This window comes from Chitinophagaceae bacterium (genome assembly GCA_016710165.1).
Classification (GTDB): domain Bacteria; phylum Bacteroidota; class Bacteroidia; order Chitinophagales; family Chitinophagaceae; genus Ferruginibacter.
In genome coordinates, this window is sequence record JADJLJ010000001.1 from 1614801 (window position 1) to 1672471 (window position 57671).

Genomic DNA, 57671 nt, shown 5'->3' on the forward strand with positions numbered 1-57671 from the left:
AGGTATTGATCATTTTAATTCGGGCTGCAATCGGGTATCGCCCGGTCGGTCTCCATTTTTACCAGCCGGTAATTCCCGGCAGCATCCCGTTTCAATTCGTACCCGTCAAAATAATTTTTGTTGACGATGCGGCCCACGTAGGAAACGGTATTGTCTTTATTGGTGATCCGGGAGATACTGAAAATGGAATTATGGTAAGCAGCAGATTTGATAACGGCCGACTGCAGGTTATCGTATTTAACCACATTATTCACCACGTTGCCTGAAAAGGAAAAATTATCGGAAAAGGACAGGCTGATGTTCTGACCCTGCGTTGAATGAAAGATACTGCTCAACGCTGCCTCTGAACAATCAATAACGTCAGGAAAATTGCTGAATTGCTTTGGTTTGGATGCGGTTTGTGAATGACCGGTTGTTGCAATGAAAGTACACAGCAACATTATTGCAATGGCTGCAAAATGTTTCATGGATCTGGTTTTTTGGATATTGGACAACTTGTTCTGATTTGTCTAACGCAGATCAGGGGGCTTTAGTATGCCGAAACCTATAAAAAAGGGATGAAAAACAGCCAGGAGGAACGTTGTTTTCAGAACTGGCCCGTACTTAACAATACCAGTGTACAGGCTTCAACGGGTTGGATCCCGTTTGCCCTGGCCAGGTCAGCCAATTCCTCATTTTCGGCGCCGGGGTTGAAAATGATCCGTTTGGGATGGAGGGAAAGGATATAATCGTAGTATTCCTGCTGGCGCAGCGGGTTCAGGTAAATCGTCACGGTATCAATACCAGGGAATGGTTCATGCTCCGTCCCGATCTCCACCGGACCCACTGCTCCTTTCCTCTTCCCGATGGCTACCACCGGGTGTTGCTGACCGATCAGTCTTTTAATGGCCAGGTTGCTGTACCGGGCCGGGTTTTCGGATGCACCCAGCACCAATGTCTTTTTCTTTTCCATGCTATTGTAAAAATCTTTCTTTTAATTCCGGCGTAGGTACCATGCATTCCTCCCGTACACCAAACCACTTATACCTGTTGGCGGCGATCCAGTTATAGATCCCGTCCCGGAAGAATTTTGGCACGATCATATAAACATAGAAAACAGGCCATAATCCACTTAAATGCCGGCAAACTTTTAAAGCAGCCGATGATCTTGCGTAGGCTTTCCCGTTCTCTATGAAGACAAATGATTCCATGGCTTTTACCGGTAAATGATATTGTTGTAACAATCTTTGCCCGGCTTCAGACTGAAGGGCTGCAAACCGGATATTGTTCGATTTATCTCTTTTGATAACGAATTTAACCGCACTGTTGCAGAAATTGCAGATGCCGTCGAATAATATGATTGGTTGTTCTTTCATTTAAAGAACTTCAGCAGGCTGCTCATGAACCAATTCTCATCTGCCTTGATCATTACGTCCAGCATTTTATCGGCCTGGCTGCCAAACTTCCGTATGCCACCGACCGTGTCGATAAACTGTTTTACATTTTTTTCTTTCTTATCACCATCGATCTGCTCCAGCTGGGCCAGTAATTTCAGCATGGGGTCCAGTTCCCGCTTCTTTCTTTCCTTGATGATCTGGGTGGCCACTTTCCAGACATCTTTCTCAGCGGTAAAGAATTCCCGCCGCTCCCCCGGGATGAGTACCCGCTCCACCAGTCCCCAGGATATCAGGTCACGGGTGTTCATATTCACATTTCCCCGGCTGATGTTCAGTTGTTCCATGATGTCGTCCTGCGTGATGGGGTCCGGGCTGATGAGCAGCAAGGCATGGATCTGCGCCATGGTCCGGTTGATACCCCAGTTCGTACCAAAAGCGCCCCAACTGCTGATGAACTGTGCTTTTGCCTCGGAAAGTTTCATGATGACTGATTTATACTGTAAAGATAATACAGTTTTTGAATTTTCAAAACTTATTGAAAATAAATTTTAATCAGGTTTTGCAAAACTGATCGGCTGCTTCCGGTAGGCATTCACCTTTTTACCTTTCTGAAAGGCCGGTTCCCATGGCGGGGAGTTTTCTATGACACGGATGGCTTCTTCATCCAAAACAAATTCTACGGACTTTGCCAAATGAACCTCTACGCATTTACCCGATGTATTTACAACAAACAATACCACCACACGGCCTCCCCGTACCGATTGATTTCCTGTTTCTGCATTCAGATTTTGGGATAAATATTTTATCCATTCCCTGTCGCTTTTTTTGAAAAGTGCTTCCTGTTCGCCATCGGCCAGTTTATCACTGAGGGGTTCGTGTTTGACCGTATCCGGATCAATTGTTTTTACCAGCACCCCCCGTTCATACTCCTCTTCTAAAATTACCTTACCGGTATCGTTATAGTAATACCAATCCTTTTCTTTCAGATTGTTGATATAATAACCGCTCTTTGTTATTGTTCCGGCAGGAGCATATTCATAAATAGGTCCTTGCAGAACTTTAAGTGTAGAGTCTGAATAGCTTCTTAATTTCTGCAAAGGGCCTTTCAGTTTATAATCAAGGCGCTGAAAAAATTCCGGGTATTTTTTTACTACAATAAATGAATGTGCTTCTTTGATATTCTCCGTAATTCCATTTTTCCCCACCAGGACGAGGTTTACAATTTTCTGCGAAAATGCAGGTAATGTTGCCAGGCAAAATACCAGGAGGTACGTTATTTTTTTCATACTCGACTTATAAATGCGAAGATTGCTTTGTGATCTTATAAAAGGAATGTAATAAAAAAAGCACCAGTGTTAATACCAATGCCTTCACTTTTTAATTTGTTTTGACCGAAACAGAAACACTACAGCAGCATCGTAACCGGGTTCTCCAGGTATTTCTTCAGTGTTTGCAGGAAAGCAGCCCCCACAGCGCCGTCCACCGTGCGGTGGTCGCAACTGAGGGTAAGCTTCATGATATTGGTTGTGCCAAATCCCTCTGCTTTTTTAACCACCACTTCTTTTATCCTGCCCACAGCCAGTATGGCGCTGTCGGGTGGATTGATGATGGCGGTGAATTCTTCAATGTCCATCATACCCAGGTTGGAGATGGTGAATGTATTGCCACTGAATTCCTGCGGCTGCAGTTTTTTATCCTTTGCCTTGCCGTATAGTTCTTTTGCCTCGGATGCAATTTGTGACAAGGTCTTCTGGTCCGCAAAACGGATCACCGGAACGATCAGTCCGTCGGGTGTTGCCACCGCACTGCCGATATGTATGTGATGGTTCTGGCGGATGAATTCCCCCCCCGCCTCTTGCGGGGCAGGCATCCAGCTGCTGTTCACATTCGGGTGCTGACGCAATGACAAAGCGGCTGCTTTAATAATAAGATCATTGAATGATATCTTTACCGGGCTCAGTTCATTTAATTGCGTACGCACATTCATGGCATTGTCCATGTTTATCTCCATGGTCAGGTAAAAATGCGGCGCACTGAACTTACTTTCTCCCAGCCTGCGTGCAATGGTCTTACGCATCTGTGTGAGCGGAATATCGGTATGGCCTTCCTGGCCTGTTGCAGTAAATACAGGAGCCGGTGCAGCCGGAAGCTTTGCAGCAACTGCTGCAGGCGCTGCAGAAGGGCTGTAATTATCAATATCTTTTTTGGTAACCCGGCCACCGTCGCCGCTACCGCTTACTTTGGTTATATCAATTCCTTTATCGGCAGCTAATTTTTTAGCTAATGGAGAAGCCTTTACTCTTCCGTTGGTAGAAGCAGCAAGTTGTTCGTTGTTCGTTGCCCGTTGTTCGGGTGCTGATGCGGGTTCTGTTGCGAACTGCCCACTGCCCACTGCTGCCTGCCCGCTTTTCTCTGCGGCAACATATGCGCTCACATCCGTTCCGGCTTTACCCACGATCGCAATGATCTCATTTATTTTTGCAGCCTTGCCTGCTTCAACGCCAATATATAAAAGTGTTCCTTCTTCATACCCCACCACTTCCATGGTTGCTTTATCGGTCTCCACTTCGGCAAGTACGTCATCACTTTTTACAAAATCACCCGGTTTTTTATTCCAGGCCACGATCTTTCCTTCGGTCATGGTATCGCTCAGTAAAGGCATGCGGATCTCTTTTGCACCGGCGGGAAGGGAAACGGTTTGAGGTTGCGGGCCTGCCTGTCCGGTAGGCAGGTTTGAGGTTTGAGGTTGGGGGTTTGAGGTTGGGGGTGTTTCAGCAGGCGTTGCAGATTTTGCGGCAGGTGCCGGGCCCTTTTCTTCCAGCAAAGATTTATAATCCTCGCCCTCTTTTCCCACAATGGCGATCACCTGGTTGATCCTGGCGGCTTCGCCGGCGGGTACACCTATATAGAGTAAAGTTCCGTCCACATACCCGTTCACTTCCATGGTTGCCTTATCGGTTTCCACCTCGGCCAGCACGTCATCGCTTTTTACCTTATCGCCCACTTTTTTATTCCAGGAAATTATTTTCCCCTCGGTCATCGTATCGCTCAGCAGCGGCATGCGTATCACTTCTGCCATAGTATTAATCGCTTATTTTTGATTGAGGTTCGAAATTAAGGCAAAATGCGGAAATGGGGGCAGTTCCGGTCAATAATCCAGTTCCAGCCGGAGCCGGTCTTTTAATTCTTTTACCAGGGGGTATTCCTCGATAATCTTAAGATACTGCTCCCGGGTGTTCAATGGCCTTTCGCCGGGTTGGGTGGCGTCTTCCTTTTCTTCCAGTACCACATTGTAGGTAAGCTGCCGGTTGCAGAAATGGTCCTGCAGGCAGTGAACCAGATCTGCCCGTTCCTGCTCGATGAACTTTTGCTGGATATTGCTTTCTGTAATGATCTCGATGGAGTTATTATCAATGATCTTTAAAACAGCACCCCTGAAGTTGGTAACGGCCGAATGGTTCTTTTTGGCACTGAGCTTCTCAATGAATTTGTCCCAGCACAGTTGGAGTTCCTCCGTTGTTATTTCCTTTGCACCGTTCCCGTTTGCCTTATGTTGCTCCGACACTTTTTTACGTATGGCATCCAGTGAGCCAAGGGCCCTCCTGGGTTCGGGTGAAACAGGCTCCGGCTCTTTGGCTGTTTTTTTCCCGATGGGGGATCCAGGCTCTTCAATGATCAATTTTGCCCCTGCATTTTTTTTAAGGGCAGGTTCAGCAGGAACATCCTGTTCCTTTAACCGGATCACCGGCAGGGCTTTAAACGCTACCGGCTTTGCAGATTCAACCAGTTTTTTTTTTGAAACAACGCTGCCGGCATCCACCAATTCTACGGCCTGTGCCAGGTAGCAGAGTTTGATGATGGCCAGTTCTACATGCAGGCGCTTATTCCTTGCCTGCCGGTAACTGGTCTCTGCCTCATTCAGCAGGTTCAAAGCGGCAAGCAACCAGCTTGTTGATATCTGTTTGGCAGCCTGCATATACTTTTGCTTAAAATCATCCGCCACTTCCAGCAGAACCGCAGCCTTCGGGTCTTTACAAACCAGCAGGTTGCGGATGAATTCACTGCAGCCTTCCAGCAGGGTATCGCCTTCAAATCCCTTTTGATTTATTTCATCATACAGCAGCAGGGCATCACTGAGTTTCTGCTGCTGCATACAATCGAGCAGTTTGAAATAATAATCCTCATCCAGGATATTCAGGTGCTCCAGTGTGTTGCTGTAATTGAGTTCACCGTTGGTAAAGCTTACGATCTTATCCAGGATGCTCAAGGCATCCCGCATGCAGCCTTCGCTTTTTTGTGCGATCACATGCAGGGCTGCTTTTTCGGCCTTTATGTTTTCCTTATCACAGATCTCCTGCAGGTGATCAATGGTATCGTTGTTGGTGATGCGCTTGAAATCAAATATCTGGCAACGGCTGAGGATGGTTGGCAGGATCTTATGCTTCTCGGTAGTGGCCAGGATGAAGATGGCATAAGGCGGCGGCTCTTCCAGCGTTTTTAAGAATGCATTGAAGGCGGATGAACTGAGCATGTGAACCTCATCCACGATATAGACCTTGTATTTACCGGCCTGCGGTGCAAAACGGACCTGCTCCACCAGGGTCCGGATATCATCCACCGAGTTATTGCTGGCCGCATCCAGCTCATGAATATTCAAGGAGGTTCCTGCATCAAATGAAACACAGCTGTTGCAGGTATTACAGGCTTCTCCATCGGCAGTCTGGTTCAGGCAATTGATGGTCTTGGCCAATATCCGTGCACAGGTGGTTTTACCAACCCCCCTGGGCCCGCAAAATAAAAAGGCATGAGCAAGCTGGTTATTCTTTATGGCATTCTTTAATGTAGTGGTGATATGCGCCTGCCCCACAACTGTAGAAAAATTCTGGGGCCTGTACTTTCTTGCCGAAACAATAAACTTATCCATAATGGTTAATGGTTCATAGTTGATGGTTCATGGCCTGGCCATGATCTATAAGCCATGAACTATGAACGGACTTTGGGCAAATCTAAAATCTTAAATCTGCAATATCAAATCAAAATCGGGTGGCGTTTAAATTCCCGGGTACGGTCGAATAGATACCGGTAAGTGACCAGGTTCCGGCTGCGGTAGGTATCGCCAAAACTCTCTGCCACATTGATCATTTTGGGGTTAAAATCGCCGATCCACTGCATTTCATAATCAAGGTACTGCTGGTTTGGTTTCTGTACAATTTTCCGGCATTCGCCAATGATGTACGAGTCGATCCCTTTCCCCTGCCATTCGGGTACCACACCAAATACAAGCCCTACGAATTTTTTGGCCGGCCTGAATTTCTGTCTCCATACAAATTCCAGTTTCTGCAGCAGGCCGAATTTTCCGTTCATGTGCTTAAAGTACTGGTTGATATCCGGCAGGTTGATGAACATACCAATGGCCGTTCCCTTGCAGTAGGAAAAATAAGCAATGTCCTCATCCATTACCGGCTTCATTTTTCTGAACATCAGCAGTACCTGGTCCTTGCTCATCTGTTTCAGGCCGCCATGGCCGGCCCATGCCTTGTTGTACACTTCCACAAAATCACCGGCATATTTTTCAAGGTTGTTTTTCCGGATGGTCTCAAAACTGATATCGGGGTCGGTTTCGTGCATTTTATGCCGCTCCATGGTCTTTTGGGCCAGTGGTTTTGTTGCATCCAGCCCGAAGCAGACCTGGTTGAAAAAAAGTTTGAACCCGTAATTCTCAAAAAGACTGATATAATAAGGAGGGTTATAGTTCATGCAGTAAAGGGGTGGGAAAAAGCCCTGGGTGATCAATCCCCACCAGCGGTCACGCTCCCCAAAATTGATGGGACCATCCATGGCTTCCATGCCATGCTGTATCAACCAGTGTTTTGCATTGTCGAACAGGAGATCGGCGGCATCCTGGTCGTTGATGCATTCAAAAAAGCCAATGCCGCCCACCGGCACCTCATCGCCCTTGTTCTTATATTTTTTATTGGTGAAGGCGGCAATACGGCCGATCAGTTTTCCCTGGTCGTCCTTTAATACCCAGCGGGTAACTTCTCCAAAGCGAAAGGCCTTGTTCTTCTCCTTATCAAACACTTCATGGATATCCTTATCCAGCGGGCGTATCCAGTTGGGGTCGTTTTTGTGCAAAACAACAGCTACCTGTATGAATTCTTTTGCGGTGGGCTTATTTGTAACGGGGATGACCTGCATGATAATTTTAAAAATGCAAAGTAACTACATTTTAAAGCAACCCATAAAAAAAGCCATCCGCCAGTTGGCGGATGGCTTTTAATCATATCCAGCCTAAAAAAGGTTTTTCTAGTGCTTTTCAAATTGTACAACACCGCTTTGCGTGCCGTTCTTATCCTGTAACCGGATGATGTATTTACCGTTTGCAAGCATGGTTCTGAAATCGAACCGGAAAGATTGTACATTCTTCAATTCGATCTCCCGGCTTCCGTACATTCTGCCATTCATATCCATAAGGGTGACATTGTACCTGCCATTGAACAGGCCCTCTTTATTACCAATGGTAATAAAGTTCCTGTCTATTACCGGGTTTGGATAACCATAGATGACAAATGCTGGTGGCAAAATACACTTGCCGCTTACCTGGATAATTTTACTGTATTTAAAGCTTGCATCTTTGTCTACCATCTTCAGCCGCAGGTATAGGTTATTTCCCTGTAACTGGTCAGACAGGCTGTTGATGTCAAACAAAGAACTGTAGTTGCTCTTATTTTGTGCGGCCACACTGTTTATGGTACTGTAATTTGTACCGTCTTTACTTACCTGCAGTTCATAATGGTCAAAGTTCAATTCATTTTCAACAGACCAGTCGGTCCGGATGATACAATCTTTCTTTACTGCATTGAATTTGGTTAATGTAACCGGGGTGGTACCTGTTATTACCGTATAATCTATGGATGCTGAGTTATTATTTGGGTTAGCATCTGACAGAATGTAAGGATTGCCCGGGGGGTTTACTACAAGGAACTGGCCGGAAACGATGGATGTGCCCAATGAATTTGCCTTGACCCGGAATACAGCGTCGCCAAAGAAAAATCCGGGTAATGCAGTATGTATAACACCAATGATCAAGGGTTGGCTTTGCGAAACATCATAACTCCACGTAATGTATTCGCTGTAGGGAGCTGTAGAGAGGTTGAACGCAGGATCCAGGATCATATTTAATCCTAAGCCTATCCTGATATATGCCGTGCCCGGCGGGATATCATTGGGATGTAAATTCAAAAAGCCGAGTTTCAGCAGGTAGAAGGATCCATTCAGCAGATTATTTGCATCGGCCGGCGTGTCATCAAGCTCTGTAATATCAAATGCCGAGAATGCCGGGTCGGCAGTAACAGGGATCTGTGTAAATCCTTTTACGGATACCATGAGGAAAAACACCAGGGGTGTGATCCGTTTTGGCAAATTAATTATATGTATCATAACTTTTCTCTTTAATGGTTTATGCAGCAAATTGATATATAAAGATAGTCTTTTCATTGTTTATTTTCAGTCCTATTGCCGTACAAAACGTAAGTTCCGGGTTATTCCATCCTCCCCGGTGACCATTAACTGGTATGATCCGCCTGGCAGATAGCCGATCATGTACTTTACCATGTCCTGGTTTATCAACTGCACCTCTTTACGGTTGATTTCCTTGCCGGCGGCATCCATCAAACGGATATTATATTTACCGTTGAAGATACCTTCTTTAGCAACCAGTTTTAATTCTGTTACATCGCTTAAAACCGGGTTTGGATAAAGCGCCAGTTCAAACCGGCCATTACAGATATTATTTACGGCAACAAGGTCTGAATAGCGCAACTGCCCCGTAATCGCTTCTGCCTTAATTCTTACAAACAAGCTGCCCCCGGAAATGTTCTCAAGTCTTGAATAGTATGACCGGGTGCCATTTGCCACCATGGTCTTTCCTGCAATGAAATGAACGCCATCCGCTGAATGTTCCACTATAAAACGGGTAATCCTGCTATCATCAGAAACCTGCCAATTCACATCCAGATTACAGGCAAGGGCTTTGGCCTTAAAATAAGTGTATTCCATTGTTAAGGGTGCCAGGTTGGTATACTCGCCGGTAATGATATTATTGTCGGTTTTCAGGTCCGATAAAATGAATTTTGGGTTTTTGTGATTGGTAATTAACATATGGCCGGTAATGATCGATTGTCCTGCCTTACTCGGCATAACAGTGAATTCCACATCAGCAGCAAACCCGGCTGGTAGATCACGGTACAATTCGCCGGAAATGATAATTTGATTAAAGGGATCGGTAGACTGGGTCCAGCGGAAATAATCCGGAAGCGGGGCATCGGTTCCCTGCAGGTTGGTGACCAGGAAACAATTTGTACCCAAGGTCAGTTTTAACCGGCAGGTGCCTGCAGGTACAGCATTATCAGGATTTGCATTGGCCACTTTGAAATGGATCTTAGTAAGCTTACCTACTTCCAGCATGCCCGCATTCAAGGAGGTATTCTGCATATCCGTAAACTGGAGTCTCTCCAGTAACAGGTCGGTATAAACCCCCCTTCGTTGTGTATAGGCTGAAAGCGAAAGAACAGCCAGCAGCAGGGTAATGAGTTTTTTCATATTTCTATTTTTAAACCATGCTGCAGCATACATAATATACTGCAGCATGATAATTGATTAATTCCCGATGAAGAACAACGAGTTTGAGTTATTACTGGTTATGATCTCCGATACCGGCGGCGGGAAGATCAACGCATTCAGGTTAAACCTTGTTTTACTGGTTGTTGCACGCTGCAATTTGATACCCAAATATTTCAGGTCATTACAGGTTATCGGTGCATTCCTGGTAAACTCAACAAATCCCGAAAACACAGCCATTGTCCAGTTTGGATTGTCAACCGGGTAAGTATTGGGTCCTATGGTTACCGATGTTGTTGCTGAGTTAAAAACAATATTATAACCCGAGATCCTGAAAACACGCAGTTTTACAGGTGTTGCTGTCTTACCTGCTATCTCACCTATGTTATAAACGATGTCCCGCTGGTCTCCGTTGGCAACGAAGAGATTGTCATTATTATCAGCACCCAGTGACAGATCGGTGTTGGCCGGGCCGGTGAGCGTGAAGGTGGTTTGCTTCTCACAACCATTGGCATCCTGCACATACATGGTATGCAACCCTGCCCCCAGGTTGGTAAACGTAAAGCTTGTTCCGTTCACTGGTGTAGGTGCCTGCCAGCCACCTGCATCAACCTTGAACAGGTAATTTGGCGTACCACCACCTGACGTTACCGTAATACTACCCGTGAGATTACACCCGGTGGTAGGATTTACATGAGTCGTTTTAGTTATGGTCAGCAAGACAGGCTCGGTAATGGTATAGTTTCCGGTTACCGGACTGCAGCTGTTAGCATCGGTTACGCTGTAACTATATGTACCTGCCAATACCCCGGTGAAGATGTTACTTGCCTGTGTCACGCCGTTGAAGGTATAAGACAATGGTGTGGTGCCACCAGCTGCGGTGATCGTGACCGTAGTTGTAGCCCCGTTACATAAGATGGCTGTATGTGATAAATTGCTTACGCTGATCACGGCAGGTTCAACAACGGTAAAGGTTCCTGCTGCCGGGGTACAACTGTTGATATCGGTTACACTGTATGCATAGTTTACGCCTGCAGGGATGCCGGTAAAGACATTGCTTGCCTGTGTTACACCATTGAAAGTATAAGACAATGGTGTGGTGCCGCCGGCTGCAGTGATCGTAACCGTAGCGGTGCCACCGTTACATGCTATTGTGCTTTGTGATACATTGCTTACGCTGATCACGGCAGGTTCAACAACGGTAAAGGTTCCGGTTGCCGGGGTACAACTGTTGGCATCGGTTACACTGTATGCATAGTTTACGCCTGCAGGGATGCCGGTAAAGACATTGCTTGCCTGTGTTACACCATTGAAGGTATAAGACAATGGTGCGGTACCACCAGCTGCAGTGATCGTAACCGTAGCGGTACCACCGTTACATGCTATTGCATTCTGTGACACATTGCTTACACTGATCACGGCCGGTTCAACAACGGTAAAGTTACCGGTTGCCGGGGTACAACTGTTGGCATCGGTTACACTGTAGGCATAGTTTACACCTGCAGGGATGCCGGCAAAGACATTGCTTGCCTGTGTTACGCCATTGAAGGTATAAGACAATGGTGCAGTGCCGCCGGCTGCAGTGATCGTAACCGTAGCGGTGCCACCGGTACATGCTATTGCACTCTGTGACACATTGCTTACGTTAACCGCCGCTGGCTGTACCACGGTAAAACTTCCGGCTACCGGTCCACAACTGTTGGCATCGGTTACACTGTAATTATAGGCACCTCCTGTCAACCCTGTGAACACGCCCGTTGTATTCGTAATGCCATTAAATGTATAAGATAATTGCCCGGTGCCGCCGGATGCGGTCATCGTCACCGTGGCAGTGCCGCCATTACACAAGATGGCCGTGTGTGCTATATTGCTTACATCGATCGCCGCCGGCTGTGTGATCACCACCGCATTACTTGCATAAGTAAGTTCCTGGTTGATCGCATCCCTTACTTTGATGTTGTAAGAACCTGCTGCCAGGCCGGTAAATGTATACGGACTTGCCTGCGCCAGGATCCAGGTTGCCCCGTTATCCTTACTGAAATCGTAGGGCGAAGAACCGCCACTAACGGTCACCGTGATCGTGCCGGTACTCACTCCGTTACAATCGAGGTTGGTTGATCCAACACCAACGATCAGGAAGTCACTCAGCACCGTATATTGAATATCGGCGTGGTTATTATTCGTATTCGCATCCGTCAGGAACAGGGTTGCGTTATTGTGATTGGTAACCTGGAAGTCGCCATTCACAATGGAAGTGCCTGTTAAAACTGCCTTCACATCAAACACGGCAATTTCATTTCCACCAGCACCAAAGGATGGCGGAAGGTCTGCGACCTGGTCTCCGTATATCACATCATTACCGGCTTCAACCACTTTGGTCCAGGTAAAATATGCACTCAATGGAGCGGTACCCAGGTTATATCCCGGATTCAGTATCAGCTTGCTTCCCAGGTCAATCCTGATCCTGGTGGTACCAGCCGGGATAGCATTAGACAGGCTTAAATTCTGTACCGGCATTTTTACCTTGTTCACAGAATTGAATGCTATCAGGTTAGCATTGATAAGCACATCCGACATGTCTGTCATGTACACATCCACGACGGCCGGATCGGCATTAATGATAAACTGGCAATTCGTATTCTGGAATCCGTCTGTTCCCGGTTGCTGATCCGTTCCATTGGTCAGGTAAGGAACATAGGTAACATTACCGTTGATTTTAGCAGCTACAGTTGCCGCAACAATTGAGCCATACCAGTTACAGGTTGCTGCAAGGGTTGCTGCCGCAAGGTTATTGATCGCCTTGCCGGTATTGCCCGAAAGGTCATTGGTATTGATGTTACCGATGGTACCTGCTGAAGCTTCAATTCGGATACCGTCGACCGAGTTATTCGTAATGAAATTATTGGTGACCGCAGTCAGGTTTCCGCTGTTTTGCACACGAACGCCTGTTGCATTTGAAGTAATGGTATTCTGTGTGATGCTTGCAGTACCGCCGTCAATGTCCACAGCGGTAGTTGTACCGGTGATCGTGGCCACATTGTTGTGGATATTGGCAGAAGCCAGTGATCCGCTCACCTGTATGCCGGTATTACTTCCACTGATGGTGGAATGTGCAATATCCAGCACACTTACATACGGTGAGAATGCAACTGCTCCGCTTACCGATACAGCTGCTGCGGCTAAAGGAGCATTGATCGTTATGTCATCTACAGTAACCTTTGCATCCCCGGAACCCCAGGTGGCATCATTATTAACGATGCGGATACCATAATCCTTTACATCGGATATGCTGCCCCCGGTTACACTCACATTGTTACTGGGTACATTTGAAAAATAATACCCGGTATTGGCATTATTCTGCCCGTCGATGGTATTGTTGCTGAAGGTTACCACCCGGTTATCCGTTAATGTAAGTCCATAGAAACCTATCCAGGTTTTCCCGGCGGGTGGGGCAACCAGGTAATGAATGGTATTATTATCCACGCTCAATGCCGGTGCTGTACCACTGCGGTAGTTAACCCATATACCTACATTCCGGGTATATGCCGGGTTTGTGATCTTCCAGGAGATACTAACGTCGTTGTTACTGATACGCGGAACGAACCCTGCATCAGCTGCCACGTTGGTTCCATGAATGCTCAGGGCCCGGTCCACATCCACAAACACGTTATCGGATATATCCGTATGCATTGCATAGGTCTGTATTCCTTCCCACATATTTTCAAACCGGTTGTTCCGGATATAGTTGAAGGACTGGTTGGTATTGTAATCCACTTCCAGGTAAACTGCCTGGTAATCGAAATTGTAGAAGATATTATTCTGGATATCCAGGTGATTGACCTGTGTAAACGGTCCTGACCAGATAGGAGCATTCTGCATACCGGCAGACGTGTTCACGTCTGCTCCACCCACATTCACCCCACCTGTGATACCCGGGTTATCCCCATTCAACAGGAATCCCTTGAAGGATACATTGCTTGCTTCCACGTCGATTAATACCCCGTTCTCCGGATCATTTACTGCCGGCATGATGATCGCTTCAGCAACCCGTGTGCCTGTATTTGGGTTAATGGTGTAGTTAGGGCCACGTATATCCAGTGGTTTGTTAACGACGATGTTTTCCGCATACGTACCCGCACATACCTGTAACACATCATTATTGCCGGCCGCATTGATCGCTGACTGGATAGTAGCATAATTGATATTCGATGTGGTGTTCGTTACCGGCAGGTATTGTACCGCTGCAGTGGTGTTGGTGGTAGAACTGTTGGCATCGGTGATCGTAATATTATAAGTACCGCCTGCCAATCCGGTTATTGTATAAGGACTGGTAACACCGGTTGCAGAACCGCCTGTCCAGCTGATATTATAAGGAGCAATACCACCACCAAACGTTACCACGATGGAACCCATCGAAGCACAAAGTTGCGGAGTTGGTACCGCCGAAGTAATAAGCAGCGGTGTACCGGTACAAGAACCCGGCACAGGTTGGAAACCTGCTGCCAACGGTTGCGAATCGGTACCGGTGATCAGGAATGGCACGTAGGTGACCGTACCACCGGTTATCATACTGTTAATGGTAACGGCATTCGTAGTGCCCCACCAGTTACAGGTCATATCTGCATTGTTGGTACCGGCGCCGGATATCGTTACATGACTACTGGTATTACCGGTAATGGAATTATTATGTGCGTTAAAGTTCAGTGTAAAGCCGGCACTTGTTTCCAGGTAAAAACCATTGAAATTATTAAGAATGTAGTTGTTCTCAAAGCTGGTGGTATTGTTGCCATTACCGCCACCCAATACCTGTGTGGTGGCATACATACCGGTACTGCCCGGCTTATTCTGGCCATCAACCACGTTGCTGGAGAACACAGGTGTTACTGATGCATTCTGACCGGCACTGGTCATCCCTGTATTGATATTGAAAATAACATTTTCGTGAACGAATACATTCTTATAGGCACCGGAAACATAAATACCGTAGCCATTGGCTTTGCCATTGCTGATATTGTTGTTAAAGATATCATCGGCAGTTCCTGTGCCGCCAAAGCCATTCTTATCAGAAAGAATACCCGTAGCTGAACTTGTTATGACGTTGTTCAGGATGAATGTTCCGGTGGAATTAACTGTGGCAATGGCCCCATTCGCATTGCTTATTGTATTACCGTTCATGATGCCCGAACCGCCAGTGTTGGATACGGCTACAGAAGCCACATTGGCCTGAACATTCGTAACCGTGTTACTGCTGATATTGAAAGAACCGCCCGATGAGGCATTAATTCCCGTCAGGAATATGTTTCTGACCGTGACAGTATTTACCCGGAAGTTGGAGAACACCCCTGCCGCGTGATTGGTGATGATTCCATTCCGTGCATCAATATTGGCTCCCCCTACATTTACCGTACTGGTGAGCGATGGGTTATCCCCGTCAACGGTCAGATCATGAATGTTTACATTATTTGCCTGAACTAAAAATACATTGGTACCGCCAAGTGTGCCGCCACCTGTATCCGGGTTGGATGTAGCAGGAATGACGATCGTCAATCCAACACCCTGTCCTTTTATTTCCAGTTCCTTGTTTACCACTACATCTTCAGCATAAGTACCGGCATCAATACTGATGGTATGGCCGTTTAAAGTAAGCGGGTCATCTATGGCTGCCTGGATGGTACAATAATTTATAAGTGTATTTGTATTGTGAACAGGGCCTGATGTTGCAGGATTATTGATGACCACATTGGCTGTTGCCGGAGATGTACATCCATTGGCATCGGTTACGGTAAAATTATAGGTTCCCGCTGCAAGACCGTTGATGATCGTGCTTGTTCCGGTACCGGTATGGCTGCCCGGATTGATTGTCCAGGTACCTGTTGCAGGTAAACCACTTAAGGCTACACTGCCCGTTACAGTCAGACAGGTTGGTTGGGTAATCGTACCTACTGTTGGTGTGGCAGGGATCGCATTCACCGTCATCGTGATCGTGTTCGATGTCGCCGGACTGCCTGTTGCACAGGTTGCATTGGAGGTTAACTGAACACTGATCGCATCACCATTCACTAAGGTTGATGAAGTGTAGGTAACTCCTGTCTCTCCGCTGATCGGGGTAGCTCCATTATACCATTGGTACGTTGGTGCTCCGCCGCCATTGGTTGGTGTGGCTGTAAAGGTCACACTTGTTCCGGCACAAATTGTATTACCTGGTGCCGCTGCTATCGTTACACTTACAGGTAAGTTCGGGTTCACCGTTACTACCGTCGCAGCCGATGGAAGTGATGGACAGCCATTTTCTGTTACCACTACCGTATAAGAACCGCTTGTGGTGGCTGAATAGGTCTGGTTGGTCTCGCCGCTTATTAATACGTTATCCTTATACCACTGGTTGCCTGTTGCTGCCGATGAGGTCAGTAATACTGAACCACCATCGCAGAATGTGGTCGGGCCACCAGGAGTGATCGTTGGTGTGGCAGGGATCGGGTTCACCGTCATCGTGATGGTGTTCGATGTTGCAGGGCTGCCCGTTGCACAGGTTGCATTGGAAGTCAGCTGTACACTGATCGCATCACCGTTCACTAAGGTTGATGATACATATGTCACTCCTGTCTCGCCGCTGATCGGGGTGACTCCGTTATACCATTGGTACGTTGGTGCTCCGCCGCCATTGGTTGGCGTGGCTGTAAAGGTCACACTTGTTCCGGCACAAATTGTATTACCTGGCGCTGCTGCTATCGTTACACTTACAGGTAAGTTCGGGTTCACCGTTACCACTGTTGCTGCAGATGGAAGTGATGGACAGCCATTTTCTGTTACCACTACCGTATAAGAACCGCTTGTGGTGGCTGAATAGGTTTGGTTGGTCTCGCCGCTTATTAAAACATTGTCCTTATACCACTGGTTGCCTGTTGCTGCCGATGAGCTCAGTAATACTGAACCGCCGGCACAGAAAGTGGTCGGGCCACCAGGAGTGATCGTTGGTGTGGCAGGGATCGCATTCACCGTTACCACTGTTGCTGCCGATGGAAGTGATGGACAACCGTTCTCTGTTACAATTACTGTATAAGAACCACTTGTGGTGGCTGTATAGGTTTGATTGGTCTCGCCACTCAATAATACATTGTCCTTATACCACTGGTTACCTGTTGCTGCCGATGAGGTCAGTAACACTGAACCTCCCGCACAGAATGTCGTCGGGCCGCCAGGAGTGATCGTTGGTGTGGCAGGGATCGCATTCACCGTTACCACTGTTGCTGCCGATGGAAGTGATGGACAACCGTTCTCTGTTACAATTACTGTATAAGAACCACTGGTAGTGGCTGTATAGGTCTGGCTGGTCTCGCCACTTATTAATACATTGTCTTTATACCACTGGTTACCTGTGGCTGATGATGAGCTCAGTAACACCGAACCGCCGGCACAGAATGTCGTCGGGCCGCCAGGAGTGATCGTTGGTGTGGCAGGGATCGCGTTAACCGTTACCACTGTTGCTGCGGATGGAAGTGAAGGACAGCCGTTCTCCGTTACCACTACCGTATATGAACCACTTGTAGTGGCTGTATAGGTCTGGTTGGTCTCGCCGCTCAATAATACGTTGTCCTTATACCACTGGTTGCCTGATGCTGATGATGAACTCAGCAATACTGAACCGCCGGCACAGAAGGTAGTTGGGCCGGCAGGGGTGATCGTTGGTGTGGTTGGGATTGCATTCACCGTCATCGTGATGGTGTTCGATGTTGCAGGGCTTCCTGTTGCACAGGTTGCATTGGATGTTAACTGAACACTGATCGCATCACCATTCACCAGTGTTGATGAAGTGTAGGTCACTCCGGTCTCTCCGCTGATCGGGGTGGCTCCGTTATACCATTGGTACGTTGGTGCTCCGCCGCCATTGGTTGGTGTGGCTGTAAAGGTCACACTTGTTCCGGCACAAATTGTATTACCTGGTGCCGCTGCTATCGTTACACTTACAGGTAAGTTCGCATTCACCGTTACCACTGTTGCTGCCGATGGAAGTGATGGACAACCATTCTCTGTTACCACTACCGTATAAGATCCGCTTGTTGTAGCTGTATAGGTTTGATTGGTTTCTCCGCTTATTAATACGTTGTCCTTATACCACTGGTTACCTGTGGCTGATGATGAGCTCAGTAACACCGAACCGCCGGCACAGAATGTCGTCGGGCCGCCAGGAGTGATCGTTGGTGTAGTTGGGATCGCATTCACCGTTACCACTGTTGCTGCCGATGGAAGTGATGGACAGCCATTTTCTGTTACCACTACCGTATAAGAACCGCTTGTGGTGGCTGAATAGGTTTGGTTGGTCTCGCCGCTTATTAAAACATTATCCTTATACCACTGGTTACCTGTTGCTGCCGATGAGGTCAGTAACACCGAACCTCCCGCACAGAATGTCGTCGGGCCACCAGGAGTGATCGTTGGTGTGGCAGGGATCGGGTTAACCGTTACCACTGTTGCTGCCGATGGAAGTGATGGACAACCATTCTCTGTTACAATTACTGTATATGAACCACTCGTTGTGGCTGAATAGGTTTGGCCGGTCTCGCCGCTTATTAAAACATTGTCCTTATACCACTGGTTACCTGTGGCTGCCGATGAGCTCAGTAACACCGAACCTCCCGCACAGAATGTCGTCGGGCCGCCAGGAGTGATCGTTGGTGTGGCTGGGATGCTCACCGTTACACTTGCGCCATGGAAGGAGGACAGCGGGCGGGGAGTTGCTGTGGCAGGGATCGCGTTAACCGTCATCGTGATGGTGTTCGATGTCGCCGGACTGCCTGTTGCACAGGTTGCATTGGAGGTTAACTGCACACTGATCGCATCACCATTCACTAAGGTTGATGATACATATGTCACTCCGGTCTCTCCGCTGATCGGGGTGGCTCCGTTATACGATTGGTACGTTGGTGCTCCGCCGCCATTGGTTGGTGTGGCTGTAAAGGTCACACTTGTTCCGGCACAGATTGTATTACCTGGCGCCGCTGCTATCGTTACACTTACAGGTAAGTTCGGGTTCACCGTTACCACTGTTGCTGCCGATGGAAGTGAAGGACAACCATTCTCTGTTACCACTACCGTATATGAACCACTCGCTGTCGCTGTATAGGTTTGATTGGTCTCGCCACTCAATAATACGTTGTCCTTATACCACTGGTTGCCTGTTGCTGCCGATGAGGTCAGCAATACCGAACCTCCGGCACAGAATGTCGTCGGGCCGCCAGGGGTGATCGTTGCTGTGGCAGGAATCGCATTCACTGTTACCACTGTTGCTGCCGATGGAAGTGAAGGACAACCATTCTCTGTTACCACTACCGTATAAGATCCGCTGGTAGTAGCTGTATAGGTTTGATTCGTTTCTCCGCTTATTAATACGTTATCCTTATACCACTGGTTACCTGTTGCTGCCGATGAGGTCAGTAACACGGAACCGCCGGCACAGAATGTCGTCGGGCCGCCAGGAGTGATCGTTGGTGTGGCAGGGATCGCGTTAACCGTCATCGTGATCGTGTTCGATGTCGCAGGGCTGCCTGTTGCACAGGTTGCATTGGAAGTCAGCTGTACACTGATCGCATCACCGTTCACTAAGGTTGATGAAGTATAGGTTACTCCGGTCTCGCCGCTGATCGGGGTGGCTCCATTATACCATTGGTACGTGGGTGCTCCTCCGCCATTGGTTGGCGTGGCTGTAAAAGTCACACTTGTTCCGGCACAGATTGTATTACCCGGAGCTGCTGCTATCGTTACACTCACCGGTAAATTCGGGTTCACCGTTACCACTGTTGCTGCAGATGGAAGTGAAGGACAACCATTCTCTGTTACCACTACCGTATAAGATCCGCTGGTAGTAGCTGTATAGGTTTGATTCGTTTCTCCGCTTATTAATACGTTATCCTTATACCACTGGTTACCTGTGGCTGCCGATGAGGTCAGTAACACGGAACCGCCGGCACAGAATGTCGTCGGGCCGCCAGGAGTGATCGTTGCTGTGGCAGGGATCGGGTTAACCGTTACCACTGTTGCTGCCGATGGAAGTGATGGACAACCATTCTCTGTTACCACTACCGTATATGAACCACTCGTCGTGGCTGTATAGGTTTGATTGGTTTCTCCGCTTATTAATACGTTGTCCTTATACCACTGGTTGCCTGTTGCTGCCGATGAGGTCAGTAATACTGAACCGCCGGCACAGAATGTCGTCGGGCCGCCAGGAGTGATCGTTGGTGTGGCAGGGATCGGGTTCACCGTTACTACTGTTGCTGCCGATGGAAGTGATGGACAGCCGTTCTCCGTTACCACTACCGTATAAGAACCACTTGTTGTGGCAGAATAGGTCTGGCCGGTCTCGCCGCTTATTAATACGTTATCCTTATACCACTGGTTACCTGTGGCTGCCGATGAGGTCAGTAACACGGAACCTCCGGCACAGAATGTCGTCGGGCCGCCAGGGGTGATCGTTGCTGTGGCAGGGATCGGGTTCACTGTTACCACTGTTGCTGCCGATGGAAGTGAAGGACAACCGTTCTCTGTTACCACTACCGTATAAGAACCACTTGTGGTGGCTGAATAGGTTTGATTCGTTTCTCCGCTTATTAATACGTTATCCTTATACCACTGGTTACCTGTTGCTGCCGATGAGGTCAGTAACACCGAACCTCCCGCACAGAATGTCGTCGGGCCACCAGGAGTGATCGTTGGTGTGGCAGGGATCGCGTTAACCGTCATCGTGATGGTATTCGATGTTGCAGGGCTTCCTGTTGCACAGGTTGCATTGGATGTTAACTGCACACTGATCGCATCACCGTTCACTAAGGTTGATGAAGTATAGGTTACTCCTGTCTCGCCGCTGATCGGGGTGGCTCCATTATACCATTGGTACGTGGGCGCTCCGCCGCCATTGGTTGGCGTGGCTGTAAAGGTCACACTTGTTCCGGCACAGATTGTATTACCTGGCGCCGCTGCTATCGTTACACTCACCGGTAAATTCGGGTTCACCGTTACCACTGTTGCTGCCGATGGAAGTGAAGGACAACCGTTCTCTGTTACAATTACTGTATATGAACCACTCGTCGTGGCTGTATAGGTTTGATTGGTCTCGCCGCTTATTAATACGTTGTCCTTATACCACTGGTTGCCTGTTGCTGCCGATGAGGTCAGCAATACCGAACCTCCGGCACAGAATGTCGTCGGGCCGCCAGGGGTGATCGTTGCTGTGGCAGGAATCGCATTCACTGTTACCACTGTTGCTGCCGATGGAAGTGAAGGACAACCATTCTCTGTTACCACTACCGTATAAGAACCGCTGGTAGTGGCTGTATAGGTCTGGCTGGTCTCGCCACTTATTAATACATTGTCTTTATACCACTGGTTGCCTGTTGCTGCCGATGAGGTCAGTAATACTGAACCGCCGGCACAGAATGTCGTCGGGCCGCCAGGAGTGATCGTTGCTGTGGCAGGGATCGGGTTAACCGTTACCACTGTTGCTGCCGATGGAAGTGAAGGACAGCCATTCTCTGTTACCACTACCGTATAAGATCCGCTGGTAGTAGCTGTATAGGTTTGATTCGTTTCTCCGCTTATTAATACGTTATCCTTATACCACTGGTTGCCTGTTGCTGCCGATGAGGTCAGTAATACTGAACCGCCGGCACAGAATGTCGTCGGGCCGCCAGGAGTGATCGTTGCTGTGGCAGGGATCGCGTTAACCGTTACCACTGTTGCTGCCGATGGAAGTGATGGACAACCATTCTCTGTTACCACTACCGTATATGAACCACTCGCTGTCGCTGTATAGGTTTGATTGGTCTCGCCACTCAATAATACGTTGTCCTTATACCACTGGTTACCTGTTGCTGCCGATGAGGTCAGCAATACCGAACCTCCGGCACAGAATGTCGTCGGGCCGCCAGGGGTGATCGTTGCTGTGGCTGGAATCGGGTTCACCGTTACTACTGTTGCAGCAGATGGAAGTGAAGGACAGCCATTCTCTGTTACCACTACCGTATAAGAACCACTTGTGGTCGCTGTATAGGTCTGGCTGGTCTCGCCACTTATTAATACATTGTCTTTATACCACTGGTTACCTGTTGCTGATGATGAGCTCAGTAACACCGAACCGCCGGCACAGAATGTCGTCGGGCCGCCAGGAGTGATCGTTGGTGTGGCAGGGATCGCGTTAACCGTCATCGTGATGGTGTTCGATGTCGCAGGGCTGCCTGTTGCACAGGTTGCATTGGAGGTTAACTGCACACTGATCGCATCACCATTCACTAAGGTTGATGAAGTGTAGGTAACTCCTGTCTCGCCGCTGATTGGGGTGACTCCGTTATACCATTGGTACGTTGGTGCTCCGCCGCCATTGGTTGGTGTGGCTGTAAAAGTCACACTTGTTCCGGCACAGATTGTATTACCTGGCGCCGCTGCTATCGTTACACTTACAGGTAAGTTCGGGTTCACCGTTACTACCGTCGCAGCAGATGGAAGTGAAGGACAACCATTCTCTGTTACCACTACCGTATAAGAACCGCTTGTGGTGGCTGAATAGGTCTGGTTGGTCTCGCCGCTTATTAATACGTTATCCTTATACCACTGGTTGCCTGTTGCTGCCGATGAGGTCAGTAACACGGAACCGCCGGCACAGAATGTCGTCGGGCCGCCAGGAGTGATCGTTGGTGTGGCAGGGATCGGGTTCACCGTTACTACTGTTGCAGCAGATGGAAGTGAAGGACAGCCATTCTCTGTTACCACTACCGTATAAGAACCACTTGTGGTCGCTGTATAGGTCTGGCTGGTCTCGCCACTTATTAATACATTGTCTTTATACCACTGGTTACCCGTTGCTGATGATGAGGTCGTAACCCGGTTGTTCGGTGCGTGTCAGGTGGTGTGTGCGCCGGTTGCAGGTTCATGGGCCACCCCATCACAGTGGGGGGTGGCTTGGTGCTGCCCGCCATTGGTTGGTGTGGCTGTAAAAGTCACACTTGTTCCGCCAGATTGTATGGGCCGCTGCTATCGTTACACCAGGTAAGTTCGGGTTCACCGTTACCACTGTTGCTGCCGATGGAAGTGAAGGACAACCATTCTCTGTTACCACTACCGTATATGAACCACTGCTGTCGCTGTATAGGTTTGATTGGTCTCGCCACTCAATAATACGTTGTCCTTATACCACTGGTTGCCTGTTGCTGCCGATGAGGTCAGCAATACCGAACCTCCGGCACAGAATGTCGTCGGGCCGCCAGGGTGATCGTTGCTGTGGCAGGAATCGCGTTCACTGTTACCACTGTTGCTGCCGATGGAAGTGAAGGACAACCATTCTCTGTTACCACTACCGTATAAGAACCGCTGGTAGTGGCTGTATAGGTCTGGCTGGTCTCGCCACTTATTAATACATTGTCTTTATACCACTGGTTGCCTGTTGCTGCCGATGAGGTCAGTAACACCGAACCTCCCGCACAGAATGTCGTCGGGCCAACAGGAGTGATCGTTGCTGTGGCAGGGATCGCGTTAACCGTCATCGTGATGGTGTTCGATGTCGCCGGACTGCCTGTTGCACAGGTTGCATTGGATGTTAACTGCACACTGATCGCATCACCGTTCACTAAGGTTGATGAAGTATAGGTTACTCCTGTCTCGCCGCTGATCGGGGTGGCTCCATTATACCATTGGTACGTGGGCGCTCCGCCGCCATTGGTTGGTGTGGCTGTAAAAGTCACACTTGTTCCGGCACAGATTGTATTACCCGGAGCTGCTGCTATCGTTACACTCACCGGTAAATTCGGGTTCACCGTTACCACTGTTGCTGCAGATGGAAGTGAAGGACAACCATTCTCTGTTACCACTACCGTATAAGATCCGCTGGTAGTAGCTGTATAGGTTTGATTCGTTTCTCCGCTTATTAATACGTTATCCTTATACCACTGGTTGCCTGTTGCTGCCGATGAGGTCAGTAATACTGAACCGCCGGCACAGAATGTCGTCGGGCCGCCAGGAGTGATCGTTGGTGTGGCAGGGATCGGGTTCACCGTTACTACTGTTGCTGCCGATGGAAGTGATGGACAACCATTCTCTGTTACCACTACCGTATAAGAACCGCTTGTGGTGGCTGAATAGGTTTGGCCGGTCTCGCCGCTTATTAATACATTATCCTTATACCACTGGTTACCTGTTGCTGCCGATGAGGTCAGTAACACGGAACCTCCCGCACAGAATGTCGTCGGGCCGCCAGGAGTGATCGTTGGTGTGGCAGGGATCGCGTTAACCGTTACCACTGTTGCTGCGGATGGAAGTGAAGGACAGCCGTTCTCCGTTACCACTACCGTATATGAACCACTTGTAGTGGCTGTATAGGTCTGGCTGGTCTCGCCGCTCATTAATACGTTGTCCTTATACCACTGGTTACCTGATGCTGATGATGAACTCAGCAATACTGAACCGCCGGCACAGAAGGTAGTTGGGCCGGCAGGGGTGATCGTTGGTGTGGTTGGGATTGCATTCACCGTCATCGTGATCGTGTTCGATGTCGCCGGACTGCCTGTTGCACAGGTTGCATTGGAGGTTAACTGCACACTGATCGCATCACCATTCACTAAGGTTGATGAAGTGTAGGTAACTCCGGTCTCGCCGCTGATCGGGGTGGCTCCATTATACCATTGGTACGTTGGTGCTCCGCCGCCATTGGTTGGTGTGGCTGTAAAGGTCACACTTGTTCCGGCACAGATTGTATTACCTGGTGCAGCTGCTATCGTTACACTTACAGGTAAACTTCCATTTACCGTTACTTTAACTGTATTGGAAGCCAGTGATTGTGTAGCATTGGTCTGGCCGCAACCATTATCTGCAGCATAGCCTACGCAGAAATAATAACGGGTGCCCACCTCAGGTGCCCCTGATAATGGCGTATACGTTTGTGAAGTAGCGCCTGAAATCAATGTAGCTCCCGCAACGGTATTACTGTTGGTAGTATTATAATACCATTGGTATTGCAGGGTTGGTGTACCCGGGCCGCCGCTGTTTGTAATGGTTGCCGTTAACTCATTTGTAGCCACGCCCTGGCAAACCTCCTGGTCGGTAGAAGGAGCAACGGCCGTAGAGGTCGGGCAATTAGTCAGCGTAGTTGCCATTACAAAATAGCTGAAGCTGCTTATATCATTTGAATTATTTATTGAAGGACTTGCGGCAGTACCGCCGATGGAAGTATATGTGCCTCCCTGTAAGGTACTTTTGGCAATCACATCTTCTGTAGTAAGTGCATTTACACGGGTAAGAGAAACCTTACCGGTAAATGTACCAGAGTTAAGCGTGGCTTTCCAGTATTCGGTATGACTGATGGAGCCGAGTGTGCCATCGAATGTAGCGCCTACGCCGGCATCGGAATTAAATGCCTCTACCGTAACAACAGGAGAAGAAGCTGCTGACAAAGCAAGGGTAAACGGAAAATAATTTCCAGTGCCCCTGCCAACCGGGAAAATATAAGTACCTGTTCCCAGCGACCAGTTCAGCGGGCCTTCTACAAACCTGGTTGAAGAACCGGCCGATACCGCAGAAGCAGAAGTATTGGTAACAGTAACTGTTTTAGCATTTGTTGCCCCATTTAAAATGCCGCTTGAAAGGGTAAGTGTGTTATTAGCTATAACATCATCCAAAAGGGTTACGCCGTTTGAGTTATTGATATTAAGGTTTGAGAAAGTGCGGGCAGATACGAACTGTGCACCAGTACCATTAAACTCAACAGTAGATCCTGTATTAAGTGTAAGACCGCCTGTGGCAGTGATATTTCCTGCAACGGCACCAGAAGCGCTGGTTGAGCCGAGTTTTATGATGCCTCCATTATTAACAACAGCAGTACCGGCCCCCGTAATGGCCAGTGTGCTGCAATCCAGTGTACCATTTACGGCAACCGTTCTTGTTGTAGCTACCGGTAAGTTATTAATTAGCGTAAGGGAGGCTCCATTATTTACGACCCAGTTAATATTGGTACTGGTTAATGTTCCTGCGCTTTGTGTAAATGTTTTACCTGTTCCGGTGAAAGCGACAGTTGATACAGCACTGTTACTTGTAAAAGTTCCGCCTGTTTGCGAAAAACTGCCTCCAATATTCAATGTACCTGCTCCTGTTGAATTAGCTAAATCAAGTAAAGCACTTCCACTGATTGAAACATCACCTCCTACAGTTAATGCACAAGTTCCAGCACCAGATGATAACCAGAAGTTGGTATTTGTACCTGAAAGTGTAAAGTTTCCTCCAACGGATACAGCAATATTTGGAGCAGCAGTCAATGCATGTCTTATTGTACCTGTACCTGTGGATAGGATATTTAAATTACCCTGAACCTGCGATACAGTTCCTGCCCATCCAAAATTAGCTCCATTCGTACTTGTATTTATTGTCAGGTTTCCATAACCGGGAGAACTGGGTGCAGATGTACCTGATGGCGCAAAATTGTAAGTAAAATTACTTGTTGCTCCGAAAATTTCTGTACCAATAAAAGTTGTTGTACCCATTGATGCAGCTATATTTTGAACATATGATCCTCCATTGTCAATTTGAAAAAAGCTCGTTGCAGCTAATGTAAATGTGTTGCTTGCAGTTAATGTTGCACCATTTTCAATGATCACTACTGAATTGGCACCTGAAACAGTCCAGTTTGCAGTTGTTGTCATTGAATGAGGGGTTGTTCCTCCATTACCCGAGCCTTGTATGATAAAAATATTACCTGAAGTAAAGTTTGCAGGGCTGGTACCAGTTCCATCCCTGTTGGTTTTCCAACTGCCTACCAGATTGGGTGCATTGTCTCCGTTTGAATAATAGGTTGTAACTAATGGAACCAATTCTCCGGATGCAGTTATCTGGGCACCAGATGCAAAACCCGTGAAATTAATTTTGGCAAGTTGAGCTGGAGTAAGTCCTCCTACTCCAACCATTATTTTACCGGCAGTAGCTGTAATAACCGGGTAACCGGCGCCTGTCCATCCGGTTATACTCAGCGTTGTTCCTGCCCAGGTATTGCTGCTGCTGTTTGCAATGGTTAATGTATGAACGCCGGTACCTAATGCGATAGTAGATGTTCCTGCACCGGAAAAGTCAAGGGTACCGATGGTTTCACTGAAACCTGCTGATGCACCCGTGCTGAGTGTTCCCAGGTTAAGTATCATGGCCGTGTTATCGGGTAACACATTGGCGGCGCCAAGGCGAATTGTTGAACCGGAATTGATCGTTGTGGATGCACCGGTACCGGAATAACTGTTGTTTCCTGAAAGCGTGAGGATACTTGTTCCGGACTTAACCAATGAAACGGCTGTAGCGCTTCCGTTTTCAATAATGCCCGAAAATGTTGTTGCAGTAGCTCCATTCAACGTAAGGGTAAGTGTTCCGCCTGCACTGCTGGTAACCGTTCCTGCACCTGCCAATGATGCAACACTTTCACTAAAACCGTTCATGTCGAAAGTACCGTTTACAACGAGTGCACTGGTATTTGCAATTCTTTCTGCTGCGCCCAGTTTGAGTGTACCGGCAGTTACAGTAGTTGCACCTGTATGTAAATTATTTCCGGATAAGGTCAATGTTCCCGAACCAATCTTGGTTAACCCACCAGTAGTACCTGTACTTGCTCCTGTAATTGTCAGGGTGTTTGCTGCATTCGTTATATCAATGGTTGATATGTTACCTGCAGTTAAGGTAAAGTTCCTGTCTGTTGAAGCAGTAGCCCCGGTATATTGCAAGGTACCACCATTCAGTACAAGGTTGGTTGCGGCATTGGTTGCCTGTCCAAGATTACCTGCCACACCACCATCACCAATGGTTGAAACACTGAGTACCCCTGCGGTTATTGTTGTTATTCCGGTATAAGTATTAACTCCGGACATGGTCACTGCTCCGGCGGTTGTTTTAGATAAAGCACCTGATCCTCCAAGTATCGCAGTTACGGAACCGCTGGACACCGTATAGGATGTACCGGTTAAAACCCCGGTGGTGCCTGCAATGGTTCCACTCGTCAATGTTACTGCACCTACGTTATCATCAAAAGTACCGATGTCAAGCGTTCCGCCATTAACGGTCACTGCACCGGCAGCAATTGCGTTGCTGATACCATATTGCAGCGTACCGGCACTAATTGTGGTGGTCCCAGTATATGTATTGGCATTTGAAAGCACGAGGGTTCCTGCCCCTGATTTCGTCAGTGTACTACTACCGCTGATGATGCCACTAACCGCCAGGTCTGCAGCTGAGCTGCCATCATCTGCAACAGTAAAAATCACGTTAGTTCCTAAAACTACCGGTGTTGAAATGGTTGCCCCGCTGCTACCAGCACCGGCAGCATCATTTACGGTAAGATCGCTGGTTCCAATAGTTAGTGCTCCTGTTCCGGTTATTGATGAACCTGCTGCTGCACCACACTCCAATACAACTCCTGTAGTTGTTATATTTGAAGTTGACAGATTAAATATGGTTCCTGCGGTTACTGTTAAAATAGCATTCACGTCTGCAAGAGCCAATAAGGTTTTTGTACCGTTACCTGAAATGGTAAGATTCTGATAGTTGTATCCGGCCACATTAGGTTGATCACCTGCCGCATTATAATTTACCGTTCCTGTTGAGCGGGTAAAGGTTGCACCTGCTGCACCACTTATTCCATTCCCTCCTACATTTAATTTACCGTTATTGGTAAAAGTGATATTCTTTGTAAGAGCAGTGGCACCATTCACTAAAATCCCTCCATTTGCATTGAATGTACCGGTAGATATTGATAAAGTTCCATCCCAAGTTGTGGTAACCCCTGCTCCATCCATTGTAAAAAGCCCGGTAACAGTGGCGGTTCCGGCACCAATAGCCCATAAGTTTACCAGAGCTGCAGATGGCTGCAGAATGGTTGCTGCTCCATCAACCGCTACATTAGATCCCGTTCCCTGGTTAAGTGCACTGGCTACGGTTCCGCTACCTATGGTAAGATTTCCATTACAGGTAAGTGTACCGCCTGAAGTCATATTCACCGTTCCCGCTTTGGCAGAACCGGCAGTTCCCACAGTAATATCTGCTGATACTGTCAATGATGAAGTGCTTGTAAAAGTTAGTGTCCCATTACCGGCATTTGCTGATGTGATGTTTAATGTTGCACAGGCTGCACTTGTACTGGCAGGTATGGTCACATTAAAACCTCCCTCAATGTTCACAATATCCCCTGCAACAGGGAATACGCCAGAACCAACGGCTACACCGCCAGAGGTAAGAGACCAAGTTGTATTGACATTCCAATTCCCGTTAGCTATAGAATAATAAGTCGTCTGCCCAAACGCTGCACTCACAAAAAACAAATTCAGCATCAGCAATGCGATAGTAAATACACGGTATTTACTGAAGGTCTTTCTCAAGTTCATTTTTTTTGCAGTCAGGTCATGGGCTGTGGCGGCGTATGCAGGCACAGGTTGTGCAGTATCGTAGTTCATCGTTTTTGCCTGTTGGCATTGTTTGTATTTTATAAAAAAGAAAGAGGCGATGCCGGGCACCACATATTTCTTTACGGGTAAATTATTTTTGTTACCGTCTACAGAAAATCCTGTTGCGGTTACCTGTTTTGTCTTTGCGGGGGTGTTGCTGTAAACAGTGATCCTGCTACCCATTTGCGCAGGTAACAGGGAGGATGTAATTTTCTTTACGATCCTGGTGAAGCGATTGTTCATAAGCCGACGGTTTGGTTAGTACTATGGACAGTAATTCATAAAGGCTTTTTAAAAAAGCCTTTGGGGAGATTGGGTTTCGTGGCGGTAGCCTGTGTATTTATTTCCGTTACCTCTTACAATTTCACGCACTGAATAAAGGCCCTGACTTTTGCGTATATGCAAAAAACAGGATAAGCCTGTACATGAAATTTTAAAAGGACCTGGACGTATGTGTCAACCTGGGGGTTAAGCAACAACCTCTAACAAGGTTGATCAATTTAACAAAGGATAGAAAGGATAGAGTAAAATGGGTTTCAGTAATTTCGATTTGCTAAAAAATGTTTCTAACATCTTTTAAACGTGGTAAAAGTAAGGCTTGTTTTCCTAAAAGCAAATTTTTAAGCAGCGTATTTTCGAACCTACTCACTTTCAAATAGTTATACTTAGAAATGCCTGTTAAAAAAGTCAGTTAAAAGCGAATGCCTTAAAATACTAAATCTTACCAAAAAAGGTTGCCAAACGGGTTATGGCCTCAGCACAGTTTCACCATTGCTTTTACCTGCTGGGTAGTGCCGTTTTGCAGGCGGCATAATCACCGCCCTGCTTTTCTTGTCGCAGCATAAATATTCCGGTTCGTGGGCCATAAACCCCGGGGCGGAGTCAACTGGCAGCCAGCAGGCAGTTTAAAGGCAGGCAACAGGCAAGCAAGAGGCAGTCTACTGGCTTGCAACTGGCTGGCAGCAACGAAGGATGCGCCAGGGAAGACCCGGCAAAAAGAGTAAATAATGGCCAAAATGCATCATTACGGCGGCCCGGCTTACTGTCTTCATCGCCGGAACCGGGGCAGAGGCAACATGCAGGAAACATACAGTCTGCATACAGACTGCTTGCTTGTTACTTGCTTGTTACATGCTTACTGCTCCGAAGGATGCGCCAGGTAAGATGCGGCAAAAACGATTGAAACGATGTAAAACGATTGAAAACGGCTAAAACGGTATAAAACGGCTAAAAACGGTCGATTTCGGCAACTTATTTGGAAAGCCCCCTCCCGGGATCGTATGTTTGATGCATGGCAAAGAAGAAAAAACTATACCGTCGCATACCATACCTGCCTTTCTCACTCACCCTTGTCCGCGGGGCAATAGGAAAGGAGTTTGTGATCAAGCATTACAGCTATGGCGCTATCCGGACCAGGTACCCGGATATGACCCGGATCATTGCTTCGGCAAAGCAGCGTAAATGCCGCAACCTTTTTAAAGAAGCAGTGGAATATGCCAAGCAGGTGATCGCCGACCCGGCAGCAAAAGCAGCCTGGCAAAAAAGACTCCGCAGGCGCAACGGGGTATTCAATGCTGCAGTTAAGTTCTATATGCTGAAAGAGAAGCGGGAAAAGGAGCGTGCGTTGATGATGACGAACACATTGCTCTGGCTGGCATTTAAAAATGCAACGGCGCAGGAAATTGCGGAGGAGGAAAGGGGCTACAGTAACCAGGCGAACAGTCAATTGCCGGAATTATTTTCATCATCTGATTCCGGGCCCCGAACCGCGGCGGAGAACGACATCCACCCCCGTCTTAGTTTCGCACACTAACCCTTACTGGCGCAAGTGTTCCCATTTATTATGTTTGTCTTTTACTAAAATGATAATGGGATCACTTGTGACTTTTGATTCACCCGGATTGTATCCGGTATTTGAAACGTAATTGCTGAAATATAAGAAGCGAATGTTGGGTTATTAAATAAAATGTACGGTCACGATATTGTTTGCGTTCCAGAAAACCCCGATACAATCGGGTCAGATTTGAAGAGGCAACAAGTGATCCCGTAATCTTTACGTTTTTAATTAAAACATCTGGTAAGGGAACACTTGCGCCAGTGGGGCCAAGGCGATAAAGCATGAGCCGTTTTTCAGACGGCCCATACCTATTATTATAATTCCACCTCGCCAATAAACAATTCACCTTCTTTATCTTTTTTCATTTGCAGGGTGATGATCTTCCGTTCTTCCTTATCGGTACCATAGTGCAGGTAGATTTCTGCCATTATGGTGGTGGGTCCGGCAAGGGTTACCTGGGTATCACTATAATAATCTATTTCAATTCTATACCTGCCTTTTATTCCCTTTTTAAGCATGAACTGTTCAGGGCCGAAGCCTTCTGTAAAATCATCAGAGATGCGGCCGCCCATTTTGGTTTGAGAGTTGTCATAGTAACATTTTTCACCATCGGGATCGGTCACCCACAAATCAATATCTGTATTATTCATATTCCAGTTCATAACCACCCTGATGTCGCTTGGCATTGGAGCAATAAGCCGTTTGTCGATCTTCTTCGTATTCAATTTGTTTTTGTGCAGCGCTATCAAGTGATTAATTTCTGTTAAGAATAATTCCTCAATGCCTGAATACATGTTGTTCATTTCCCGGCTATAGCTTTTTGTCATGCCTTCATACAGCATATCCAATGCCTGCTGGTATTTGCCAAGGTCTGCATAGGCAAGCGCACAGTCCCTGTAACTCTGCGGATCAGACGGACGAAGCTGCATTACTTTTTGAAATGCGGAGAGCTCGCCTTCATACTCGCCCGCTTCCTTTAATTTATAACCCAGCATTTTATACAGTTCGTAACTGCTGTTCTCCAATTCGGCCAGGTTAGACAGAATGGTCAACGCATTCGCCCTGTCGCCTGTTTTGAGCAGAAAAGAACCTACTTCAAAAAAATATGTTGGCCTGCTGTAATAATACGGGCGAAGCTCCATGTATCTCAAATAACGGCCGGCTTTGGCTGTTTGTTTCAGCACCTTTATGTAATCGTACGTTTCAATATCAAACGGGGGCTGTGCTGCAATATTTTTGTTCTCTCCAGGTACCTGCTCCTGAATTTTTTGGTATGATGAATCGGATTTAAAATTCCCTGTTGTGATCAGTACAGCACCGTTTGCTCCTTCGGGACCAAATAAAGCAACAGCCGCAGGTGCCGGCAATATGGTATAATCTTCTACATCATCTGGTTTAATACCTGCGCCATTCCGCATGATCACCCCATCAACCACATATAATGCCCCCCCATCAGCCGCAAAGCCATTCTCTCCCCTTAATCTCACTGTTGTTTCGGCACCCAAATTCGCTGCAGACTGGCTCCTGACCTGTGCGCCCGCCACCCTGCCGGCCAGGGCATCATTCAAATTACCCTGGCGTATGGTATTAATTTGTTCAGCACTAAGGTTCTGAATATTTGAAGAAGTACTTCTTGTACTTCGCCTTATACCAAAAGCGCTTGTAACAACCACTTCTTTCAATTCTGATGTATTACCCTTTTCTAAAACTGTATTCAAAACGTTTTGGGTTCCCACCGGAACTTCGGTATCTTTAAAACTTGCGCCCGAAACAATAAGCACAGCACCCGGGTAAACCCGGAGCGAATAAGCTCCGTTTGCATCCGATGAAAGCCCTGTAGCAGTCCCTTTTATTTTGATCGTTGAAAAAGAAATGGGGTTACCATCGATATCAGTAACTTTTCCGGTAATGATCCTGCTGCCGCCCGTTGGCGTATTAAGCCTGTTTGCTGGTTGAGAAACGGGGGGCTGAACTGGCTGTGAACTGGGACTTTGAACCGGAACAGGCCGAGGCGTAGGTTGAACAACCGGTTTTGCAGTTACTTCTTTTTTGGGTGGCTTTGGATTATACCATTCCTTCAGCTCTTCTATCATGTCGAGGGAGTTCTCCAGGTCTTCTTCGTTTTTGGTGATCACATCCCGTTGCTTCTGTTTCATGATCCGGTCATATTCTGCCCTGAGTTCTGCAGGCGGGTACACTTTATACTGAATATAATCGCTAAGCGTTTCAAGTACGATCAAAGAAGTGTTACGTGTTACAATCCCGAACTGCCTCCCCAGTCTTTCAATTTCATGCCTGTTCCGGTCATACTGAATATCCAGTTCCGCAATTTTCTTTTGTGCAAATACACGGGAGATATCAAAGTCTTCACAAAGCTGCGTTTCGGTATTTATGCTGATGGCCTTCTCATAGGTGACCTGGCTTCCGTAGCCGAACTGAAGAATGATCTCCCGTATGCCTTCTTCTGCGATACCGGCAACAGAAAAAACATCATTCACCGGAACAGGTATGGAAGGGAAGTTTTCTTCCAGCAGGTCATTTTGTTTTACTCCCAAAAACCGGAATGGTTCGGTCGTAAGTTGTCTTAATGCCCCAGGGGCCGTTTCTTTTTGCAGGTCAATGAGCAATCCGCCTGTCCTCGAAGCGATGAACTTCAAATTGCTGTAGTCCGCAATACTGCTGCTGTTTACACAATACACCTGTTTCCCGGTCAACTGCATCTGTTTATTGCCCAATGTATGGCGGCCATCACTCACCAGGATAAATTCGTCTGCTTTGATATTGTTCAGGTTAATGTTTCCAAGATCAGTAGCGCCGTCGTATTGAATGGACCCGATAAATTTCTTCAGGTCATCCCAATTCCCGTTTTTAACAGGAAAAGCCTTTGTACTTTTTATGGTATTGCTGAAAACCACCAGGGTAACACCCAGGTTTTGTATTTTTTTAAAATAGAGATCAAGCAACTCCAGTTCCTTTTCTGCTTTACGAATGGTTCCGCTGAAGGAGGCATCCCAAAACAGTCCTATGGAAGCAGGCAGTTTTTTTGCCCGTTCATTTTTTTGCACGACGGTATTAATCAGGTAGCAGTATTTACCTTCAAATTCCTGCAGCATGACTTCGGCAGCATCCTGTGGCCGGGGTATGTTGAATGACAGAGGAATATCCGGCACATAATTATTTTTTTGTACCGATGCTGTGTACTGGTTATTACTTTTGGTGAACAGGATATTTTCATTATAGGACGGATCAAAAACGGGCCGGGATGCAGTTTGTATAATGGATACATCCAGGCTGAAATCAACCACGGTATCTTTTAAGCTCAATGGCAGATAATAATTCAATCCCGGGTATGCTCCAGCCGGCAGTTCTTCCTCATAGCCGATCAAAACCGTTCTTGTACTGTTTGGGTTGATTGGATATATTCTTGTCCGGAAGGTGTTGCCATCCAGTTTTTCCAAAAGACCGGGATCCACTCTCCTTCTTTCTATGGCTTCAAATACTTCAGTTCCCTTACTTCTGTCAACAGGAACCGCCTCTCTCATTTTCCCGTTAATATCAATGGCATAGCGACTTATACTTAATCCATCTTTTAAAGGGAAATTCAAATTACCTTCCAGTACACGGGATGTGGTGTTTTTAAAAACCATCTCCCAGGTGGTTCTGGCAACAGTACCACACACTTTTACTTCTATTCTTAATGCCTGAAATTTTACACCGTTATTGGTTTTACCATCAACCGTAAGTTGTGGTGTTTGTGCATTTGCAGCAAGGATGAATAAGCTGCTGACCGCAGCAAATAAAAAATATTTTCTCATAACAATGTTTGGCAACATGATGAGAAAACAAAAGGATTTACATAAAAATATTTCCCTGCCCTGCTTGCACGATCACCATATCCTGAACCCTGCTGCCATTTTGCATGCTGACGTAATATACAGCCGCAGGTAATAGTTCGTTGTCGTAATGATATATATGACCGGCGGGTCTCCGACATTTCCCCGGTGTTTTGATCAAGCGTCCAATGGTGCCGCATACCCGAAACAGTATTTTACCTCTACCTGCTTTCGCCCTTACTCCAATATTGTGTCTCAGCGTGGTTTTCACAGAATACACTTGAATACTAAGACACTTACGTGAAACCCCGATGGAGCATAAGAAAGGAAATTCCGTTAGCGAAAACCCCGCTGAAACAGAATCCGTTTCGTGGGCCACGAACCGGGGCTGGGGAGTGTATAATACTTGCGGCTAACGGCATTTTGCCGTAAATTTCCTGGCCTTGAAGATTTAAACTAAATTTATACTCAAAGATTTATTATGAGAACAATATTCTATTCTCTACTGGTCATTTTGCTGGCATGTTCCGTTGCTGCCTGTAAAAAATCAGATCCGGCACCGGCACCCCCGCCTGCACCGGATCCCTGCGCCGGAGTAACGATTTTGCCGGTAGCCGGAAAAACACATACAATAACCGGACAGTCGATCGGCACCATCACCGTAACCTCCCCCATCGGATCGGGTTACACCTACAGCATTGGCAATAATATTTTCCAGGCCTCCACCAATTTCTTTAACCTGGCTGCGGGTAATTATACCCTTACGGTAAAGAACGGGAATGGCTGTACCGGCACCACGGCAATAACAATCAATGGCTACGGCCCTAATTTTTTCAATGTAAGAACGATCGTGAATGGCTATTGCGGTCCGTGCCATTTGAATGGCTCCGTAAGCGGGGGTAAGAATTTTGACCTGGACAATGACATTGTGAATTCATGGGACAGGATCAAGATAAGAACGGTGGATGGCAATCCTACCTTCATGCCCCAAGGCGGACAGTTGACAGCCGCGGATAAGCAAAAGATCATGAATTGGGTGAATGCAGGACACCGGATAACCGATTAACATAAACCAGTAAATGCAAAAAGGCCGGTGAATTCAACACCGGCCTTTATATTAAAAGATCATTAACGGTTTATCTCACTTTGAGCATCGGCCTCACCTGCTGCGTAGAGCCATTCTGCAAACGGGCATAATAAATACCGTTGGGCAAATGAGAGGCATCAAATACAACGGTTTGCCTGGAAGCAGCAGGATAATCTTTTTCCAGCAGGTTAACGATCAGCCTGCCGGCTGTATCAATTATCTGTATCAGGGTATGGCCACCATCCGTACTGAATTCGATGGTCGTTTTATTGGTAAATGGATTGGGATAGTTGGTGATCATCGTTTTGCCGGAAGGGCTTGGTGGTGGTGGTGCGGTTACACAAACACCGTCTTTTATCAATGGCAGATCCTGCAACTGGCTGTTCACATTGGGCGGGAACAGACCCTGTACGGTCTCTTTTGGAAGACAGAACCATTTTTCCAGCAGTGTTGAGTAAACACTTCTGAAATCGTACTGCATGGGTATATTGTCATTCACATTTACAACGGCAGGGATCGTAGGGTTATTTCCCAATACGCCGCCCTGCACGGGTTTGCCAAACACAAACATCGGAGCTGCCGCTCCATGATCGGTACCAATACTGCTGTTGCTTTTTATCCTGCGCCCGAATTCGCTGAAGGTCATCCCAACCACCCGGTCTTCAACGCCTAGAAAGACCAGGTCATCCTGGAATGCTTTAATGGCATCACTCACCCTCCCCAATAAGGTGGCATGTGTACCAACCGTGGTGTCGGTTGCGGTCGTTTGCAAACTATGATTATCAAATCCGCCAAAGCTTACCATGTATACCCTTGTTTTCAAGCCTCCCTTGATCAACCGGGCAACGATCTTCAGTTGATCGGCAAGAGTATTATTCGCCGGGTAAGGATTTTGCTGTGTAACCCTTCCGGCTGCTGCCGTGATGGATCCTGCATATTGCTGGGTCTGCTTTGCGATGGTACGTATAAAGGTCAGTTCTTTACCGGCCTTTGTTGCAGGCACGGGGTCGCTGGTACCATTTATCAACTGGTAGAAGTTGGTAGCGCTGGTGATGCTCATGGCCATATTCACGCTGGGGCCCTGCGTGGTCAAAGAAGCGGTAGAACCAATCTGAATAGCGAGCGGATCAGGCGTATCTGCACTGGGATATCCATTGGGAAAATTCGGGTATTCATAATTCAGGTACCTGCCGGCCCAACCGGTATATACTTCCTGGTTGCTGTTACTTCCGGTCATCCATATATCGGTAGCCCTGAAATGAGAGAAATTTGGTTGCGGGTATCCTACCGCCTGGATGATCTTTAATTTGGTATCATTATACAGGCTTTGCAAACCGGTCATACTGGGATGAAGGCCCGTATTTGCATACCCGCTTAAACCCAGGATCCTGTTTTCAGGAATTGCAATATTGGGACGGGCTGCATTATAAAGGTTGTAATTGCTAATAGGGATCACCATATTCAACCCATCATTACCTCCGGATAACTGAATGATGACCAAAACGTGGTCGGTATCCGGACCACCGCCCATCAATGCCTGCACCAATGGGGAGTCAGCATCCAGCGCCTTTACAGCATAACCGCTTATTAATGCAGGCAAGGTAACCGCCATTGATTTTCCTAAAAATTCTCTGCGTTTCATTTTATTTTTTTTAGTCAGAGTTTATGGGTTGATCAGCTAAGTTGATATTCACTTAAATTCATCAGGTACCGGAACAGGTCTTTCAGTCTTGTATTTACTATATTGAAATTGGCTGTTGTCGGGTTGGCGATATAAGCACTCCAGGCATTTGTCCAGTAATAATCATACAACTGGTTGCTCAGCAACATTTGTATCTTCATCTGGTCTTTTACCTGCGGCGATAGATTCAACCGGTACAGGTACGTTAATGTCTCATTTATCAGATCGTTCGGATTGCCCGGGTTAGAAAGCGTTTTGGCGTATTCTACAAATTCAAACTGCATCCGGAATCCGTTTCGTATATAACCGGTATTGGTCATTATATCTGTAAACTGGTTCCTTTTGGGCAACGAATCCGTGGTGATCCATATCTCGTGAAAAGAGGGTTCCTGGTAATAAGCGGGGAGCCCGGCAACATTCGGGGGGTCATGCAGGTTCAGGCCCTGTAAGGTCATGAAAGAGTACAAGGTATTCCAATGGCCGTAGTTCGTATTCCAGTCCGTTGATACCGGCATTCTTACTGCATATTCCCTCATGGCCCCAATTACAATATCGGCCGGGGTTTTGATCACGCAACCCTGGTTCAGGACGTCAAAAAAATGTTCGCTTTCAAATAATGTGGTTAATACAGGTTTGATCTCGTAGTTGGCGGAGCGGAAGATATCTGCCAGCGGGGTAATGACATTTGCTTCGGTGGCTGCATCAATTTCGTAATAAATGAACCAGCGGTAAAACTTTCTCACAATGAATTTTGCCACTTCATTCTGAACAAAGATCATGTTGAGCAGGTCATTCAGTTCCAGGTCACCGGCGGTAGTTCCTGTTCTTCCGGTAATAACGGTATTGTTATAAAAAGAGGAGAACTGTTTGTTCACCGTACTGTGACGGGCCGGGTTGAAGACCGTTTGATACGTTGTTCCATTAACCTGCCAGCCGGTTAAAACCTTTGCAGCTTCTTTTACATCCTGCTCTGTATACTGGCTGCCCGGACCCTTACCCAAAGTAAATAACTCCTGCAATTCACGGGCATAGTTTTCGTCGGGTGCAGCGGCCGTGTTCAAATAACCATTCAAATAACGCAGCATGGCTATGTCAACAGTCATATCCCTGACCATTTGTTTAAAATTGCCAAGACAATTCTGGCGGATCGTTGTATGCTGCCTGTAAATCCAATTGGCATTGCCAACTTCGTTGGCTTCATTTCCAAAATGGTCGATCCACAGAAATATCATTTTCTCTTTGATGCTCCTGTCCTGGTTCACCATAACCCCTGTCCACCATTTCTTATACGATGCCCTGCGCTGGCTTTGCACCGTACCGTCGTTGTTGATATCATTCACCCAGGTTGTTCCCTGCGCTATGTTGCTGTCTGGTGTACCGGGTTGGGTGGAGGTAGTATATTCTTTGACCGGGGGAGCCGGGTTGGCAGCAACAGGGTTAAGCAATTCACTCACAGCCTGGCTCACAGTAAGGGTGGCAAAATAGTCAACGTCTGCCTTTTTTGCACCAAACATGGTCCGCTTCAACAGGTGTATTACTTCATTGGTCGTCCAGGGCCCTGTATACGGGTTTATCCCGCTAAAAGTCCGGGCTGTCTTTGTAATTTCAGCAGTGGCAGTAGTTTTTTTTGTTTTACCCGCTGTCAGGAAGTCTCTTCTGTCCATAGCAGTTTTTTTGGATGAGAGGTGATAAATAAGTGGTTACGACTAAACCGAACCGCAAAAGTTTAACCGGGAGGCGTTTTTTTTCTGATGGATTCCCCATCTGAATATAACGCAGCCCCTGATCCCTTTATTTTGCTGTTTTAAAGATAGATATTTTACTGGATGTTTTCTATGATCCCGGCAATACCCTGGCCACCACCCACACAGGCGGTAACGATGCCGTATTTCTTATTCAGCCGTTTCATGTCATTGACGATCTGTATGGTAAGTTTACACCCGGTGCATCCCAGGGGATGGCCCAATGCAATTGCACCCCCGTTGATGTTTACAATACCGGGATCCAGTTCAAGTGTCCGGATCACTGCAAGGGCCTGCGAGGCAAATGCCTCATTCAATTCCACCAGGTCAATTTGAGAAAGGTTCATGCCAGCCTGTTTTAACACCTTAGGCACCGCTTCCACAGGCCCGATACCCATGATACGGGGATGTACCCCTGCACTCGCACAATTCACCAAACGGGCAATGGGTTTTAGTCCCAGTTCATTCAGCATCTTCTCGCTCATTACGATTACAAATGCTGCACCGTCGCTGGTTTGGGAAGAATTACCGGCGGTAACTGTACCCCCCATGGCAAAAGCCGGTTTTAATTTTGCCAGCCCTTCGGGTGAAGTATCTGCCCGCACCCCTTCATCTGTATCTATAATAAAATTCCGCTTTTGCTTTTTCCCTTTTGCATCCAAATAAACCTCTTCCACATTGATGGGTAATATGCCCGGTTTAAAATACCCTTCCTTAATGGCATTGCCGGCTTTCAGGTGACTGTTGTAACTGAAGATATCCTGGTCTTCCCGGCTCACACTGTATTCTTTGGCCACTGCTTCGGCCGTTAAGCCCATGCTTAAATAATAGTCGGGTTCATTTTGTGCAATGGCATACGATGGAACTGTTTTCCACCCGGCCGTGGGTACCAGGCTCATGCTTTCCGTTCCGCCGGCAATGATGCATTCTGCCATACCGGTCCTTATTTTGGCGGTGGCCATGGCAATGCTTTCCAGGCCGCTGGCACAATAGCGGTTGATGGTAATGCCCGGTGCATGGATGCCAACTGCCCTGGCTGAGATCATCCTGCCAACCTGCAGTCCCTGCTCTGCTTCCGGCACGGCATTACCTACAATTACATCGTCCACTCTTTTTACATCCAGCTGGGGTACACTCGCCAGCAGGCCTTTGATCACATCTACAGCCAGGTCATCGGGCCTGGTAAAACGAAATCCGCCTTTTTTGCTTTTGGCAACGGCTGTTCTGTATCCGGCTACTATATAGGCTTCCTGCATAATTGAAATTTTGCCCCCATCCCCTAAAGGGGGGTTAAGAAATCAGAGTCTTTAAAAGCCCCTTTAGGGAATGGGGGCATTTAGTTGTTTATGCAACTTTCGATACCAAAGTTATAATTTCTGCATCAAACCAAAAAACTCGGTGCGGTAACTTAATTTTGCGGCAATGTATAAACTGCTCCGCACTGTTTTGTTCCTGTTTGACCCGGAATGGGTGCATTACTTTTCGATGAACAGCCTGCGGCTTCTATGTAAAATTCCCGGAGGAAAAAGTTTATTGGCTGCTAGTTTCAAGCCACAAGGGAATCTTCAATATTCTCTCGCCTTAGGAGAGATCAATGTTCAATTTTCAAACAGGGTTGGTTTAGGAGCCGGCTTTGACAAGAACGCCAAATATTTAAACGAGTTGGAAGCCCTCGGCTTTGGTTTTGTTGAGATCGGAACCGTAACTCCCCTGCCCCAGTCCGGAAATGATAAACCCAGGTTGTTCCGTTTACCAAAGGACAAAGCGCTTATTAACCGGATGGGATTTAACAATGAGGGCGTAGAAGCTGTTGTACAAAGATTAAAAGAATGGAGGTTTCGTCAGTCGTCAATCGTCAATCGTGAGTTGCACGGCTCACGACTCACGACTCACGACTCACGGCTGATCATCGGTGGCAACATCGGAAAAAATAAGATCACCCCCAATGAAGATGCCTGGAAAGATTATGAGAAATGTTTTAATGCATTGCATGCGTACGTGGATTATTTTGTGGTAAATGTAAGCAGTCCGAACACACCGGGGTTGCGAGAATTGCAGGAGAAAGATTCATTGCGGAAGATACTCACACAATTAAAAAATAAAAATGAAGAGTTAAAAATTAAGAAGCCAATATTATTAAAGATCGCTCCTGACCTGACCCAGGAACAGTTAGATGACGTGATAGACCTGGCCCTTGAAATAAAACTGGATGGATTGGTAGCTTCAAACACCAGCATCAGCAGGGACCAACTTCAAACCTCAAACTTCAAACTTCAAACAATAGGTGCCGGTGGTTTAAGCGGAAAGCCTTTACGGGAAAGGAGTACCAAAATAGTTCGTTACATTCATCAAAGAACGAAGGGGCAGATACCCGTTATTGCAAGCGGTGGTATATTTACAGGGGCAGATGCAAAAGAGAAGATAGAAGCCGGTGCATCGTTGGTGCAGGTGTGGACGGGTTTTATTTATGAAGGCCCGGGTATTGTAAAACAAATTTGTAAATCCTTATAACAGAAAATGGAATATTTATTCACCTCCGAAAGTATCATCAGTTTTATCATCCTGGTCATACTGGAAGTAGTACTGGGCATCGACAATGTGATCTTCGTAAGCATCATCATGAACCGGCTGAACAAGCAGGGAGATGAAAAGAAAGCCCGCCGCATATGGATGATAACGGGCATCCTTTCAAGGAGCCTGTTGCTGATGGGCCTGGGATGGCTGCTTTCCCAGAAAGGAAAATACATTGTACCCGAACAGTGGTTTGGTAAAGGATTTGACCTGGCCAGCCTTGTCATGCTGCTCGGTGGTTTATTCCTGATCTATAAATCCGTAAAAGAAATACATACCAAGCTGGAAGGGGAAGACCCGAATGTGGAACTGGGTAAGAAAAAAGGGATCTCCCTGGCACAGGGCATTGCCCAGATCATGCTGATCGATGCGGTATTCTCTTTTGACAGCGTGATCACGGCCGGTGGTACGGCCAAACATGTGGAGATCATGATCGCGGCTGTTATTGTAGCCATGATCGTGATGTTCTTATTTAGTCCCTCCATTTCATCTTTTGTACACAAGCATCCCACGGTAAAAATGCTGGCGCTTTCTTTTTTGGTGATGATCGGGTTAAGCCTTGTAATAGAAGGCTGGGATAGCCATGCAGCCGAAAGTCTTCATTTAAAAAATTATATCTACTTCGGCATGGCCTTTTCGTTCCTGGTGGAAATGCTGAACATGACCATGCGCAGCCGTGCAGCAAAGAAAAAAGTACATGTGGTCAGGTTAAACGAGCCGGTGCTGGAAAATGAAACAAAAGGATACTCAGACCAGGCAAAGTAAGGAAGCAGCAGCAATACCGGCCGTCTCAGTCCGTAACCTTGTTTCACCGAGGGCTACGGCAATGAAATGATTTTGCAATGCCTGTTCAATTTCGGCGGGGGTAAAATCACCCTCAGGACCGATCAGAATGATCTTTGAGGATAAAGATTCATTGATCATTTGCGACAAACTCCTTTTTTCACTGTCAATACAATGCGCAATGAATTTTTGCTGATGCCGGGCTGATGCAACTACTTGCTGTATCTTTTGCGGCGGCGTCAAAACGGGTAACCGGCATTGCTGCGATTGCAGCATGGCACTCACCAGGATGTTTTTCATCCGATCCGCTTTAAAAGCAGTCTTTTCTGTCCGTTCGCAAATAAGCGGAATGATCTCAGATACCCCCAGCTCCGTTGCTTTTTCGAGGAACCATTCAAAGCGGCTGCTGTTTTTTATCAGGGAGATAGCAATAGTGATCCGGGATCCGGGATCCGGGATCCGGGATCGTTGGAAAACTCTTACCACGCACTTCTTTCGATTATCTGAAAATATTTCGCAGGTGAAGATATCCCCCTTCCCATTGGTCAGTTGCAGTTTTTCGCCATGCTGCATCCGCAATACCTGCACAATGTGCTTACTGGCATCTTCATCCAGTACCACATCCGCTGCAGCAGCATCCAGGTCTTCTTTATAAAAAAAGGGTAATGCCATAAATGAAAAAGGAATGAAAAATCAAATTTAATTCTTCATTCCTTATAAATTTTGCCTAAAAATGTTCTTCGCTTTTATCTTCCAGTTCCCTCTCCTTTGGAGAGGGGTTGGGGTGAGGTCTTAAAACGGCGCATCATCATCAAACTCCCCGTCATTCATTTTGCTTCCTTTCTGGATATATAATTTAGCGCCATCGCCGTCATCTGTTTTTACCGGTTTCCAGTTACCTCCGGGCAGGCCCGTTGCAAAATCGCCGCCCCCCTCTTCTTCAATGAATTTCTGGATATGCAGCAGTGCCTTCAGTTTAACGGTATCCAGGCTGCCATTCCGGTGTTTGGCTATTTTTACAAAGGTTTCCCCTTTATTACTTTCACCAAATTCATTGGCGGTGATGTCATAATACTCCGGCCTGTAGAGGAACATGACCATATCGGCGTCCTGTTCAATGGCACCCGATTCCCGCAGGTCACTCAGTTGCGGGATCTTGGCCCCTTCTTTTCTTTTCTCTACCTCACGACTTAACTGCGACAGGGCAATGATGGGAACCTGTAATTCTTTTGCCAGCCCTTTCAGGTCTCTTGATATACGGCTTATCTCCTGTTCCCGGTTGCTGTTGCGGTTTTCGCCCGCCCCGCTCATCAGTTGTAAATAGTCGATGATGATCAGGCCGATATTGTGTTTATTTTTCAGCCTCCTGCATTTTGCCCTCAATTCAAAAATGTTCAACGCGGCCGTATCATCAATAAATATAGGCGCCTTGGATAAACGCTCAATGCCACGTTTGTACAACTGCTTCATCTCATGTTCTTCCAGTTTTCCCCGGGCGATCTTCTCCAGCCATATCTCGCTTTCGGCGCTCAATATCCTTTGCACCAACTGGCCACTGCTCATCTCCAGGCTGAAAAAACCCACCGCGGTCGGTTTGGTTGGATGCATGGCTGCACTCCTAGCCAGGTTAAGGGCGAAGGCGGTTTTACCAACGGAAGGACGGGCAGCCAGAACGATCAGATCGGTAGCCTGCCAGCCATACGTAATGCGGTCAAGCGATGCAAAACCGGTAGGCACTCCGGTGATATCTTCCTGGCGGTTACGCATGTCTTCAATGCGCTGGATGGTCTTCACCAGGACCGTATCAATGCTGTCGAAATTCTTGCGCAGGTGGTTGTTGGTTATTTCGAAGAGTTTACTTTCCGCATCATCCAGCATGTCGAACACATCGGTGCTGTCCTCATACGCATCCCCGATGATCTCACCACTGATGCGTATCAGTTCCCGTTGAATGAATTTTTGCAGTACGATGCGTGAGTGGGCATCAATGTTGGCAGATGAAACAACCGCATTGGTTAGCTTGGTAACATAATAAGGACCACCCACCAGGTCAAGTTCTTCCCTGAATTTTAATTCTTCAACAACCGTCAACAGGTCGATCGGTAAACTTTTAATGGCCAGGCCCTGCATGGCTTTGTAAATGCGCTGATGGGCATCCACATAAAAACATTCGGGTTTTAAGATCTCCACCACCGTGTCGAAAGCACTTTTCTCCAGCATGATGGCGCCCAGCACCGCTTCTTCCAGTTCCTTTGCCTGGGGAGGTACTTTGCCAAACATCATGTTCCCAAGGTCGAGGGGCGTTTTACGGCGCAGCTTTTTATCTTTATTGAAGTTAGTAAGTTCCATGTGCTTGTTTCCTGATGCTTGTTAGGGTTATTGTTCGCAGGGCGGCTAAGGTAAATGCAAAAATGGCTTTGTTTATTCACACCCGGTCTTTCATCTCCCTTTATATAGATTTTCCACCTTGAATCCACAGGCAAATATAACTTCTTCACGGCTTATACACAGGTTTATTAACACACAATATTCAAACAGAGCCGGGCAAGCTGACTTTTTATTAACACGGTAATACCCCCTGCTTAATTTTTCTGCACCGCTGCCACATTTTTTTCTGCTTGTTTTTTCTGGGCTGAATTTGTAGTTTTTTCCGTTTCCCCATTGTAAGTGAGAAAATCATAATGCTTGCCCGCCAATAACTATCTTTGCCAGTCAACAACAAATTGCTGATAACAAGATGACCATTAGTTACAACTGGCTTTGCGAATACCTGCCTGCCGGACAGGCAGGCCTTTCAGAAAGAATTGAACCGGAAAGACTGGGTAGGATCCTTACGTCTATCGGGCTTGAAGTGGAGAGCCTGGAAAAATACGAATCGGTAAAAGGCGGCCTGCAGGGCCTGGTGACCGGGGAAGTAATGACCTGCGAAAAACATCCCGATGCGGATAAATTGAAACTCACCACCGTGAATATCGGTGCAGCAGAAAGCCTGCAGATCGTTTGTGGTGCACCCAATGTAGCCGTTGGACAAAAAGTGGTGGTTGCCACTGTAGGCACAACCATCTACCCGGTCAGCGGCGAACCGATGACCATGAAAAAAGCCAGGATACGTGGCGTGGAAAGCCAGGGAATGATCTGTGCAGAAGATGAGATCGGTATTGGCGAAAGCCATGACGGTATAATGCTATTGCCTGCTGATACAAAAGTTGGCATAGCTGCTGCAGAATACTTTAAGCCTTATGAGGATTTTATTTTTGAGATCGGCCTTACGCCGAACCGGATGGATGCCATGAGCCATATGGGTGTGGCCAGGGATGTTTGTGCCTACTTATCCCATCATACCAAGAAAGAAACGAACATATTATCGCCCTTTAAGAACAATTTCAAGCCCGATAACCAGGGATTGCAGATGCAGGTGATCATTGAAAATACCGAAGCCTGTCAGCGTTATTCAGGAGTCAGTATCGAAGGAGTTACCATTGCAGAAAGCCCATTGTGGTTGCAGCAAAAATTAAAAGCCATCGGCCTGCGGCCGATCAACAATATCGTAGACATCACCAACTTTATCCTGCACGAGACCGGGCAGCCCCTGCATGCATTTGATGCAGATGCCATTAGCGGAAAAAAGGTCATCATTAAAAACCTGCCGGAAGGGACCGCATTCATTACCCTGGACGAAAAGGAAAGAAAACTTTCAGCAGAAGACCTGGTGATATGCAATGCAGAAGAACCCATGTGTATGGGCGGTGTGTATGGAGGCCTGCAAAGTGGTGTTACAACGAAAACAAAAAATATCTTCCTGGAGAGCGCCTGGTTCAACCCCGTAACGATCCGCAAGACATCTTTGCGCCATGGCCTGCGTACAGACGCTGCTGCCCGTTTTGAAAAAGGAGTTGATATCAGCAACACGGTAAATGTTCTAAGAAGGGCAGCCATGCTCATTAAAGAAATTGCCGGAGGCAAAATAGCCAGTGATGTGGTGGATGTTTACCCGGCCCCGAAAGAAAAAACGGAAGTTGCCCTCAAGTATCATTACCTGAAAAAACTAAGCGGTAAGAATTATCATCCCGATGCTATCAAAGATATTTTAAGCAGCCTGGGATTTGAACTGATCAAAGAAGGAGCGGATGAAATGCGTTTTTCGGTTCCGTACAGCAAGCCCGACATCAGCATGGCAGCGGATGTGGTGGAAGAGATCATGCGGATCGATGGGCTGGATAATGTAGAGATCCCGGCCGCAATAAGCATTGCCCCCTCAGCTGAAACACTGTCGCATGAAGTGGCCTACTCCGAAAAAATTGCGGATTACCTGGCTGGTTCAGGCTTCCGGGAAATATTCACCAATTCCATTACAAACAGCGCCTATTACGGCCAGGATGTTCTGCAGAGAACTGTGAAGATGATCAACAACCTCAGCGAGGAACTCAACATCATGCGACCGGCCATGATGGAGACCGGGCTGGAGTCCATCGCCTATAACCTGAACCGGAAGAACAACGACCTGAAGTTCTTTGAGTTCGGAAAAACATATTCGGTTGACGAAAACGGCAATTATATTGAAAGCAATCACCTGGCCCTTTACATCACCGGTAATACGAATCCGGGCAGCTGGAAAGCCAAAGCACAAAAGACCGATTTCTTTTTTGCCAAAGCGGTGCTGGAAAAAATAATTAATTTGCTTGGCTTAAAGGTTGATGCATACATGCCGTCAGAAAATGCCGGGCTTTCCGATTGCCTCCAGGCCCTGATCAATAAAGAACCCGTGGCACAAATAGGTATGGCAGGCACTAAAAAACTGGAATATTTTGATATTAAACAACCTGTTTTTTATGTTGACCTGGATTGGGATAAATTACTGCTGCTGAACAAAAAAACAAACATCCGGTACCAGGAGATCTCAAAATACCCTGCTGTAAACCGTGACCTTTCCATCGTGGTGAACAAGGCCCTGCCTTATGAGTCTGTAGAAAAAGCAACCCGGGCTGCGGGGATAAAGAAACTCAGATCCATCAGTTTGTTTGATATATTTGAAAGTGAAAAGATAGGGGCTGGCAAGAAATCCATGGCCGTGAGTTTCACCTTCCAGGATGAAGAAAAGACCCTGACAGATAAAGAGATCGATGGGATGATGAACAAGATCATCACTTCTTTCGAAAAGGAACTGAATGCAGAAATAAGAAAATGACAGCCATGGGCGACCTTGATCAGCATATCAAACGCATTAATTCCAAACTTCAGCAACTGCTGAAGAACTACCAGCAACTGCAAAAGGATAACCAACGGCAAACTGCTTTAATAGAAGAACTGAAGAAAACCAAAGAAACCAATACCATGCAAATAGCCACCCTGAAGGAACAACTCGGCATTCTAAAAGCGGCAACCGGGAAAATGAATGAAACGGACAAGAAAGAATTTGAAAAGAATATCAACCGCTATATCCGTGATATTGATAAATGCATCAGTATATTAAGTGAATGATCATGGCAGAACTCATACCCATAAATATCGTAATTGCTGACCGGTCTTACCGGATCAAGACCGATCCTTCCGATGAACAAGCCATTCGCCGTACCCTGAAGACGATCAATGACAAGATCATCGAATTCAAGACCCAGTTTTCCGGCAAGGATATGCAGGATTATGTGGCCATGGTGTTAATATGGTATGCCACCCAAACAAAGGCCGACGGCAATCCTGAACTGGAAAAAGAAATGGCCGAAGTCCTCCAAAAAATAGAGCAACAACTGGATAAGGCTGTTTAAGAACCCTTTTCTCACAAGTTCGTCCGGCCGTTATGTCATATTCTCCAAACAAATTACCTATCTTCGTAGGCTAAACAACTCACTGGCATTCCGGAACATCCCGGAGGGAAAAGAGAGTATTTATATGATTTTGAACCGATTTAAAACAGACAAATTCAATGGAACCGATAATATTATACATTATCATTGGCGCAGCCGCACTCATACTGGGCTTAGTACTGGGTAAACTGGTATTTGCAAAGAACACTAAAAACCAAATTGCAGAAGCCGGGCAGCAGGCTCAAAAGATCATCGCCGACGGCCAGTTACAGGCCGAAACCCTTAAAAAGGAAAAACTTTTAGAAGCGAAGGAAAAATTCGTTCAGCTCAAGGCTGATCACGACCGGGAGGTTATGCAGCGTAACCAGAAACTTTCTGAAGCAGAAAACCGCATCAAGCAAAAGGAACAGGCCCTTAACCAAAAGGACCAGAACCTGGAAAAGCACATTAAGGATAATGAGGCCATCAAGGAAAACCTGAATCGCCAGATAGAGATCGTAAATATCAAGCGTACTGAACTGGAGAAGCACCAGGAAGAACATATACGCCGCCTGGAGAAGGTGGCTGGCCTTTCAGCAGAAGATGCAAAGGCTCAATTAATAGAAAGCCTTAAACAGGAGGCCCAGACCAAAGCGCTGGTAATACAGCAGGAAATCATCGAAGAAGCCAAACTGAAGGCCAATAAGGAAGCCCGCAAGATTGTTATTCAAACCATACAGCGTACAGCCGCCGAGCAAGCGATAGAAAATGCCATTACCGTTTTCAACCTGGAGAGTGACGAGATCAAGGGTTCGATCATTGGCCGGGAAGGAAGGAATATCCGTGCCATTGAAGCTGCTACCGGTGTTGACCTGATCGTGGATGACACACCCGAAGCCATCGTGCTTTCTTCTTTCGATCCGTTGCGCCGTGAAATTGCACGTCTTTCCTTGCAACGTTTGGTTGCCGACGGCCGTATTCACCCGGCACGTATTGAGGAAGTGGTTGAAAAGACCAAAAAACAGATCGATGACCAGGTAATGGAAATTGGTGAGCGTACGGCCATGGAACTGGGCGTACATGGTTTGCATAAAGAACTGATAAGAATGGTAGGCCGCATGCGCTTTCGTTCATCCTATGGCCAAAACCTGCTGATGCACAGCCGGGAAACAGCCAACCTCTGTGCCATTATGGCTTCAGAATTAGGTCTGAACCCCAAATTGGCTAAACGGGCGGGCCTGCTCCATGATATTGGAAAAGTACCGGACGAGGAAACAGAACTGAGCCATGCTTTACTGGGTGCAAAACTGGCTGAAAAATATGGCGAAAATCCGGCAGTGGTCAATGCCATAGGTGCCCACCACGACGAAATGGAGATGCAATATGTTATCTCGCCCATTATCCAGGCTTGCGACGCCATAAGCGGGGCAAGGCCGGGTGCAAGGCGTGAGATCATGCAGCAATACATCCAGCGGATAAAGGACCTGGAAAACCTGGCAATGGCCTATACGGGAGTGGAAAAAGCCTATGCGATACAGGCAGGCAGGGAGTTACGGGTCATTGTGGAAGCCGATAAAGTGACCGACGGGGATAGCGATAAACTGAGTTTTGAGATAGCACAGAAAATTCAGACGGAAATGACCTTCCCGGGACAGATAAAAGTGACCGTTATTCGTGAGAAAAGGTCAGTGAATGTAGCGAGGTAAAAATATTCAATATTCAATAGTCAATATTCAATATTTACCCCTACCTTTGCCGTCCGTTAAAATTAAAGAGCATGAACGCAGTATCATTTGTTCACGAGCAATTAGGCACAAAAGCCAAGGCCTCACTACCGAAATTCAAAGCCGGTGACAATGTAACCGTAAATTATAAGATCCTTGAGGGCAATAAAGAACGTATCCAGAGCTTCAAAGGCGATGTTATTAAACGCCAGGGAGTTGGTGCAACTGCCTCATTTACAGTACGTAAAATGAGTGATGGGGTTGGTGTTGAACGTTTATTCCCCGTATTCTCGCCAAATATCGAAAGTGTGGTGCTGAATAAAGTGGGTAAAGTGAAAAGGTCTAAGCTGTTTTTCCTGCGTGAAAGGAGTGGAAAAAGTGCCCGTATCAGGGAAAAAAGAATGGCTGTGGCTAAAAAATAACCTGATATTACTAATTAACAATATTTCAAAAAGCGAAAATCATAAATTTTCGCTTTTTCTTTTAAAAAGTTATGAACTTGGAATTATTGTTGCTATGTTTATGCAAAATTCAATCCTTCGATAAGACATATACCCAAAGTTAATTCTGAAACTTAACTTTTAATTTTAAACCGTCAACCATGAGAAGGATTGTTCTTGCACTCGTTGCAGTATTCACCATTGCTTTATTGTTTTCTTGCGCCCGGGGTATTTCTCCCGAACAGGCGGCCAATGGAAAGGCTAAATGCGGCCGCAATTATATTCGCTGATTATTACTGGTTTTATTTGGTTAACCGCAGGTTAACTTTCCTGTATTTAAATACAGGAAAAGTTATTATTTGGATTATCTTTGCTGTCTAAATTTTAATTATGACTTTATCATTTTTAAACAGCATTCTTCTGCTGTCCATGCCGGGCGGCAGTGAATGGATCCTGATCATTATTGTGGTACTATTAATGTTTGGGGGCAAAAAAATACCCGAGTTGATGAGGGGCATTGGACGTGGCATGCGTGAATTCAACGACGCCAAAAACAATGTGAAAACTGAGATTGAAGAGGGTATGAAAGAAAAAGATAGCAAATAAACAATCCCCTGTCAGATTATTTCGGCTGAAGTGAACCCATTTGCCGGGAACACTTCAGCCGGTTTTTTTAGCCCCGGTTCACTGATCATGTTTTCATTTACCGATATAGCCCGATATCATACCGACCTGCTCAGCAACAAAACCACCTGTGTGGATGCTGTTAAGTACTACCTCCGCCAAATAGAAGAAAACAGGCACCTGAATGCATTCACCGGCGTTTACACGCCGGAAGCGCTTCAATCGGCTAAAGGCCTGGATGAAAAAAGGAAGAATGGGGAGCCTCTCAAAAAACTCCACGGTGTGGTGATCGCCATCAAAGATGTGATCTGCTATAAAGATCATAAGGTCACTGCCGCATCAAAAATACTCGAAGGATTTACCAGTTTATATAACTCAACCGCTGTGCAGCGTTTGCTGGATGAAGATGCCATCCTGATCGGGTCATGCAACTGCGATGAATTTGCCATGGGCAGTTCCAATGAAAACTCTGCTTATGGCAACGTTCTGAATGCGCTCGACAACACCAAGGTTCCGGGCGGTTCTTCCGGTGGCAGTGCCGTAGCTGTTCAGGCAGGTTTATGCATGGCCAGCCTGGGCAGCGACACAGGCGGGTCCGTAAGGCAGCCGGCTGATTTTTGCGGCATCCTTGGTTTAAAACCCTCTTATGGAAGAATTTCACGGCATGGCCTTCTTGCCTATGCTTCTTCCTTCGACCAGGTCGGGATCTTTGGCAACAGTACGGATGATATTGCTTTGCTCCTGGGAGTAATGAGCGGTGCCGACGAATTTGACAGTACGGCTTTGCAGGAAAGAAACAATGATTTCTCCATTTCCCCGGAAGGCAAAGCAACATATAAAATAGCCTATTTTAAAGAAGCGGTTCATCATACCTCCCTGGACCCGGAAATAAGAGACAATATTTTAATGCTGGCCGGATCTTTAAAAAAGGATGGCCATACAGTAACTGAAATTGATTTTAGCCTCCTGGATTATGTGGTACCTGCCTATTATGTACTCACAACCGCAGAAGCCAGCAGCAACCTCAGCAGGTATGATGGGATACGTTATGGGTACCAAACAAGCAAAGGCATTTCAGATTTAACAGACTTTTATAAACGGAACCGGAGCGAAGCATTTGGAAAAGAAGTGCAACGCCGCATCATGCTGGGTACATTTGTTCTAAGCAGTGGCTATTATGACGCATATTTCAGCAAAGCCCAGCAGGTACGACGCTTATTGGTTGACAAAACGAACGCTGTTTTCGCTGATTTTGATGCACTTATGATGCCAACCAGTCCAACCACAGCATTCAGCATCGGGGATAAAAGTAATGATCCCATAGCTATGTACCTCGCGGATATATTTACTGTTTTTGCCAACTTAACAGGTATACCGGGTATTTCTTTACCCCTCTTTAAACACAGCAATGGAATGCCATTTGGCATCCAGATTATGACCAAAAAAACAGATGAGTTAACTTTGCTTGAGGTTTCGGATCACCTCATGAAAAAACACAGGAATAATAAGCCGGCAACTACATGAAAAAAGTCTTTGCACTAACAATCCTTTGGGCTTCCTTACTGCCCGTATATGCCGGCAGCATGGATGTGGAAGGTATCCAGCAGCAAAATGCCGATACAAGTATAACCAATGCCGCTGCCGAAGATTCAATCATTGCAGAAGTATTAAAAACGAAAGCCCCTCCCCAAAAGGAAAAAGTTCAATACTTCAGCCAGGTAACCAGGTATGGTTTTAAAAACCTGTTCGCTCAATATAATTACAACCCGGCATTACCGTATTCATCCCAGGTAAACCCGAACGCCGAAAGTTACATGCAGGATTATTTGAAATCACACAGCGATCATTTGATAAAAATGAAAGGATGGGGTCAGCCTTATTTCAACCTGATCGATAATATTCTTTCCCGCTATGGCCTGCCAAGAGAATTAAAATACCTGGCGGTGATTGAAAGTAATTTAAGACCCGGTGCCACCAGCTGGAAAGGTGCCGGCGGGCCCTGGCAGTTCATGCCGTATACGGCAAGAGATTACGGACTGGTGGTAAACAATTTCCTGGATGAGCGAAGAGATTATTACAAGAGTACACACGCTGCGGCAAGGTACCTGCTCACGTTATACGGCCAAATGCATGACTGGCTGCTGGTAATTGCAGCATACAATGGCGGGCCGGGCCGGGTATATGATGCCATTAAAAAAAGCGGCAGCCGGAATTTCTGGTCGTTGCAATATTATTTACCCGCTGAGAGCAGGAATCACGTAAAAAAATTCATTGCCACACATTATATCATGGAGGGGTCGGGCGGGGTGACTACTACACCCAACCCGGGTGGAGGAAATGGGAGCGCAAATCCATACGACAACAAACCAAAACTTACTGAGGAAGAACTGGCAACAACAGCCACGCAGGCTATTTCCGGAAAATACAATTCGGTGGTGATAACAAAAAACCTGTCCATGGATATTGTACAATTCAACAGGTACAATCCCGATTTTGACAATATGATGGCCAACAACGGAAACTATGATCTCCGTTTGCCTGCTGATAAGATGCAGCTTTTCCTGGCCAATAAATATGTCATACTCAATGAGTGTGTACAATTATTATTGGGTGACAATCCTGTTCCGCCGTCAAATCAAACAACCTACCCCCAGCAAAAAAGCACAAAGAAAAAAAAGAATTCCTGATTTTACAGGAGCACATTGACCATGGCTTCCGCTTTAAGCAAACATTCATCGAACTCATCGGCCGCGTTGCAGTAATAGGTAATTCCGCTACCTGTTTGAAACGAAAGATATTTCCCTTCCGAATTATAGAACATACTACGGATCACAACATTAAAATCAAAATCGCCATGAGGGTCCACATATCCAATGGCACCTGAGAACAATCCCCTCTTCGTTTGTTCATATTGCTCAATCAGTTCCATCACCTTTTTTTTAGGTGCCCCTGTCATGGAGCCCATCGGGAAAGTGGCCTGGATGCAATCGATCCAGTCAACAGGTCCTTCCAGTTCGCCACTTACGGTACTTATCATCTGGTGAACCTGTGGAAAACTGTATAGTCCAAACAGCTCATCTACTTGAACGGTTCCCGGCCTGCAAATACGGCTCAGATCATTTCGAACCAGGTCAACAACCATTACATTCTCACTTTTTTCTTTTTCACTCTTCACCAGGTATTCTTTTGCTGCATCATCCAACGCTTTGTCGCCCGTATTTCTTTTTGAAGTACCCTTGATGGGCTGAGAAAAAACCCGGTTACCGGTCTTTTTCAGGTACCGCTCCGGGCTCGCACACAGGCAAAACCGGTCATTTACCTTATACAAAACAGAAAATGGATTGGGAGATAATTGGGTAAGCCTGTGATAAATGAACAAGGGGTCCAATTCAACACCTGTTGCAAAAAATTCCTGGCAGAAGTTTATCTCGTAACAATCACCCCGTAAAATATGCTGCTGCAATTTTTGAATGATGCTTATATAATCCTCCTTACCGATCTTATGCTGCAGGATCATTTTACCCGGTTTTTCATTACAGGTGGTTGCCGGGCAGGAAATTATTTCACTGTAAACAACCCCAGCATCCCCTTCCCCATATATCTTCATTTCCCGGTCATTCAGTTCCAAAACCCATTCGGGTTCAAAAAAGTGAAGGTCATTGAACCCGACCCTGTCCTCATGATGGGAATACAGCCCCTCCGTTTCATTTTTCAGGTCATATCCAAAATGGCCAAAAAGCCAGTTCCCCTTCTCCTGGCTGTAAAAATCCCGGAGTTGATCAAAGGCATTTCCCGCATTGGCAACTATGTTTCTTTTGCTGCCGGCTGCTACCAGGCATTCGAAAGCAGGAATGGAAAAGTTATAATGAAGGTTATCCAAAAAACAAAAAATGCCGAATCGGTTAACCCAATTCAGCATTTGTATCCTTAAAGTATTAAGATCAGTAACAGGAAAAGAAGTACATTTTTTCACAGGAATGTTTTTCCCCGTTAAAGAAGCCAGCATTAAAAATCATCCTCGTCGTCAAAATCGCCCCCCCCATCCAGGTCGTCAAAACCAAGGTCTTTAAAATCTTCATCCAGTTTGAACTCGTCGTCCTCATCTGCGCCCTTGGGCCCTTTTTTTATACCGGCCTTCTTCCCTTTTGATTTAGGCACATCAAATTCCTCAAAGTCGGGATCCCAGTTGTCATCTTCTTCCGGTGTTTCCCAATCATCGGCAACATCTACGTCCTCCTCCTCATCGTCGTCATCCGCATTTTTTTTAGACGATGATTTCTTTTTGGGAGCAGGCTTTGCATCCATATCCTCGTCCTCATCCAGCTCATCCGCATCGTCGTCGGCCTTCTTGGGTTTAGCGGTTTTTTTGGCTGCAGTAATGACTGTAGCAGCAGATGCTTTTGCCGTTTTCATTTTTGTTTTATCTGATATGAGAACCATAATTCAAAAAAGGGTTAATACTGTAAAATTTCAACGGGTTTTTTAAATAGCCAAAAATATTTCGAACTTTTTTTTATTTTTTTTATGCCAGTATCAACTGGTCTCTGCCAGGGCCGTTGCTGATGTATTTCACGGGTACTCCAAGGTAACCGTTCAGGTATCCGATATATGTTTTCATTTCATTGGGCAGCCCCTCAAAATCACGAATGGAGGATATATCCTGCATCCATCCTTTAAAGGTCTTATACACGGGTTCTATATCAACTTTGTTCATTTGAAAAGGTACAAAATTCTTTTCTTCGCCATTTACCTTGTAGCCGTTGCAAACCTTTAATTCGGCCAGGTTGTCAAGAATATCGGCCTTTGTCATGATGATCTGTGTCACTCCGTTGATCATGCAGGCAAACTGAAGGGCCACCCCGTCGATCCATCCGCAACGGCGTGGGCGGCCGGTAGTACTGCCGAATTCATTTCCCGTTTTGCGGATCAGTTCTCCGGTTTCATCATTCAGTTCTGTAGGAAACGGTCCGCTGCCAACCCGGGTGCAATACGCTTTTGATACGCCAAAAACCTCCCTGATCTTTTGCGGGGCTACCCCTAAACCTGTACAGACACCAGCCGATATGGTATTGCTGCTTGTTACAAACGGGAATGTACCAAAGTCCACATCCAGCATACTGCCCTGTGCGCCTTCCGCCAGAACACGCTGTCCTTTCTGTATTTTTTCGTTGATAAAATATTCCCCGTTAACGATTTTGAAATCCCGCAGAAAATCGAGGGCTTCAAAAAACTCCTCTTCCCAGGCGCTGATATCTTCCTGGAAATTAAAACTGTCGAGCAGGCGCTGGTGCTTGAGACGCAGTTTTATATACTCCGTCGTAAAACTCTTATCAAGCAGGTTACCAACACGGAGCCCGTTGCGCCCTGTTTTATCCATATAGGCCGGACCAATTCCCTTCAGGGTACTTCCGATCTTTTGATTTCCCTTTGAAAGTTCACTGGCTTTATCCAAAGCACGGTGTGTAGGCAAAATAAGGTGTGTCCGTTCGCTGATATAGAGGTTCTTCTTAAAATCAACCCCCATGGCGGCCACATGCCCGCATTCCCTTTTCAGTGTAACTGCATCCAGCACTACCCCGTTACCTATCAGGTTTGTCTTAGACTCATGGAAAATCCCGCTGGGTATCTGGTGAAGCACTATTTTCTTTCCATCCACGTATAATGTATGCCCGGCATTCGGGCCACCCTGGAAACGGGCGATCACATCATAATTTTTAGCAAAATAATCCACGATCTTTCCCTTGCCTTCATCGCCCCACTGCATTCCAAGTATTACGTCTACCATTTCGTATTCAGAATTTATTAGTTGAGATTTACCGGCGGCCTAAGCCCGGTTCGGCGTAAAAATAAAATGAAATAAATCAACCACCTAAAATGATATTGGGTTGTTTGAAAATTGGGGAGAAATGTACAAGGCAGTGTTTGACTAAGCCACTTTCAGCATGCTCAGTTTGCTGCTGCTGAACTTGCGATGGGCATATTCAAGCGTTACCTCAAAGGTTTTCACTTTTTGAGAAGGGAGTTCATACATGGCATCGGTAAGGATACTTTCGCAGATGCTGCGCAGACCACGGGCGCCCAGCTTGTATTCCAGCGCTTTTTCAACCATAAAATCAAGTACAGCCGGTT

34 protein-coding genes (1 of these 34 only partly in view) are annotated in these 57671 nt (G+C 46.7%); 12 read left to right on the forward strand and 22 right to left on the reverse strand.

Annotation, left to right across the window (positions count from 1 at the left end):
* Positions 1-14: 14 nt before the first annotated feature.
* From IPJ02_07005 to IPJ02_07060, 12 genes are all read right to left on the reverse strand, one after another.
* Entirely contained in the window at positions 15-467 is a 453-nt protein-coding gene (locus tag IPJ02_07005; protein ID MBK7375294.1) for a hypothetical protein, read from the reverse strand.
* 119 nt (positions 468-586) lie between these two features.
* On the reverse strand, positions 587-952 hold the full coding sequence (locus tag IPJ02_07010) for a CoA-binding protein (GenBank protein ID MBK7375295.1): 366 nt from the start codon (positions 950-952) through the stop codon (positions 587-589).
* Between the two features lies 1 nt (position 953).
* Positions 954-1355 carry a thiol-disulfide oxidoreductase DCC family protein gene (locus tag IPJ02_07015; protein ID MBK7375296.1) on the reverse strand — a complete coding sequence of 134 codons (402 nt, stop codon included), beginning with the start codon at positions 1353-1355 and terminating at the stop codon, positions 954-956.
* Entirely contained in the window at positions 1352-1858 is a 507-nt protein-coding gene (locus IPJ02_07020; protein ID MBK7375297.1) for a MarR family transcriptional regulator, read from the reverse strand. The genes IPJ02_07015 and IPJ02_07020 overlap by 4 nt, the downstream gene beginning before the upstream one ends.
* A 66-nt stretch (positions 1859-1924) precedes the next feature.
* Positions 1925-2662: a TonB family protein gene (locus IPJ02_07025; protein MBK7375298.1), complete on the reverse strand. Its 738-nt coding sequence runs from the start codon at positions 2660-2662 to the stop codon at positions 1925-1927.
* 119 nt (positions 2663-2781) lie between these two features.
* Positions 2782-4455: a pyruvate dehydrogenase complex dihydrolipoamide acetyltransferase gene (locus IPJ02_07030; protein ID MBK7375299.1), complete on the reverse strand. Its 1674-nt coding sequence runs from the start codon at positions 4453-4455 to the stop codon at positions 2782-2784.
* Positions 4456-4524: 69 nt separating this feature from the next.
* Positions 4525-6300, reverse strand: a complete 1776-nt coding sequence (dnaX, locus tag IPJ02_07035) for a DNA polymerase III subunit gamma/tau (protein MBK7375300.1) — start codon at positions 6298-6300, stop codon at positions 4525-4527.
* Positions 6301-6404: 104 nt separating this feature from the next.
* On the reverse strand, positions 6405-7574 hold the full coding sequence (locus tag IPJ02_07040; protein ID MBK7375301.1) for a hypothetical protein: 1170 nt from the start codon (positions 7572-7574) through the stop codon (positions 6405-6407).
* A 108-nt stretch (positions 7575-7682) separates the two neighbouring features.
* Complete coding sequence (locus IPJ02_07045; protein ID MBK7375302.1) at positions 7683-8816, reverse strand: T9SS type A sorting domain-containing protein; 1134 nt, start codon at positions 8814-8816, stop codon at positions 7683-7685.
* A gap of 72 nt (positions 8817-8888) precedes the next feature.
* Positions 8889-9977, reverse strand: a complete 1089-nt coding sequence (locus IPJ02_07050; protein ID MBK7375303.1) for a hypothetical protein — start codon at positions 9975-9977, stop codon at positions 8889-8891.
* Positions 9978-10034: 57 nt separating this feature from the next.
* Positions 10035-22754 (reverse strand): hypothetical protein, encoded by a 12720-nt coding sequence (locus IPJ02_07055; protein ID MBK7375304.1) that lies wholly within the window; start codon positions 22752-22754, stop codon positions 10035-10037.
* Positions 22755-23203: 449 nt separating this feature from the next.
* A complete protein-coding gene (locus IPJ02_07060; protein ID MBK7375305.1) occupies positions 23204-29683 on the reverse strand; it encodes an autotransporter-associated beta strand repeat-containing protein in 6480 nt (2159 codons plus the stop codon).
* A gap of 1048 nt (positions 29684-30731) precedes the next feature.
* Here IPJ02_07060 and IPJ02_07065 point away from each other — a divergent pair.
* Positions 30732-31253: a hypothetical protein gene (locus IPJ02_07065; protein MBK7375306.1), complete on the forward strand. Its 522-nt coding sequence runs from the start codon at positions 30732-30734 to the stop codon at positions 31251-31253.
* Positions 31254-31591: 338 nt separating this feature from the next.
* Here the strand turns inward: IPJ02_07065 and IPJ02_07070 are convergent, their stop codons facing one another.
* Positions 31592-35092, reverse strand: a complete 3501-nt coding sequence (locus tag IPJ02_07070) for a carboxypeptidase-like regulatory domain-containing protein (GenBank protein MBK7375307.1) — start codon at positions 35090-35092, stop codon at positions 31592-31594.
* 499 nt (positions 35093-35591) lie between these two features.
* Here IPJ02_07070 and IPJ02_07075 point away from each other — a divergent pair, with 499 nt between their 5' ends.
* Positions 35592-36176 carry a hypothetical protein gene (locus IPJ02_07075; protein ID MBK7375308.1) on the forward strand — a complete coding sequence of 195 codons (585 nt, stop codon included), beginning with the start codon at positions 35592-35594 and terminating at the stop codon, positions 36174-36176.
* A 70-nt stretch (positions 36177-36246) separates the two neighbouring features.
* Here the strand turns inward: IPJ02_07075 and IPJ02_07080 are convergent, their stop codons facing one another.
* The 3 genes from IPJ02_07080 to IPJ02_07090 all read right to left on the reverse strand — a co-directional run bounded on the left by IPJ02_07080 (position 36247) and on the right by IPJ02_07090 (position 40876).
* Positions 36247-37839, reverse strand: coding sequence for a DUF1501 domain-containing protein (locus IPJ02_07080; GenBank protein ID MBK7375309.1), 1593 nt, complete (start codon positions 37837-37839; stop codon positions 36247-36249).
* Between the two features lie 32 nt (positions 37840-37871).
* A complete protein-coding gene (locus IPJ02_07085) occupies positions 37872-39542 on the reverse strand; it encodes a DUF1800 domain-containing protein (GenBank protein ID MBK7375310.1) in 1671 nt (556 codons plus the stop codon).
* A 155-nt stretch (positions 39543-39697) separates the two neighbouring features.
* Positions 39698-40876 carry an acetyl-CoA C-acyltransferase gene (locus tag IPJ02_07090; protein ID MBK7375311.1) on the reverse strand — a complete coding sequence of 393 codons (1179 nt, stop codon included), beginning with the start codon at positions 40874-40876 and terminating at the stop codon, positions 39698-39700.
* Positions 40877-41042: 166 nt separating this feature from the next.
* On the opposite strand from IPJ02_07090, the gene IPJ02_07095 reads away from it, so the two are divergent.
* Positions 41043-42131 (forward strand): quinone-dependent dihydroorotate dehydrogenase, encoded by a 1089-nt coding sequence (locus tag IPJ02_07095; GenBank protein ID MBK7375312.1) that lies wholly within the window; start codon positions 41043-41045, stop codon positions 42129-42131.
* A 6-nt stretch (positions 42132-42137) separates the two neighbouring features.
* Complete coding sequence (locus IPJ02_07100; protein MBK7375313.1) at positions 42138-42956, forward strand: TerC family protein; 819 nt, start codon at positions 42138-42140, stop codon at positions 42954-42956.
* On the opposite strand, the gene IPJ02_07105 is transcribed toward IPJ02_07100, so the two are convergent.
* Both IPJ02_07105 and dnaB read right to left on the reverse strand, forming a co-directional pair.
* Positions 42939-43646 (reverse strand): 16S rRNA (uracil(1498)-N(3))-methyltransferase, encoded by a 708-nt coding sequence (locus IPJ02_07105; GenBank protein ID MBK7375314.1) that lies wholly within the window; start codon positions 43644-43646, stop codon positions 42939-42941. The genes IPJ02_07100 and IPJ02_07105 overlap by 18 nt on opposite strands.
* A 120-nt stretch (positions 43647-43766) precedes the next feature.
* Positions 43767-45323 carry a replicative DNA helicase gene (gene dnaB, locus IPJ02_07110; protein ID MBK7375315.1) on the reverse strand — a complete coding sequence of 519 codons (1557 nt, stop codon included), beginning with the start codon at positions 45321-45323 and terminating at the stop codon, positions 43767-43769.
* Between the two features lie 388 nt (positions 45324-45711).
* Here dnaB and IPJ02_07115 point away from each other — a divergent pair, with 388 nt between their 5' ends.
* From IPJ02_07115 to IPJ02_07150, 8 genes are all read left to right on the forward strand, one after another.
* The gene (locus IPJ02_07115; protein ID MBK7375316.1) at positions 45712-48159 is read left to right on the forward strand and encodes a phenylalanine--tRNA ligase subunit beta; all 2448 of its coding nucleotides are present in this window, start codon (positions 45712-45714) and stop codon (positions 48157-48159) included.
* 5 nt (positions 48160-48164) lie between these two features.
* The gene (locus tag IPJ02_07120; protein MBK7375317.1) at positions 48165-48452 is read left to right on the forward strand and encodes a hypothetical protein; all 288 of its coding nucleotides are present in this window, start codon (positions 48165-48167) and stop codon (positions 48450-48452) included.
* 2 nt (positions 48453-48454) lie between these two features.
* Positions 48455-48736, forward strand: coding sequence for a cell division protein ZapA (locus tag IPJ02_07125; GenBank protein ID MBK7375318.1), 282 nt, complete (start codon positions 48455-48457; stop codon positions 48734-48736).
* A 158-nt stretch (positions 48737-48894) separates the two neighbouring features.
* Positions 48895-50460 carry a ribonuclease Y gene (gene rny / locus IPJ02_07130; GenBank protein ID MBK7375319.1) on the forward strand — a complete coding sequence of 522 codons (1566 nt, stop codon included), beginning with the start codon at positions 48895-48897 and terminating at the stop codon, positions 50458-50460.
* Between the two features lie 71 nt (positions 50461-50531).
* On the forward strand, positions 50532-50900 hold the full coding sequence (gene rplS / locus IPJ02_07135) for a 50S ribosomal protein L19 (protein ID MBK7375320.1): 369 nt from the start codon (positions 50532-50534) through the stop codon (positions 50898-50900).
* 447 nt (positions 50901-51347) lie between these two features.
* Positions 51348-51524, forward strand: coding sequence for a twin-arginine translocase TatA/TatE family subunit (locus tag IPJ02_07140; GenBank protein MBK7375321.1), 177 nt, complete (start codon positions 51348-51350; stop codon positions 51522-51524).
* A gap of 87 nt (positions 51525-51611) precedes the next feature.
* The gene (gatA, locus tag IPJ02_07145; GenBank protein ID MBK7375322.1) at positions 51612-53066 is read left to right on the forward strand and encodes an Asp-tRNA(Asn)/Glu-tRNA(Gln) amidotransferase subunit GatA; all 1455 of its coding nucleotides are present in this window, start codon (positions 51612-51614) and stop codon (positions 53064-53066) included.
* A complete protein-coding gene (locus IPJ02_07150; GenBank protein ID MBK7375323.1) occupies positions 53063-54229 on the forward strand; it encodes a lytic transglycosylase domain-containing protein in 1167 nt (388 codons plus the stop codon). The genes gatA and IPJ02_07150 overlap by 4 nt, the downstream gene beginning before the upstream one ends.
* A gap of 2 nt (positions 54230-54231) precedes the next feature.
* Here the strand turns inward: IPJ02_07150 and IPJ02_07155 are convergent, their stop codons facing one another.
* The 4 genes from IPJ02_07155 to clpX all read right to left on the reverse strand — a co-directional run.
* Positions 54232-55461, reverse strand: coding sequence for an anthranilate synthase component I family protein (locus IPJ02_07155; GenBank protein MBK7375324.1), 1230 nt, complete (start codon positions 55459-55461; stop codon positions 54232-54234).
* An 86-nt stretch (positions 55462-55547) separates the two neighbouring features.
* Positions 55548-55955 carry a hypothetical protein gene (locus IPJ02_07160; GenBank protein ID MBK7375325.1) on the reverse strand — a complete coding sequence of 136 codons (408 nt, stop codon included), beginning with the start codon at positions 55953-55955 and terminating at the stop codon, positions 55548-55550.
* A 109-nt stretch (positions 55956-56064) separates the two neighbouring features.
* Positions 56065-57327 (reverse strand): adenylosuccinate synthase, encoded by a 1263-nt coding sequence (locus tag IPJ02_07165; protein ID MBK7375326.1) that lies wholly within the window; start codon positions 57325-57327, stop codon positions 56065-56067.
* 141 nt (positions 57328-57468) lie between these two features.
* Positions 57469-57671, reverse strand: the end of a protein-coding gene (clpX, locus tag IPJ02_07170; GenBank protein ID MBK7375327.1) for an ATP-dependent Clp protease ATP-binding subunit ClpX. It continues 1039 nt past the right edge of the window; 203 of the gene's 1242 nt are visible here — the last part of the coding sequence; its start codon lies off the right edge, out of view — the gene reads right to left on this strand; its stop codon occupies positions 57469-57471.

Excerpts from the sequence above, each read along its gene's own strand:
- IPJ02_07005 (MBK7375294.1), bottom strand. The coding sequence starts at position 467 with ATGAAACATTTTGCAGCCATTGCAATAATGTTGCTGTGTACTTTCATT.
- IPJ02_07010 (MBK7375295.1), bottom strand. The coding sequence starts at position 952 with ATGGAAAAGAAAAAGACATTGGTGCTGGGTGCATCCGAAAACCCGGCC.
- IPJ02_07015 (MBK7375296.1), bottom strand. The coding sequence starts at position 1,355 with ATGAAAGAACAACCAATCATATTATTCGACGGCATCTGCAATTTCTGC.
- IPJ02_07020 (MBK7375297.1), bottom strand. The coding sequence starts at position 1,858 with ATGAAACTTTCCGAGGCAAAAGCACAGTTCATCAGCAGTTGGGGCGCT.
- IPJ02_07025 (MBK7375298.1), bottom strand. The coding sequence starts at position 2,662 with ATGAAAAAAATAACGTACCTCCTGGTATTTTGCCTGGCAACATTACCT.
- IPJ02_07030 (MBK7375299.1), bottom strand. The coding sequence starts at position 4,455 with ATGGCAGAAGTGATACGCATGCCGCTGCTGAGCGATACGATGACCGAG.
- dnaX (MBK7375300.1), bottom strand. The coding sequence starts at position 6,300 with ATGGATAAGTTTATTGTTTCGGCAAGAAAGTACAGGCCCCAGAATTTT.
- IPJ02_07040 (MBK7375301.1), bottom strand. The coding sequence starts at position 7,574 with ATGCAGGTCATCCCCGTTACAAATAAGCCCACCGCAAAAGAATTCATA.
- IPJ02_07045 (MBK7375302.1), bottom strand. The coding sequence starts at position 8,816 with ATGATACATATAATTAATTTGCCAAAACGGATCACACCCCTGGTGTTT.
- IPJ02_07050 (MBK7375303.1), bottom strand. The coding sequence starts at position 9,977 with ATGAAAAAACTCATTACCCTGCTGCTGGCTGTTCTTTCGCTTTCAGCC.
- IPJ02_07060 (MBK7375305.1), bottom strand. The coding sequence starts at position 29,683 with ATGAACAATCGCTTCACCAGGATCGTAAAGAAAATTACATCCTCCCTG.
- IPJ02_07065 (MBK7375306.1), top strand. The coding sequence starts at position 30,732 with ATGGCAAAGAAGAAAAAACTATACCGTCGCATACCATACCTGCCTTTC.
- IPJ02_07070 (MBK7375307.1), bottom strand. The coding sequence starts at position 35,092 with ATGAGAAAATATTTTTTATTTGCTGCGGTCAGCAGCTTATTCATCCTT.
- IPJ02_07075 (MBK7375308.1), top strand. The coding sequence starts at position 35,592 with ATGAGAACAATATTCTATTCTCTACTGGTCATTTTGCTGGCATGTTCC.
- IPJ02_07080 (MBK7375309.1), bottom strand. The coding sequence starts at position 37,839 with ATGAAACGCAGAGAATTTTTAGGAAAATCAATGGCGGTTACCTTGCCT.
- IPJ02_07085 (MBK7375310.1), bottom strand. The coding sequence starts at position 39,542 with ATGGACAGAAGAGACTTCCTGACAGCGGGTAAAACAAAAAAAACTACT.
- IPJ02_07090 (MBK7375311.1), bottom strand. The coding sequence starts at position 40,876 with ATGCAGGAAGCCTATATAGTAGCCGGATACAGAACAGCCGTTGCCAAA.
- IPJ02_07095 (MBK7375312.1), top strand. The coding sequence starts at position 41,043 with ATGTATAAACTGCTCCGCACTGTTTTGTTCCTGTTTGACCCGGAATGG.
- IPJ02_07100 (MBK7375313.1), top strand. The coding sequence starts at position 42,138 with ATGGAATATTTATTCACCTCCGAAAGTATCATCAGTTTTATCATCCTG.
- IPJ02_07105 (MBK7375314.1), bottom strand. The coding sequence starts at position 43,646 with ATGGCATTACCCTTTTTTTATAAAGAAGACCTGGATGCTGCTGCAGCG.
- dnaB (MBK7375315.1), bottom strand. The coding sequence starts at position 45,323 with ATGGAACTTACTAACTTCAATAAAGATAAAAAGCTGCGCCGTAAAACG.
- IPJ02_07115 (MBK7375316.1), top strand. The coding sequence starts at position 45,712 with ATGACCATTAGTTACAACTGGCTTTGCGAATACCTGCCTGCCGGACAG.
- IPJ02_07120 (MBK7375317.1), top strand. The coding sequence starts at position 48,165 with ATGGGCGACCTTGATCAGCATATCAAACGCATTAATTCCAAACTTCAG.
- IPJ02_07125 (MBK7375318.1), top strand. The coding sequence starts at position 48,455 with ATGGCAGAACTCATACCCATAAATATCGTAATTGCTGACCGGTCTTAC.
- rny (MBK7375319.1), top strand. The coding sequence starts at position 48,895 with ATGGAACCGATAATATTATACATTATCATTGGCGCAGCCGCACTCATA.
- rplS (MBK7375320.1), top strand. The coding sequence starts at position 50,532 with ATGAACGCAGTATCATTTGTTCACGAGCAATTAGGCACAAAAGCCAAG.
- IPJ02_07140 (MBK7375321.1), top strand. The coding sequence starts at position 51,348 with ATGCCGGGCGGCAGTGAATGGATCCTGATCATTATTGTGGTACTATTA.
- gatA (MBK7375322.1), top strand. The coding sequence starts at position 51,612 with ATGTTTTCATTTACCGATATAGCCCGATATCATACCGACCTGCTCAGC.
- IPJ02_07150 (MBK7375323.1), top strand. The coding sequence starts at position 53,063 with ATGAAAAAAGTCTTTGCACTAACAATCCTTTGGGCTTCCTTACTGCCC.
- IPJ02_07155 (MBK7375324.1), bottom strand. The coding sequence starts at position 55,461 with ATGCTGAATTGGGTTAACCGATTCGGCATTTTTTGTTTTTTGGATAAC.
- IPJ02_07160 (MBK7375325.1), bottom strand. The coding sequence starts at position 55,955 with ATGAAAACGGCAAAAGCATCTGCTGCTACAGTCATTACTGCAGCCAAA.
- IPJ02_07165 (MBK7375326.1), bottom strand. The coding sequence starts at position 57,327 with ATGGTAGACGTAATACTTGGAATGCAGTGGGGCGATGAAGGCAAGGGA.